This is a genomic window from Pseudaminobacter soli (ex Li et al. 2025) (assembly GCF_003012705.1).
GTDB classification, from domain to species: domain Bacteria; phylum Pseudomonadota; class Alphaproteobacteria; order Rhizobiales; family Rhizobiaceae; genus Pseudaminobacter; species Pseudaminobacter soli.
On record NZ_PXYL01000019.1, the window covers coordinates 1 to 56,627 of the forward strand.

53 protein-coding genes and 5 pseudogenes are annotated in these 56,627 nt (G+C 59.3%); 22 read left to right on the forward strand and 36 right to left on the reverse strand.

Translation table 11 applies throughout. The annotated features are described in order from the left end of the window. Positions 1-218: 218 nt before the first annotated feature. Positions 219-344: pseudogene (locus tag C7I85_RS32355) on the reverse strand (type II secretion system protein GspK); the annotation flags it as partial. Positions 345-533: 189 nt separating this feature from the next. Continuing rightward, positions 534-1,409 (reverse strand): SDR family NAD(P)-dependent oxidoreductase, encoded by an 876-nt coding sequence (locus tag C7I85_RS24750; protein WP_106726682.1) that lies wholly within the window; start codon positions 1,407-1,409, stop codon positions 534-536. Between the two features lie 616 nt (positions 1,410-2,025). On the opposite strand from C7I85_RS24750, the gene C7I85_RS32360 reads away from it, so the two are divergent. Next, the gene (locus C7I85_RS32360; protein WP_428832900.1) at positions 2,026-2,343 is read left to right on the forward strand and encodes an FUSC family protein; all 318 of its coding nucleotides are present in this window, start codon (positions 2,026-2,028) and stop codon (positions 2,341-2,343) included. Positions 2,344-2,700: 357 nt separating this feature from the next. Here the strand turns inward: C7I85_RS32360 and C7I85_RS24765 are convergent, their stop codons facing one another. The 7 genes from C7I85_RS24765 to C7I85_RS24795 form a co-directional block, all read right to left on the reverse strand. Further along, positions 2,701-4,392, reverse strand: coding sequence for an MFS transporter (locus C7I85_RS24765; protein WP_210203079.1), 1,692 nt, complete (start codon positions 4,390-4,392; stop codon positions 2,701-2,703). Between the two features lie 630 nt (positions 4,393-5,022). Further along, positions 5,023-6,339 (reverse strand): PQQ-dependent sugar dehydrogenase, encoded by a 1,317-nt coding sequence (locus tag C7I85_RS24770; protein ID WP_106726685.1) that lies wholly within the window; start codon positions 6,337-6,339, stop codon positions 5,023-5,025. Further along, the gene (locus C7I85_RS24775; RefSeq protein WP_106726686.1) at positions 6,336-6,770 is read right to left on the reverse strand and encodes a DUF2231 domain-containing protein; all 435 of its coding nucleotides are present in this window, start codon (positions 6,768-6,770) and stop codon (positions 6,336-6,338) included. The genes C7I85_RS24770 and C7I85_RS24775 overlap by 4 nt, the downstream gene beginning before the upstream one ends. A gap of 817 nt (positions 6,771-7,587) precedes the next feature. Next, complete coding sequence (locus tag C7I85_RS24780; protein WP_106726687.1) at positions 7,588-8,082, reverse strand: hypothetical protein; 495 nt, start codon at positions 8,080-8,082, stop codon at positions 7,588-7,590. A 98-nt stretch (positions 8,083-8,180) separates the two neighbouring features. Further along, the gene (locus tag C7I85_RS24785) at positions 8,181-11,270 is read right to left on the reverse strand and encodes an efflux RND transporter permease subunit (protein WP_106726688.1); all 3,090 of its coding nucleotides are present in this window, start codon (positions 11,268-11,270) and stop codon (positions 8,181-8,183) included. Beyond that, positions 11,267-12,343, reverse strand: coding sequence for an efflux RND transporter periplasmic adaptor subunit (locus C7I85_RS24790; RefSeq protein WP_106726689.1), 1,077 nt, complete (start codon positions 12,341-12,343; stop codon positions 11,267-11,269). Before C7I85_RS24790 ends, C7I85_RS24785 begins: the two co-directional genes overlap by 4 nt. Further along, entirely contained in the window at positions 12,340-13,446 is a 1,107-nt protein-coding gene (locus C7I85_RS24795; RefSeq protein ID WP_106726770.1) for an efflux RND transporter periplasmic adaptor subunit, read from the reverse strand. The genes C7I85_RS24790 and C7I85_RS24795 overlap by 4 nt, the downstream gene beginning before the upstream one ends. Before the next feature lie 361 nt (positions 13,447-13,807). Between C7I85_RS24795 and C7I85_RS24800 the strand changes: the two genes are divergently transcribed. Then, positions 13,808-14,392: a TetR/AcrR family transcriptional regulator gene (locus C7I85_RS24800; RefSeq protein WP_106726690.1), complete on the forward strand. Its 585-nt coding sequence runs from the start codon at positions 13,808-13,810 to the stop codon at positions 14,390-14,392. A gap of 69 nt (positions 14,393-14,461) precedes the next feature. Here the strand turns inward: C7I85_RS24800 and C7I85_RS31780 are convergent, their stop codons facing one another. Together C7I85_RS31780 and C7I85_RS32085 are read right to left on the reverse strand one after the other, a co-directional pair. Next, on the reverse strand, positions 14,462-14,746 hold the full coding sequence (locus C7I85_RS31780) for a sulfotransferase (RefSeq protein ID WP_245445102.1): 285 nt from the start codon (positions 14,744-14,746) through the stop codon (positions 14,462-14,464). Between the two features lie 64 nt (positions 14,747-14,810). Beyond that, a pseudogene (locus C7I85_RS32085) lies at positions 14,811-14,957 on the reverse strand (sulfotransferase); the annotation flags it as partial. Between the two features lie 303 nt (positions 14,958-15,260). Here C7I85_RS32085 and C7I85_RS24810 point away from each other — a divergent pair. Both C7I85_RS24810 and C7I85_RS24815 read left to right on the forward strand, forming a co-directional pair. Then, positions 15,261-15,557: a PRC-barrel domain-containing protein gene (locus tag C7I85_RS24810; protein ID WP_106726692.1), complete on the forward strand. Its 297-nt coding sequence runs from the start codon at positions 15,261-15,263 to the stop codon at positions 15,555-15,557. A 166-nt stretch (positions 15,558-15,723) separates the two neighbouring features. Then, positions 15,724-15,888 carry a DUF3309 family protein gene (locus C7I85_RS24815; protein WP_106726693.1) on the forward strand — a complete coding sequence of 55 codons (165 nt, stop codon included), beginning with the start codon at positions 15,724-15,726 and terminating at the stop codon, positions 15,886-15,888. Between the two features lie 53 nt (positions 15,889-15,941). On the opposite strand, the gene C7I85_RS24820 is transcribed toward C7I85_RS24815, so the two are convergent. The 4 genes from C7I85_RS24820 to C7I85_RS24835 form a co-directional block, all read right to left on the reverse strand. Then, complete coding sequence (locus tag C7I85_RS24820; RefSeq protein ID WP_106726694.1) at positions 15,942-16,211, reverse strand: hypothetical protein; 270 nt, start codon at positions 16,209-16,211, stop codon at positions 15,942-15,944. 234 nt (positions 16,212-16,445) lie between these two features. Next, positions 16,446-17,318: an ADP-polyphosphate phosphotransferase gene (locus tag C7I85_RS24825; protein ID WP_106726695.1), complete on the reverse strand. Its 873-nt coding sequence runs from the start codon at positions 17,316-17,318 to the stop codon at positions 16,446-16,448. Positions 17,319-19,025: 1,707 nt separating this feature from the next. Then, on the reverse strand, positions 19,026-20,198 hold the full coding sequence (locus C7I85_RS24830; RefSeq protein ID WP_245445096.1) for a DNA topoisomerase IB: 1,173 nt from the start codon (positions 20,196-20,198) through the stop codon (positions 19,026-19,028). A 51-nt stretch (positions 20,199-20,249) separates the two neighbouring features. Continuing rightward, positions 20,250-20,819 (reverse strand): sigma-70 family RNA polymerase sigma factor, encoded by a 570-nt coding sequence (locus C7I85_RS24835; protein ID WP_106726696.1) that lies wholly within the window; start codon positions 20,817-20,819, stop codon positions 20,250-20,252. 222 nt (positions 20,820-21,041) lie between these two features. On the opposite strand from C7I85_RS24835, the gene C7I85_RS24840 reads away from it, so the two are divergent. The 3 genes from C7I85_RS24840 to C7I85_RS24850 all read left to right on the forward strand — a co-directional run bounded on the left by C7I85_RS24840 (position 21,042) and on the right by C7I85_RS24850 (position 23,301). Beyond that, on the forward strand, positions 21,042-21,224 hold the full coding sequence (locus tag C7I85_RS24840; protein WP_106726697.1) for a hypothetical protein: 183 nt from the start codon (positions 21,042-21,044) through the stop codon (positions 21,222-21,224). Positions 21,225-21,373: 149 nt separating this feature from the next. Beyond that, on the forward strand, positions 21,374-21,760 hold the full coding sequence (locus C7I85_RS24845; protein ID WP_146148949.1) for a hypothetical protein: 387 nt from the start codon (positions 21,374-21,376) through the stop codon (positions 21,758-21,760). A 245-nt stretch (positions 21,761-22,005) separates the two neighbouring features. Further along, on the forward strand, positions 22,006-23,301 hold the full coding sequence (locus tag C7I85_RS24850; protein WP_106726699.1) for an NRAMP family divalent metal transporter: 1,296 nt from the start codon (positions 22,006-22,008) through the stop codon (positions 23,299-23,301). 32 nt (positions 23,302-23,333) lie between these two features. Here C7I85_RS24850 and C7I85_RS24855 read toward each other — a convergent pair whose 3' ends face one another. From C7I85_RS24855 to C7I85_RS24895, 9 genes and pseudogenes are all read right to left on the reverse strand, one after another. Further along, complete coding sequence (locus C7I85_RS24855) at positions 23,334-23,726, reverse strand: PRC-barrel domain-containing protein (RefSeq protein ID WP_106726700.1); 393 nt, start codon at positions 23,724-23,726, stop codon at positions 23,334-23,336. 178 nt (positions 23,727-23,904) lie between these two features. After that, positions 23,905-26,178, reverse strand: coding sequence for a xanthine dehydrogenase family protein molybdopterin-binding subunit (locus C7I85_RS24860; RefSeq protein ID WP_106726701.1), 2,274 nt, complete (start codon positions 26,176-26,178; stop codon positions 23,905-23,907). Continuing rightward, positions 26,175-27,203: pseudogene (locus C7I85_RS24865) on the reverse strand (FAD binding domain-containing protein). The gene C7I85_RS24860 and the pseudogene C7I85_RS24865 overlap by 4 nt, the downstream one beginning before the upstream one ends. Beyond that, positions 27,204-27,815, reverse strand: a complete 612-nt coding sequence (locus tag C7I85_RS24870; protein ID WP_146148950.1) for a (2Fe-2S)-binding protein — start codon at positions 27,813-27,815, stop codon at positions 27,204-27,206. A 144-nt stretch (positions 27,816-27,959) separates the two neighbouring features. Next, positions 27,960-28,457: a ferritin-like domain-containing protein gene (locus tag C7I85_RS24875; RefSeq protein WP_106726703.1), complete on the reverse strand. Its 498-nt coding sequence runs from the start codon at positions 28,455-28,457 to the stop codon at positions 27,960-27,962. Between the two features lie 51 nt (positions 28,458-28,508). Further along, the gene (locus C7I85_RS24880) at positions 28,509-28,862 is read right to left on the reverse strand and encodes a PRC-barrel domain-containing protein (protein WP_106726704.1); all 354 of its coding nucleotides are present in this window, start codon (positions 28,860-28,862) and stop codon (positions 28,509-28,511) included. A 230-nt stretch (positions 28,863-29,092) separates the two neighbouring features. Continuing rightward, on the reverse strand, positions 29,093-29,959 hold the full coding sequence (locus C7I85_RS24885; protein ID WP_106726705.1) for a hypothetical protein: 867 nt from the start codon (positions 29,957-29,959) through the stop codon (positions 29,093-29,095). 184 nt (positions 29,960-30,143) lie between these two features. Continuing rightward, positions 30,144-30,575, reverse strand: coding sequence for an HD domain-containing protein (locus C7I85_RS24890; protein WP_106726706.1), 432 nt, complete (start codon positions 30,573-30,575; stop codon positions 30,144-30,146). Between the two features lie 305 nt (positions 30,576-30,880). Beyond that, positions 30,881-31,201: a plasmid stabilization protein gene (locus C7I85_RS24895; RefSeq protein ID WP_106726707.1), complete on the reverse strand. Its 321-nt coding sequence runs from the start codon at positions 31,199-31,201 to the stop codon at positions 30,881-30,883. 275 nt (positions 31,202-31,476) lie between these two features. On the opposite strand from C7I85_RS24895, the gene C7I85_RS24900 reads away from it, so the two are divergent. From C7I85_RS24900 to C7I85_RS24925, 6 genes are all read left to right on the forward strand, one after another. Next, complete coding sequence (locus tag C7I85_RS24900) at positions 31,477-32,178, forward strand: MgtC/SapB family protein (protein WP_106726708.1); 702 nt, start codon at positions 31,477-31,479, stop codon at positions 32,176-32,178. A gap of 300 nt (positions 32,179-32,478) precedes the next feature. Beyond that, entirely contained in the window at positions 32,479-33,354 is an 876-nt protein-coding gene (locus C7I85_RS24905; RefSeq protein WP_245445099.1) for an SDR family oxidoreductase, read from the forward strand. 279 nt (positions 33,355-33,633) lie between these two features. Next, on the forward strand, positions 33,634-33,885 hold the full coding sequence (locus tag C7I85_RS24910) for a hypothetical protein (RefSeq protein ID WP_106726710.1): 252 nt from the start codon (positions 33,634-33,636) through the stop codon (positions 33,883-33,885). Between the two features lie 954 nt (positions 33,886-34,839). Beyond that, complete coding sequence (locus tag C7I85_RS24915) at positions 34,840-35,166, forward strand: DUF736 domain-containing protein (protein ID WP_106726711.1); 327 nt, start codon at positions 34,840-34,842, stop codon at positions 35,164-35,166. A 207-nt stretch (positions 35,167-35,373) separates the two neighbouring features. After that, positions 35,374-35,655, forward strand: coding sequence for a DUF4142 domain-containing protein (locus C7I85_RS31790; protein WP_106726712.1), 282 nt, complete (start codon positions 35,374-35,376; stop codon positions 35,653-35,655). Positions 35,656-35,830: 175 nt separating this feature from the next. Then, positions 35,831-36,841 carry an endo-1,4-beta-xylanase gene (locus C7I85_RS24925; RefSeq protein ID WP_181257362.1) on the forward strand — a complete coding sequence of 337 codons (1,011 nt, stop codon included), beginning with the start codon at positions 35,831-35,833 and terminating at the stop codon, positions 36,839-36,841. A gap of 3 nt (positions 36,842-36,844) precedes the next feature. On the opposite strand, the gene C7I85_RS24930 is transcribed toward C7I85_RS24925, so the two are convergent. Genes C7I85_RS24930 through C7I85_RS24945 form a run of 4 tightly spaced genes read right to left on the reverse strand, consistent with a single transcriptional unit; the run spans position 36,845 to position 42,005 of the window. Continuing rightward, the gene (locus C7I85_RS24930) at positions 36,845-38,005 is read right to left on the reverse strand and encodes an NAD-dependent epimerase/dehydratase family protein (protein ID WP_106726714.1); all 1,161 of its coding nucleotides are present in this window, start codon (positions 38,003-38,005) and stop codon (positions 36,845-36,847) included. A gap of 1 nt (position 38,006) precedes the next feature. Then, on the reverse strand, positions 38,007-39,488 hold the full coding sequence (locus C7I85_RS24935) for a glycosyltransferase family 2 protein (RefSeq protein WP_106726715.1): 1,482 nt from the start codon (positions 39,486-39,488) through the stop codon (positions 38,007-38,009). A gap of 1 nt (position 39,489) precedes the next feature. Beyond that, positions 39,490-40,941, reverse strand: a complete 1,452-nt coding sequence (locus tag C7I85_RS24940) for a UDP-glucose dehydrogenase family protein (protein ID WP_106726716.1) — start codon at positions 40,939-40,941, stop codon at positions 39,490-39,492. Positions 40,942-40,970: 29 nt separating this feature from the next. Further along, on the reverse strand, positions 40,971-42,005 hold the full coding sequence (locus tag C7I85_RS24945) for a UDP-glucuronic acid decarboxylase family protein (protein ID WP_106726717.1): 1,035 nt from the start codon (positions 42,003-42,005) through the stop codon (positions 40,971-40,973). Positions 42,006-42,465: 460 nt separating this feature from the next. Between C7I85_RS24945 and C7I85_RS24950 the strand changes: the two genes are divergently transcribed. Beyond that, a complete protein-coding gene (locus C7I85_RS24950; protein ID WP_106726718.1) occupies positions 42,466-43,578 on the forward strand; it encodes an endo-1,4-beta-xylanase in 1,113 nt (370 codons plus the stop codon). Positions 43,579-44,057: 479 nt separating this feature from the next. Here C7I85_RS24950 and C7I85_RS24955 read toward each other — a convergent pair whose 3' ends face one another. From C7I85_RS24955 to C7I85_RS24975, 5 genes are all read right to left on the reverse strand, one after another. Next, positions 44,058-44,702 (reverse strand): hypothetical protein, encoded by a 645-nt coding sequence (locus C7I85_RS24955; RefSeq protein WP_106726719.1) that lies wholly within the window; start codon positions 44,700-44,702, stop codon positions 44,058-44,060. Positions 44,703-45,091: 389 nt separating this feature from the next. Then, positions 45,092-46,042, reverse strand: a complete 951-nt coding sequence (locus C7I85_RS24960) for a YihY/virulence factor BrkB family protein (RefSeq protein ID WP_245445100.1) — start codon at positions 46,040-46,042, stop codon at positions 45,092-45,094. 68 nt (positions 46,043-46,110) lie between these two features. Further along, on the reverse strand, positions 46,111-47,052 hold the full coding sequence (locus C7I85_RS24965; protein WP_106726721.1) for a DUF3618 domain-containing protein: 942 nt from the start codon (positions 47,050-47,052) through the stop codon (positions 46,111-46,113). Beyond that, positions 47,039-47,455 (reverse strand): phage holin family protein, encoded by a 417-nt coding sequence (locus C7I85_RS24970; RefSeq protein WP_106726722.1) that lies wholly within the window; start codon positions 47,453-47,455, stop codon positions 47,039-47,041. Before C7I85_RS24970 ends, C7I85_RS24965 begins: the two co-directional genes overlap by 14 nt. Before the next feature lie 23 nt (positions 47,456-47,478). Further along, positions 47,479-47,826: a hypothetical protein gene (locus C7I85_RS24975; protein WP_106726723.1), complete on the reverse strand. Its 348-nt coding sequence runs from the start codon at positions 47,824-47,826 to the stop codon at positions 47,479-47,481. Positions 47,827-48,444: 618 nt separating this feature from the next. On the opposite strand from C7I85_RS24975, the gene C7I85_RS24980 reads away from it, so the two are divergent. Beyond that, the gene (locus C7I85_RS24980; RefSeq protein WP_106726724.1) at positions 48,445-49,377 is read left to right on the forward strand and encodes an ArdC family protein; all 933 of its coding nucleotides are present in this window, start codon (positions 48,445-48,447) and stop codon (positions 49,375-49,377) included. A 127-nt stretch (positions 49,378-49,504) separates the two neighbouring features. On the opposite strand, the gene C7I85_RS24985 is transcribed toward C7I85_RS24980, so the two are convergent. Genes C7I85_RS24985 through C7I85_RS24995 form a run of 3 tightly spaced genes read right to left on the reverse strand, consistent with a single transcriptional unit; the run spans position 49,505 to position 51,421 of the window. Next, positions 49,505-50,020 carry a GNAT family N-acetyltransferase gene (locus tag C7I85_RS24985; protein WP_106726725.1) on the reverse strand — a complete coding sequence of 172 codons (516 nt, stop codon included), beginning with the start codon at positions 50,018-50,020 and terminating at the stop codon, positions 49,505-49,507. Continuing rightward, entirely contained in the window at positions 50,020-50,634 is a 615-nt protein-coding gene (locus C7I85_RS24990) for an acyl-homoserine-lactone synthase (RefSeq protein WP_106726726.1), read from the reverse strand. Before C7I85_RS24990 ends, C7I85_RS24985 begins: the two co-directional genes overlap by 1 nt. Positions 50,635-50,692: 58 nt before the next feature. Next, a complete protein-coding gene (locus C7I85_RS24995) occupies positions 50,693-51,421 on the reverse strand; it encodes a helix-turn-helix transcriptional regulator (protein WP_106726727.1) in 729 nt (242 codons plus the stop codon). Positions 51,422-51,597: 176 nt separating this feature from the next. On the opposite strand from C7I85_RS24995, the pseudogene C7I85_RS31795 reads away from it, so the two are divergent. From C7I85_RS31795 to C7I85_RS25030, 7 genes and pseudogenes are all read left to right on the forward strand, one after another. After that, positions 51,598-51,798 (forward strand): annotated as a pseudogene (locus tag C7I85_RS31795) (helix-turn-helix transcriptional regulator); the annotation flags it as partial. An 18-nt stretch (positions 51,799-51,816) separates the two neighbouring features. Continuing rightward, a complete protein-coding gene (locus tag C7I85_RS25005) occupies positions 51,817-52,884 on the forward strand; it encodes a replication initiator protein A (RefSeq protein WP_181257366.1) in 1,068 nt (355 codons plus the stop codon). An 85-nt stretch (positions 52,885-52,969) separates the two neighbouring features. Then, positions 52,970-53,482: a DUF2840 domain-containing protein gene (locus C7I85_RS25010; protein ID WP_106726729.1), complete on the forward strand. Its 513-nt coding sequence runs from the start codon at positions 52,970-52,972 to the stop codon at positions 53,480-53,482. Then, positions 53,479-54,024 carry a S26 family signal peptidase gene (locus C7I85_RS25015; protein WP_428832898.1) on the forward strand — a complete coding sequence of 182 codons (546 nt, stop codon included), beginning with the start codon at positions 53,479-53,481 and terminating at the stop codon, positions 54,022-54,024. Before C7I85_RS25010 ends, C7I85_RS25015 begins: the two co-directional genes overlap by 4 nt. A gap of 68 nt (positions 54,025-54,092) precedes the next feature. After that, positions 54,093-54,440 carry a DUF736 domain-containing protein gene (locus C7I85_RS25020; RefSeq protein ID WP_106726773.1) on the forward strand — a complete coding sequence of 116 codons (348 nt, stop codon included), beginning with the start codon at positions 54,093-54,095 and terminating at the stop codon, positions 54,438-54,440. 3 nt (positions 54,441-54,443) lie between these two features. After that, positions 54,444-55,217 (forward strand): lytic transglycosylase domain-containing protein, encoded by a 774-nt coding sequence (locus C7I85_RS25025; protein WP_106726730.1) that lies wholly within the window; start codon positions 54,444-54,446, stop codon positions 55,215-55,217. Between the two features lie 226 nt (positions 55,218-55,443). Further along, positions 55,444-56,238: pseudogene (locus tag C7I85_RS25030) on the forward strand (relaxase/mobilization nuclease domain-containing protein); the annotation flags it as partial. Positions 56,239-56,627: the final 389 nt, after the last annotated feature.

Below are 56,627 nucleotides of genomic sequence, written 5' to 3' on the forward strand. Positions count from 1 at the left end.
GAATAGTCAACTGGTCGCGGGGGAGGATTTGAGCCTCCAGCTTATAAGGCCGGCGGGCTACCGGATTGCTCTACCCTGACAAACTTGATTTCCGAACCCTCGCGGTAGGCCGCTTGTGTACGGGCCCCGACCGGATCGCTCGTCGTTTCGTTGCGCGACCGTCTGTCTGTGGATCTTCGAGCGTCGCCCCACCGAGATGGCGGAAGAACTCATTGCGACGGCACCCCGGACCGCCGCCACAGATCGTCGGTCGAGGCGAATGGCTCGTTGGCGCGGTCCGCGACGATCCGGGCGGCGTCCGCGGTCGAGAGCCCCTTCACCATCCGCATACCAAGGCGGACCGCCGAGCCGGCTCTCGCTCCCATCCCCATTCACCAGCGCCGAAGAACTTCTGGCCTATGCTGTTGATGACTATTTCAATAGGGCCGGTCGAGCTAATCAACTCGACGAGCGATCTCACGAAACCCTCCGTTTGGCGGCACTGCAAGCGAAACACGGTGCCGTGGATCAACGTCGTTTCGACCATGAGATTGCTAGGCCGTATAGTTGGCGCTGTCGCCTGCGGTCACGTCGTAAGTCGCTCCGCTCACCATCTGTGCTTCGTCGGATGCCAGAAATACGACGACCGGTGCGATCGCTTCGGGCTCGATCCAAGGTATGCAGAGCGGCGATTTTGCGCTGAGCTTGGCCTGGGCCTCTGCTTCGAGCACGGCGGTTGTTTCCTTGGAATAGAAATTATCGGCAGCCTGGGCGTAGCGCTGGCGATGCCGAGTCAACGGCGTATCGACAAGGCCAGGGATCACGGCGTTGACGGTAATCTGGTACTGGCCGAGCTCAAGCGCGGCCGATTTCATCAGGCCGATAATGCCCCATTTGGACGCGGAATAGGCAGCGCCATATTTGGTGCCATGCCTGCCTTGGGTCGACGACGTAACGATGATGCGTCCGCCGCCGTTTTTGACCAAATATGGTGCAACGGCACGAATGGCATTGCAGGTGCCAGTCAGATTGACGTCGATGGTGTCCTGCCAGTCAGCGTCCTCCCAGTCCAGGATCGGCTTGAAGGCTTGAACGCCGGCATTGGCGACAAGAATATCGAGCCGACCAAAAGTAGCAAACGCCCTATCCACTGCGGCGCGGAGAGCCGGGAGATCGCGCTGGTCAAGGCGCGCTTCCAGCCATCGCGTCCCTGCTGTTTCGACCAGTCGGCCAGTCTCGACCAAATCCTCCGGAGTGGCGGGCAGGACCTCGAGCGTTGAACTCACCGGTCCAGCGATGTCGATGCCCATGACATCTGCACCCTCTCGGGCAAAAGCGGCCGCCGTGGCGCGCCCTATCCCGCGCGCGGCGCCGGTAACGATCGCAGCCTTGCCCTGGAGACGGCCCTTAGACGCTGATGTCGGTGCCATGCGATTACTCCTGAAAGGCCTCCCCAATGGAAAGTGCCACAAACGATATGGCGCTCCGTCGCCAAGGGTCCAGCCATTCAAACAGGGCAGAACTGGCCCGGAAGAGGCGCCAGCCGTTGACGATCTGCGTGAAGCCGATAGCCGCCGAAAGATCGCTCTTTCCGCCGCCGGGCGGCCCAAGCACTAGGATGTTTACCTCAAGGTCCTACCGCGGTACGGCCCAGCTGGTAGCTTACCTTCTGGCTTTTGGCCCAGACAACGCTGCCTGCATACTAGACAGCGGCGCAAGCAATGTCGCTGTCAGCGCTACCACTTTGTTTCGGGCATCTTCGTCATCGCTGGCGGACTGGCAGATCGCTTTGGCCTCGTGAAATTGACCAATATCGGTCTTGGCCTCAGTGTCCTCGGCGGCGCCGGGTCCCAAAGTGTAGATCAGGTCGGAGCGTGAGGGATCAGTTAGAATTGGCTCTGGGCAAGCAACGGTTTGCTGATCAAGATCTGCTTCGAGACGGAAGATGTATCTTGGACAAATCTTATGGAACAGATGGCAAAGCGCGTGGCGTGAGGTAACGGCGTAGGGATTTGCTCAGAAGGTCTCTGGCCACCCAAACCCGTTATTTGCCGCGGTAATTGCAGTCGTCGCTCTGGGACCAGGTATCACCAGCCCAAGCAGGCATGGGGGCTTGTCCTTGGCGTGGCGACAGGGATCTTGGTGGGCGAGATTATACAGTTCATCCCCAACCCGATTGCGGCGATGGGAAGCGGCGTGTTCATTTCAATGTTAATCGCTTCTTCATTCGGACTGGGCCCCGTCGTGCCCATTCAGGCCGGTGTTTCTGTCCTGCTAGTCCTCACTCTCGGCGCCGAGACTGCAGGTTATACACGTATGGTCGACGTCACGATTGGCGCGGAGCGGAATGGGGCTCCCTCTTGAACCCGAGGAGACAAGGCGTGACGAGATTCCGCTTTTTCGCCTGCTTGCCCAAGGATCATGCCGGTGCCGTTTGAGACCGCCGGTCCTCGACGCCCCGTCCTACCGTTCCTCAAGGCCCAACACCATCGCAAAGCCGATTTCCTTCATAGGTGCTATGGGCCGTGTTATGTCGCGGCAAGGACTGACACCAAAGGCGGCCGCAGCATGGCGGAAATACAGATGTTTGCTGCAGCCAAAAAGCTGAAGCAATGATATAAGTGAGCGGTATCCGTCAATGCTTGCGACGACTGAGGATACTTGGTCCCAGGTTCGCCTGCGATTGGCAATCTTCCTCGGCCCTCCACAGCGTACCGGATTTTACGTGTGCAACCTTTTGGCTTTGCGCGTGGCAGTGCGCGATCTGGCAGCCACGAGGTGAGTGATTTTTGGTCCATCGCCAATCTGGAATCGGAGCACTGCTTCCTCCTGCACCTGGTCCGCTTTGGTCACGCGCTCATGTTGTCGCAGATGGTCCGCCCAGGAATCCGAGAAAAACGTTTCAATGAAACGGCTGTTGTCGCCGGGGTCCTCGAAAACCTGCCAGGCGTAAGCGCCGTCGCGGTAACGCTCGCGCCCGGCCTTTTCGATCGCCTCGAGAAAGGCCTCGCGGTTCTTAGGGTCAATCCGGTAGGCGATGATGACCATAACCGGGCCGCGCGCCGGATTGATATCGCTGGCCATCGCCGGCGACGGCCAGCTCATGGCTGGCGTGAGGTCGATGCCTTTTCCAGTCTGCAAGCGCCACCGCCTCAGCAGCGGAACCGAGAGGCCGCCGCCCACCGCCGCGACCAAGAGCGCAGGCGCGACACCGAGGCGCGAGCCAACCTCGCCCCAGATGGCGCTCCCCAGGCTAAGGGCGCCTGCCATGACGGTGATGTAGACTGCCAACCCACGTCCCCGGACCCATTCGGGAAGTGCCGTCTGAGCCGAGACGTTCAAGCTCGACACCGTGGTGATCCAGGTGGCGCCTGCGACTACGCTCGCGGAGATGGCGAGCGCTGGCGAAGATGCGAGCCCGAATAGGGCCGTGGCCGCCGCGCTGCCTAGTGCGCCACCATGTGCCAGCCCGTCGACCCCGAGCCATTCTTTGAGCCGAGGGAGTAAAACCGCAGTGGCTACCGCCGACAACCCGATCCCGCCCAACAACGCTCCGTAGAGGGTCGGCCCGCCACCAACCTGCTGGCGCGCCACGAGCGGCAGCAACGCCCAGTAGGCGCTGGCGAAGACGAAAAAGCCAGCAGCGCGGATCAGGGTAGCGATCAAGTGGCGGTTGTAGCGCGCATGCCGAAGCCCGATGATCATCGCACTTGTAAAATGTTCGGGCGGAAGTCGTGAGGCGGCCCGAGTGGGCTCGGGCCACCAGGCGAGAGCGCCGATGACCGCGAAATTGCTGACCGCATTCAGCAAGAACGGGGCCGGAACACCCAGTGCACCCAGAAGCGCACCTCCCAATGCAGGGCCAACCGCGCGACTGACGTTGACGCTCACGCTGTTGGCGGCGACGGCCATCGGAAGCTCTGGCCTGGGGACGAGCAGCGAGACAATGGCCTCCCATGCCGGAGCGGTGAGCGCCTCCCCGGTCGCCACCAAGAAGGCAAAAAAGAGCAAGTTCCAGGAGGTGACTAGATGAAACCAGATTACAGCAGCAAATGCCGAGGCGCTCAGTGAAATGGCTATCTCGCCAACGATGAGGTACTTGCGCTTGTCGATGATGTCTACAAGAGCGCCTCCTGGGATGGCGAGTAGAAACACTGGCAAAGTCGACGCGACCTGAACCAGCGAGACCATCAATGGCGCTGTCGCGAGGCTCGTCATCAGCCAACCGCAGGCCGCAGAATACATCCAGGTGCCGATATTCGCGATGAGGGTTGCCAGCCAGATCACTGCAAAGGGCTTGTGACGGAACGGCGACAATACGGAGACGGGCGGCTTGACCGCATTATCCCCGGATTGCCCTCGCCCGCTCGGCGGCATGATCGATCCTCTGTCCGCGGCAGGCGCATACGTCATGCAGGGTGCCTACCTTGTCATAATTAGAGCATGACCCGGCTCGAGCGAATCGACACCAGACGTTCCACCCTCTCTTTGAGCATACTGTTCTCGCGCTCGAAGGCTTCGAGCGCATCAAAATTGGAAGTGCGGCGTCTACCTCGTCGGCGAAATGTCATCCGTCGAGCTTCGACCCAATCGCGCCGCAGCCCGTCGTTCCGACTGTTCCTGCCGTAACGCAGCGTCACCACGTTTCAGCCCGTCCTTCGGGCGTGCGGCGCGAAAGCGTGACGTTGACGAGCGATTGGCATTCATCGGATGCCCTGAAAACAGTTCAAGCCGATTACCAATTGAATTGGGCCCACCAATAGGCGCGCTACGCGGTTTCGGGCTTGCCCGCAACTACATGACCGAGTTCGAGGCTTTCATCACGCGCGTCTATATGGCCCTGCCGAAAGGAAGGTGACAGCCGCAAGAGATGCCCGCCAACAGATTTGGAAAGGCGGGCAGAGAGATCGCTTATGAATACCGACACTCCGGACCGTTGTTGCGAAACGGGCCGAAAGTTGAATGTCCAAACCTTGACGCGACCGGTGCCTATGGCGCGGACCACTCGGTGGGCTCGGCACAATTTCGCGATATCAGCGGAAGTCATCGCTGCAAGGAGCTGACTCGCCACACCGTATTTCCGACATCGTCGGAAACGATCAATGCACCGGTCCGGTCGAGCGCCACGCCGACCGGCCGCCCGTGAACCGTCTTGTGATCGGCGGCGAGGAAGTTGGTGACGACCGGAATCGGATTGCCGTATGGCTTGTTGTTGACGAAGGGCACGAAAATCACCTGATAGCCGTTCAGGGGATCGCGGTCCCAACTGCCGTGCTCACCGACGAAGGCGCCGTTGGCGAATTGCGCCGATAAGGTTTCGCCCTGACTAAACACGACGCCGAGCGCCGCAACGTGTGAGCTCAGGGCATAGTCTGGCGTGATAGCCTTGGCGATCATGTCGGGCCGCTGCGGGTGGACGTGCACGTCGACGTGCTGGCCCCAATAGCTGTAGGGCCAGCCATAGAAGCCTCCTTCCTTGATCGACGTCAGATAGTCAGGAACCAAGTCCGGACCGATCTCGTCCCGCTCATTTACCACAGCGAATAGCTGGCCGGTGCCGGGCTGGATTGCGAGGTTGGTGGGATTTCGCGTGCCGCTGGCGAAAATGCGCTGAGCCCCCGTCGCCCGGTCGACCTCATAGATCGCCGCTCGTCCTTCCTCTACGTCAAACCCGTTCTCGGTGATATTGCTGTTGGAGCCGACTCCGACATAGAGCTTCGAACCGTCTGGGCTGGCGACCATCGACTTGGTCCAGTGATGGTTAATCGGGCCTGCCGGCAGGTCGGCCAGTTTGACCCCCGGCGCCGTGATCTTCGTTTCGCCCAGTGCGAATGGAAAAGCGAGGATCCCGTCGGTATTGGCGACGTAGAGCGTGCCCGCCACCCAGGCGACGCCGTAGGGTGAATTAAGCTTATCGATGAGCACTGACCTCGATATCGGCACGCCGTCGCCGCTTGCGTCGCGCAGCAAGGTAATGCGGTTGCCGCCCTCGTCGCCGGCTCCGGCCCGTGCCTTGATCGGTCCTTGGATGTAATCCTTTGGTCGATAGGGTTTGCTTCCAGGACTGTTGCTCTCGACCACCAGGATGTCGCCGTTGGGCAGTGGATAGACGATGCGCGGATGCATGAGGCCCGTCGCCATCGCCTGGATGCGCAGCCCCGCCGGGACCGTCGGCGTCTCACCGGGCTTCCATCCGACCGCTAGTGGCACGCTCATCGGCGGCACCAGATATTGATGGGGTTCGGGCAGCACGGGATCGGGTCCGTACTGCTGCATTGGGTCGCCGCCCTTGTCACTGCAAGCGGCAACCGCGGCGACGGCCAAAAGCCCTGAACTCGCGCGAACCAGAATCGCAGTCATTTGCGTTCTCCTTTCGCGGCCGCCCGGACGCCCGTCACGGTCCAACCGCGAAACCCTGCTATCACGAGCAGGACGGCAACGATTGCCGACAGGGTGATTCCGGTCGGGACGACCGTTGTCCACCCGTCTCGCGTGTGGACCAGCTCGTTGAAGATTGACAGGATGGCGGCGACGCTGAGCAGCGCGAAGTCGAGCCACCTGATTTTCCCTGCCCGTCCAACGAATATGTCGATCAGAAGAAAGATCGCGGCGACCAGCGCAAGCACCAGGCCACCGAGGATCAGCCAGGTCGAGAAGTTCGACCACTGGATCAGCGAATTGCTGAAATACATGTAGTCGGTGAACAGGGCGGCTATCAACAAGGCTCCGCCAAGCCCGACGAAGAATGGATGAAGCAGCTTCCCCTGGCCCGCAATGGTTTCTGTTGCCATATTGTCCTCCGGTTCCTTCGTTGGCTCTGCTCGGCGGTCAACCTCGCCGCTCGAGGTGCGCTCGCGTTGGCGCAGAAACTAATCCGCGCGGGCATCGCGTATGAACGGCTTGCCGAATCCTTGACGGGATGTGCCTTAACCCGGAAAATTCCAACCTTTGCGTAGCCCCCAAAATAGGAAGCTCCAACTTTCGGCGATCCAAGGAATGAAGCAGGACTAGGAACCATCGAGGGGCTAATTGGCCCTCAATAGAGATCCTTGTTTCACCAAGACTGAGGAGCTTGACATCGATGTCTCTTGGCCGCACAGGCCTATGGAGCGATTGTTGGAGGCGTTGCCAAGTCGAAGCGGAGCGCACCCCCACTCACCCGGACAGAAAACGATTGCCGACGGCAATTGTTCCGCATCCAGTCCGCTGCCGATACCGTCACCGACAAATGGAACCCTGCGTGGGAACATCGCTGCCGATCTCGACGACCTGAAGCCCAACATCGCCGAGCACAGGCATGATCGCGGCGTCAGACGGACGGAGAGCCATGCTGATCGGCTCGAATGGGAGGCGGGGCTCGCGATCAACTACGCGACGATCTAGCCAGGCAGAACTTGCAGTGTACGATGCGTTCATGGCGCGCGTTGAGGTCGAGGAGGCCAGGAGCGCCTAAACGCCTCGAGGTTCGATCCGAAACGGACAGGTCGTCTGCCGACCACCGGAGGAACTTCGACCAAGGCTGCCGTGCGGCCCCAGCAACTGTACTGATGCAGTTCGTCGATTTGTCCCTCGCGCTCACTTTGCCTCTGGACTTTCCAACCTGATCACCTATTCGCCCCGTTTGACCCGCACCCACTCCCGCTTGAGGATCGCTTGCGAGGCCTGGATGATGCCGCGGCTGATGACGTCAATGCGTTCTTCGATGTCCCCGTCTGGCGAGGGCGACCGAAGCTGGTTGACCGCCTCGCTCATCAAACCTCTGAGCTGCTGATGATCCCGCTCCAGCGGGTTGAGCATAAGCTCGATCTTGGACACTGTCCGCAGTAGGTTCTCCACGCGTCTGAACAACTCGGGATCCCGGGCGATGACGGTGCCAGTCGGCTCTTCCACGGTATGGCGTATGGCCGCCGTGGTGAGAAGCTGCGAGCTGAGGCTCGCCACGAGGTCACACATCGTCTCGATCCACTTCTGGCGATTGACCGACAGCACGTTCGCCTTGAATTCGATCTTGGCAATCCTTGTGTTGACGAGCGCGCCGGCGATCGACGCGATCATCGCGTTGCTGGCTAAGACCAAGGTGATCCATTGTGGGTTGATGTCCATGATCGTTGTCCGACGACAGAGGCTTTGCTGGTTCCTTCAGCCCAGAGTTCGAGCATAGGGCTGCGGTCGATGAGGTCAGCCAATCGGCCCGTCAGCCTCTATGCCGGCTCATGCGCCGCCTCCGCCAACAGCGGTTCCGCCTTGAATCGGGAGGGCGCCTTGATGCGGAACCAGGCCACGTACAGCGCCGGCAGGAACAGGAGGGTTAGCAGCGTGCCCATGATGATGCCGCCCATCATGGCGTAGGCCATGGGGCCCCAGAACACTTCGTGTGAGATCGGGATCAGCGCCAGGCTCGCCGCCGCTGCCGTCAGCAGGATCGGCCGGGTCCGGTGCATGGTGGCCTCGACCACGGCCTCCCATGGTGCCCAGCCATCTCCCCGCAGGTCCTCGATCTGCACGACCAGGATCACCGAGTTGCGAATCAGAATACCGACCAGCGCCAGCACGCCCAGGATGGCCACAAAGCCCAGGGGAGCGCCGCTGGGCAGCATCGCCGCCACCACGCCGATCAGCCCGAGCGGAGCCACCGCCACCACCAGGAACAACCGCGAGAAGCTCTGGAGCTGAACCATAAGGATCGTCGCCATGATGAACAGCATGAGCGGGAGAACCGCCGCGATCGGCCCCTGGGACTTGCGGCTCTCCTCGACGGGTCCGCCCACCGCCACCCCATAGCCGGCCGGGAGCCCACGGACGAAATCCTGCACCTTGGGTTCGAGCTGCTGGACGATCGTCGCCGGCTGGGTTGCATCGATGATGCTGCCCCTGATCGTGATCGTCGGCAACCGGCTGCGGCGCCAGATCACCGGCTGTTCGAGCTCGTAATGGAAAGTCGCGACGGCAGCAAGCGGCACTGACTGGCCGTTCTTGCCCGGCAGTTGCAGGTTCTGGAGCGTCTCGATGGACTGCCGCTCGGCGGCGCGCGCCCGATCCACCACGTCGACCAGGTAGATCGCGTCGCGCACCTGGGTGATGCTCGTGCCGCCCACAATGCCGTTGAGGGCTCCGGCGATATCCTGCGAGGTCACGCCGAGCTGGCGGGCCTTGTCCTGAAGCACGTCCACCTTCACCACCCGGGCGGGCTCGTTCCAGTTGAAGCCGATATCGCTGACCAGGGGATGCTCGCCCACGAGAGCCGCAAGCTTCTGCGCCAGCTCCCTAACCTTCTGGATGTCGGGCCCGCTGAGCCGATACTGCACCGGGCGCCCGGCCGGCGGCCCCAGCGCCAGCAGGTCCACGTACACATCCAAGCCGGCAAATTCCTGCCTGGCCAGAGCTTTGATTTTGGCCCTAAGGCGCTCGCGGGCCTCGATGCTCTTCGTCACGACGACGATCTGGCCATAGTTGGGATTCATCGGTTGAGGGTCGAAGGAGAGGATGAACCGCACGGCGCTCTGGCCGACATAGGACGACCAGTGATCGATGTCAGGGTCGCCTGCGAGCCTGGCTTCGAAGCGGTCCATCTGCGCCTTTGTGTCGGCGATCGAAGCGTTCTGCGGCAAGGTGAAGTCGACCAGGAGCTCGTTGCGGTCCGAGGACGGAAAGAACTGCCGCTCGACGAATTGCATAGCGTAAAGCGAAACGCCGAACATCCCAACCGTCACGCCGATGGTCAGCCAGCGCCATCGCATGGCGCCGACAAGGACCCGCGAGAACATTGTCCTGAGGCGGCTTGATTTGTTGTGATGCTTCTTCATTGTCTTCGGGAGCAGCGCCATGCCGAGCAGCGGCGCGAACAGCACCGCGACAATCCATGACAGCAATAGCGAGACCGCGATCACCACGAACAGCGTAAAGGTGTACTCGCCCGCGTTGCTGCTGTTGAGGCCGACGGGGATGAAGCTTGCCACGGTGACCAGCGTTCCGGTGAGCATCGGGAACGCGGTGGAGGTGTAGACGGCGGTGGCAGCTTTGCGCAGCGTGTCGCCTGCCTCCAGCCGCGCCACCATCATCTCGACGGCGATCATCGCGTCGTCGACCAGAAGACCAAGCGCGATGATGAGAGCGCCGAGCGAGATTCGCTGCAGCGAAATGCCGAAATACTGCATCACCACGAAGGTCATGGCGAGTACGAGCGGGATCGACAGTGCTACCACGAAGCCGGCCCGCATGCCGAGGCAAATGAAACTGACGACCAGCACGATCGCCACGGCCTCGAACAGAGCCTTGGTGAAGCCGCCTACCGCCTCCTCGACCACGATGGGCTGATCGGCCACGAGGTGCACGCCGACGCCGACGGGCAGTTCGTCGATGATCTTGTCCATCTGCTCCTTCAGGGCCTTGCCAAACTCCAGCAGATTCGCGCCGGTCTTCATTCCAATGGCAAGCCCGATGGCGGGCTGGCCGTTGACCCGGAACAGCGCCTGCGGCGGGTCGACATAGCCGCGGCGTATGGTGGCGATGTCGCTGAGGCGGAAGAAGCGGTCGTTGATGCGCAGGTCGATGCCGCGCAGGCTCTCCTCCGACGTGAATTGCCCCGTCACCCGGATACTGATGCGTTCGGGGCCGGCCTGGATGACGCCGGAGGGCGTGATGGCGTTCTGGGCCTGGAGCGTCTTCATCACATCCTGCTCGCTGATGCCGAGGGCGGCGATCTCGCGCGTCGAGAACTCCAGGAAGATCACTTCGTCCTGGGCGCCAATCAGGTTGACCTTGCCGACGTTGGGCACCGTGAGCACCTTGGCCCGCACATCCTCGACATAGTCGCGCAACTGCCGTTGCGTCAGACCGTCCGCGGTGAACGCGTAGACATTGCCGAACACGTCGCCAAAGTCGTCATTGAAGAAGGGTCCCACGACACCCTGGGGAAGCTCCCGTTTGATGTCGTTGACCATGTTCCTGACCTTCACCCAGACACCCGGCACGTCGCGGCTTTTGATCGTGTCCTTCAGGTTGACATAGATAACGGTCTGGCCCGGGGTGGTCTGGCTGCGGACGTAGTCAAGCGAGTCGAGCTCCTCGAGTTTCTTCTCGATCCGGTCGGTGACTTGGCGGGCGGTATCCTCGACGGTGGCGCCGGGCCACTGGGCGGTGATCACCATCGTCTTGATCGTGAACGACGGGTCCTCCTCGCGCCCGAGGGTTATGTAGGCGAGGATGCCGCCGAGCGCGAACGCGATCATGAAGTACCAGACTAGGGAACTATGCTCGAGCGCCCAGTCGGACAGGTTGAAGCGGCTTTTCATAAGAAGCTCCCATCTGGAATCTTGACTGTCTGGCCCGGGGTCAGGCTGTGCACGCCAGCGGTGACCACGCGCGTGCCGGATGTAACCCCGTCCAGGACCCGCACGGCGGACCCGTCCCGTGCGGCAATCGTCACGTCCCGGGTCGACACCGTCCTGGTCACCGGGTCGACGACCCACACCATCGTCTTGCCGCCCCGCTCCAGCAGGGCCGAGACCGGCAGATCAAAGCCCGGGGCGGCCTGCGTCGTGACCCTTGCGGTGATCGTCGTCCCGAGACGGAAACTCTCTGGCGGATTGGCCAAGGTGCCCCTCACCCGCAGGGTGCGGGTGGTGGGATCCGCCTGCGGGGCGATCTCCCGCACCGATCCGGAGGCCTGCACCGAGGGATCCACTTGCAGGAAAATGTCCAAGCGGTTTCCCAGCCTGAGGTCCCGTCCGATGCTGTCGGGCAGATCGACCACCGCCTCGCGGATGTCAGGGCGGGCCACCGTCACGACCGTCTGTCCCGGCTGGACCACCTGCCCGAGATCTGCGGCGGTGGCGGTGACCACGCCGTCGAATTCGGCGCGCAGCTCGGTGTAGTCGAGCTGCTCTTCGGCCGTATCGAGCTTTGCCTTGGCGCGGGTGACGCCCGCGTCAGCGGTCTCGCGGGCCTGCTGGGCGGCGTCGAACTCGGCCTGGGTGGTAATGTTCTGCTGGAGCAGCGTGCGCTGGCGGGTTTCGGTCGCGGCGGCATTCTCCAGGCGGGCTGTGGCGCTTGCCAAGTCGGCCTGCGCGGAGCGCACCGCAAGCTGGTAGGAGACCGGATCGAGCGTGGCCAGGCGCTGCCCCTTCTTGACGAGGTCGCCCACGTTGACGTCACGGCTGACGATGCGCCCGAGGACCCTGAAGCCAAGGTCGGACTGGTACTGCGGCTCGACGGTTCCGGCGAAGCCCACGGTCCGCACAATCTGAGGGGTCACCGCGACGAAGAGAACGGGTCGGGGTGCTGGCGCCGCGGCGTGCTGCTGTTCCTGGCAGGCGAGCAGGCCGACCGCGCTCAGGAGTGCCAGGGATGTCGGGATCGGTTTCATAGGGCCGCTCCTTCGGCGATTGCAACAGCCTGCTGGGGCCGCAAGAACTGCGCCCCGCCGGTCACGACGAGCTCGCCGGGCCGGAGCCCCTCCCGCACGACGACCTTTCCCATGTCGTAGCCTTCGATGCTGATCGGCTTGAGCGACACCGTCCTGGTCTGGGGATCGACGGTCCACACCGCCGGGTGCCCGTTTTTGCTGGTAAGGGCGCTCCACGGGACCAACACGAGCTTGCGGGGCTGCAACCGGCCCTCGCCGACCACAGCGGCGCCGAGCGTCATCGCCGCGGGCGGATGTTCGATGCCAACCTTGACCCTGACGGTGCCGCTGGACGGGTCGACCGTGGGAGAGATCTCACGCAGGGTGCCCCTTGCTTTCACGGCCGGATCAGAGACCAGCGTCAGCTCGATGGCGGGGTTGGCGGGTACGTGGGTTAAGATCGACTCGTAGACGTTGAACACTGCGTCGCGCGGTCCGTCCCGGGCGATCGAGAAGATGGTCTGTGCCCCCTCCACGACTTGGCCCACCTCCGCCTGGCGGGCCGTGATGACGCCGGAAACACCGGCCCGCACGACCGTGTCGGAGAGATGGTCGCGGGCTGTACCGAGCTGGGCCTTCGCGGCGTCGAGCGAGGCCTGGGCCGTACGGAAGGCTTCCTGAGCCTGATCGTGCTGCCGCTGGGTCGTAAAGCCCCGGGCGAGCAGCGCCTTCTGGCGCTTGTAGGCGGATGTGTTTTGACGGAGCACGGCGTCGGCAGCCTGGACGTCTGCGTTGGCGGCGGTCAGCGTGGCCTGTTGCTGCTGCGGGTCGAGTCTGGCCAGCACCTGGTCGGCCGTCACATGGTCGCCGACATCGACCAGGCGATCGCTGATGCGCCCAGCCACCCGGAAGGACAGATCGCTCTCGACCTGCGCGCGGATCTCTCCCGTGAGGCGCACCGCCGGCGCATAATCGGTCATGGTGACTGTCCCGACCTGCACGACGGTCGGGAAGCTCTGTGGCTGGCTCGTCTGTCGCTGGCAGCCTGCCACCCCTAGGGCGATCACGGCCATCAAGGCTGCTGGGGCAAAATGGTGGGTGTGTGCGAGGGAACAGGATATCATCGATCGACTCGGCTGCTTACATTGCAAGGTTGCGAGAACGCTGGTGATGAGGAGGCACGCGAACTCAGATCCCACGTCGTGGTGCGACCGGACGCCGCCGGCGCCGCCTTGCGTGACGACGCGCCCACTCCGATCACGCAAGGGTCCTTCTTCAGACGCCCTCGGAAGGTCGCGTAAGCACACAGGAACTGATCGAATGCCAATTACATCAGAGCCTCCCATCCGAACGGCCGCATTGCGGGCGATCGATGAGGCTGGCGAACGGGCCTATCGTGCTTGCCCATTTCTCGATTTGCACTTGTAAGTCAATTCGACTATACAGTCAATATGAAAATGGAAAATCGTGCAGTGAGGACCGAGAATGGCGAAAATTGACCTGGATCGCAGAGCGGAGATCGGGCGGGAGAAGCGCGCCAGGACGCGGGCGCAGATCCTGGAAGCCGGCACGATGCTTCTCGCGGAGCGACCGCCCGAGGCGCTCACGGTGGATGCCATCGTGGAGGCGGCGGGCGTCGCAAAGGGGACATTTTACTATCACTTCCAAGGCATCGAGGAGTTGGCCGCCGCAGTGGGCGAAAGGCTCGGGGAGAGCTTTGACGATCTGTTGACGGCCGCCAGGCTCGAGCTGCCTGACCCCATCGCGCGCCTGTCCTTCGCCTTCACGCAATTCCTGGACAGGGCGATCTCGGACCCCGTCTGGGCACGGCTCGTGGTCCAGAGCTCGCATGCCCCCACTGAGTTCGCCCGCAGCATTCGCGCGCATCTGAAGGCCGATCTCACCGAGGCGATTGACCAGGGCCGCCTGACCGTTCGGGACGTTGAAATGGCTGCCGACATCGTCCTCGGCATCTGGCTTCAGGTCGTGCGCAGCAGTCTGGAGCGACGGCCCGCACCGGACTTGGCCGGCCAAGCTCTGCGCGCCGTGCTTCGAGCCCTGGGGGCATAGCCTCCGATGCACACCCGGGCCAGCGTATCCAGAGTATAGTGGCACCCCCATCCGTAAGCGGTGTCTTGCTTACACCTTGACCTCACTGCATTTGGCAGTGCCGAGCGCCGTAGTGCGCGGCGTTGCCAGGAGATGTACGCTATAACGTCCGATCACGGCGTTGGGCAGGCAGAGCTCGATCATGCCGACATGGACGTAATTGCCGAGCATCTTGTTGACGATCCGGTCGGCCATGCCGTCGAGCTCGCGCAGGCGCTCGACATAGCGACGCCCGGGCTCGCTCGGCGAAATAGCGCTGCTTTGGCTCGGGCGGCGCGGCCGGCCGACTGCCATCGGCTGTCGGCGGACCGCCATAGGGCCATCGCATATGGGTGACCCTGTCGAAGTCGGGGATTTCGCCGGCGCCCAACACGCCGGGGTGGCTCGCCAGGATCTGCTCGACCAGCGTCGAGCCAGAACGGGGCATGCCGACGACGAACACCGGCACGCGGCTTTCGTCGCCGTGGCCGGCGAAGCTCGACATGAAAGCCTCCGAGAAGATCTGCCTGACATAGTCGCACAGCATCCGGTGACTTGCCGCCGCGGCTGCGACGCTGCACACCACAGGCTTTTTGGCCTGCGGGGCAATGGCGGTGCTCGGCGGGCGTTTTTGGCCTGCGCAGGCAGCCGGACAAGGCGCCACGTCAGTGCACCTTCGAGCAACTCGACTGAAAAAGCCAAAGCGAACGCGTCCGCTCCTGCTGAACCCTTACGAAGGAAGACCGGCATCAATTCGGTCTTCGGAGTCGCACCATCTACCAAGCCATTTTTTATCGGAACGGTAGTCCGCCCCATTGGTTAGCCTTGTCTAACCAGAAGGAGACTAGACGTGGATCATACCAATCATGTCCGTCTTACCAACGCGGAACTAACCGAGACCGTTCTTGAAGGCGCCACCATCTATGGACCTGACGACGAGAAGATCGGTTCGGTGTCTCATGTGCACGGCATCGGCGGCGGTGCGCAAGTTGTCATCGACGTCGGCGGCTTCCTAGGCATTGGCGCCAAGCCAGTCGCAGTGTCAGCCAACCAACTCGATTTCATGCGCGATGAGGACGGCGACGTCCACGCCGTGACGTCGTGGACGAAAGATCAACTCGAGGAGATGCCCGAGCACCAGGATTGATGAGGCGGCGAGGACTAGCAACTCTCATCACTTGAACAAAGCCGTCATGTTTTTTGCCGACTAAACTGCTGACAAGTAGCCTTGCTTGCCCAAAGGAACGCTAAGCATCCTCGGACGTTCGCAAATAAGCACCTATCCTGTGTCTGTCAAAAGAAAGGAGCCTTCGATGAGCTTGGGCACCATACTTATCATTTTGTTGATCTTGGCGCTTCTGGGCGGGTTCAGCGGTCTCGGAGGCGGGCCGTTTTACGGGACAGGGTACTATGGCGGGGGAGCACTCGGCACCATCCTTGTCATCGTTCTCATCCTCGTTTTGCTGGGACGGATCTAGCAAGCCCGCCGCACGATCTCATACGGCGGGCTCCGATTTTGGACGATTAAGCTCTATTCGTTGTCGTATGGACGGTTGCACACAGTCACTCTCTTTGTGACCATATGGTCGTGGTGCCATTCGCGGGTCATCTCTGTGTGGCATCCGTGCCGGAAATGACGATGATGTCTCTCGTCAAAACCTTCACCATGCCTTGGATGGTCCCCCATCCTGCCCTCGTTCGAATAGCCACCACCTTGATCTTCGTACTGCGCGGTGGCGGTCAGCGGCATGGTCAGCAAAGCTGCAGCCGCCAGGACACCGATCTTCATTAGGCGTTCCATTGCGACCTCCTGGGTTGGTATGTTCCCACTGAAAACAATGGTCGCAAGTTAGAGTTCCGACGGGTCGCAGCTCGACGGGGAGTGCCTGCCGAGCGGCGTGTGCGTTTCAGACAGATTCCTGCGGCACGCACCAGAGCATGCCGATTTCCTAACCGAGACTCGTCACCGAGTTCGCCTTCGCGGGTCGCTCAGCACGGCGATGCCGTAACCGTTTTGAGGAGGTCAGCCCGTTTCCTAGTTTGCAAGACGCTTGCGGATTTCCTCCAGTTCCCGCCGGCGTTCGGGGCCCATCTTTGGGTAATTCATGTCGAGGTCGGCGAGGGTATCGAGGATGACCTGGGACACAATCAGGCGCGCATTCTTCTTGTCGTCTGCGGGTACGATGTACCATGGCGAATTCCGCGCACTGGTTGCACCGAGGCATTCCTCATAAGCTTTCATGTAGCTCTTCCAGAACTGCCGCTCATGAACGTCTGCCAAGGTGAATTTCCAGTTCTTCTCCGGCTCGTCGATGCGCGCGAGGAAGCGTTTGCGTTGCATCTTTTTCGACAGATGGAGGAAGAACTTCACGATGCGGGTGCCGTTGGCGTGGAGATGCCTTTCCAGATCGACGATTGAGCGGTAGCGCTCTCGCCATATCTTGTCTCCGTTGAAAGCCGTCTTTTTCGGCAGCCCTTCGCTGAGCAGGATGTCTGGGTGGACGCGGACGATCACAACCTCCTCATAGTAGGATCGATTGAAGATCCCGATGCGCCCCCGCTCCGGCAGATCCCGCGTTGTTCGCCACAGGAAATCGTGTTCGAGTTCCGCGGCACTGGGGTGCTTGAAGCTGAATACTTGACAGCCTTGGGGATTGACCCCCGACATGACATGCTTGATGGCGCCATCCTTGCCAGCAGCGTCCATGGCCTGGAATATTAGCAGGATCGCATGTTTGTTGCAGGCGTGCAGCAACTGTTGTTGATCGCTCAACGCGGAAACATGCTTGGCAAGCAGGTCTCTATAGTCCTTCTTGGACTTGTAAACCGGCTTTATCCGTGTCGGCCAGTCATCAAGGTCGACTTTCTTTCCTTCCTTGACGCGAAAGTCCTTTGATCGAATTTTCATTGCCTAGGTTCATCCAAGCAAGCTCGACGCTGGACGGAGCAGCCGACAGTCTGAATTTCCTGGGTTTATGGCAGCCCACATTGCCCCAAGCCGCACAACCTTCCCGAGTGCACCGCAAAGCAGACGGGTGCAGCGACGCAACTCACGGGACGTACTATTGTTCCAGCGGGATGCCAGGTGCAGCGACCCAACAGGCGCTTGCCGCAGATACTGCTGATTGGAAGAGAAAGCCCGCCATGCCCAGTTAGCGGACAATGGAGGGAAGGACGTGACCTGAATATGGAAAAGCAGATGCGCCAATCTCTTCGGGCGCAAAGCCAACCTGTCTATCGGGATGGCAGGAGAGATAGTGGCGCATGTTGTCTTCTTTCTAGAAACAGATTGATCTGATCGAGGCTGCAACCGCGAACGCCGTCACCCGGGGGGAGGAAGATGACGGGCGCTTCGGCGTCCGGCCGGGGACGTCCGCAAGAGCCGCCGGAGCCATGGCAGGAACACAAACAAAACTTGCCCGCCGCGCTGTCGTTCCGAATTGCAGCAAAACGCCCGCCACTAGTCGCAACTGACGGGCGTCTCGGCATCCGGCGCAATGCGCGACCAAGGGCTCGCCGGACCCATTTTCCGCAAGCCAAATTCGCCGCCGCGGCTATTGTTCCTCGGACGGAAAAAGCCCGCTAGCTTTGAAAGAGGAGGGACGAAAGCAGGACGAATGCACTATTGGAGAAGTTGATCTCCGCCAATGCGGATCAGCGGTCAGGCTGCTAAGGGGCGCGCCATCGATGCTTCAACCGTCTTGCTGCGCTCGCCGAATAAGTTCAACACGATCATGGCAACCTGACCGAACCAGAGCAACCACCCTGCTGTAAAGCAGCACCCCCTCCTCGCTGTCGCGCCGATAGCCGCGTATGTAGCAAATGTAATCGCAAACGAATTCGATCGCCTGCCTGTCCTCTGAAGTCGGAGCTGTCAACGAAACACACGGCCCGAGGCCGCCCCTTACATTAGACGTACATGGGTTATTCGGCTCGAAAAGCCCAAAGTCCTCAGAAGCAGCACCGAGCCCTTGCGGCCTGCAACCCAACAGGTCATCGTACCTCTTAGCGGGATGCCAATTGCCGGGTATTGAAATAAACCAGACAGCGCTCTTAAGGTTCCATGAAATTTCGTCGTTCTTCTGTCTGTTTTCTGGCATGAGAACGGTTGTTTTACTGCAACACAATTGCTGACAGACAAATATCGTCTAGCACCTTGGCACTACTTTCTTTCTACTTTTCGTCTTACGTAGGCGCCGAAACGAGCTATAAACAGGAGATATACTATAAAAACTTGCCCTTCCCTCCCCACGTTCTGACTGGCTGAACCTTCAGGAACTATAGGCGACGAGGCGAGTTTTAACGCATCGGTGGGCCGCAGCCATGGACGCGGCGTGCAATCCACTCGCGTCCGTTCTGCGCCGAGCAATCGGATGGATGGGCTACCAAGGACACGGGAGGATGCGGTGCGCTGTGCGTTTGCGTCGGCAATACTGATCGGCACGATGGGGTGCGCGGACGCACAGTCGCCCCCGCCTTCCCCACCTCCGAAATCATACTCGGGAGCTACCGCCAACTTGCCTCCTGCTTCTATCCCAAGGCACCCGGCCATCGAACGACATCGGAACGCTAGAGCTTCCCGCGCCCCTTCGCCGCGAGGCACTGTCGTCGCTACTCAGCGATGCTCCAACCGTCCATATTCTTCTAACCAGATCCGCACGCCTTGTTCCAGCGAACTCAGATGCGCCGGTCGGTTGCGAGCTCTCCTAGTCACCTCGGTCAGTTCTTGCGTCAACTTGCCTGCCTCCCAATGTTCGATAACGGCAGGATGGATATAACTTTGGCGGCAGACAGCCCGTGTGTTGCGCAGTTCAGTTGCCACACGGTCAATCGCCACGTTGAGAGACTTCCGAACCAGTCTAGCGGCAGCCGGCAACGGCGTTGCGGAAAGCAATTCAGCAGCTCTCGTGGTGCCTCCCCAAGTTCTGAAAAACTTGGAGCTGAAACCGCGACCAATGGTTTCGCCGATATAGCTGTTTACGTCATTTGATGAAATGGGATGGGTTTCCCCATCCGCATCAACGTACTGCAATAGTCTCTGGCCCGGCAAATCTTGAATTTTCCGGATGACATTCGCGATCCGTCGATCAGAAATCTTCACTGTCCACTGTCTCGCAGCCTTCCCTTGAAAACGGAACTTGAGATCGGCAGCGCCTGCGACCACATGGTCGCTCGTCAGGGTAGTAATCCCATAACTCCCGTTTGCCGTATAAGATTCGTTGCCGATGCGGATCAGAGTTCGATCGAGCAGCCAGACGGCTGCGGCTATCGCCTTCTGCCGTGGCACCAATGGTCGGCGCAAATCTTTGTCCATGCGCTCTCGCAAAACAGAGAGGGAATTGGCGAATTCCGAAAGTTCATTGAATTTCGTGACGTCACGATACTCGATCCACTTTGGGTGGTAGATGTATTGCTTTCTGCCTTTTTCGTCTCTTCCGGTTACCTGCAGATGCCCATTTGACAAAGGGCAAATCCACACGTCAGACCATGCTGGAGGGATCGCTAGCGCTCTAATACGCTCCTGTATCGCTTGGGAGGTCGCGGCTTCCCCATTCGCTTCCAGATAACGAAAACCTCGGCCAATCCGGCGTCGCCTGATGCCTGGCCGGTCATCGGTTACGTAGACGATATTGTCAGGTTCGCTGGTAAGCACTGCCATTTCCAAAGCGATGTCTCCGCCGATCGAAAGGCCAGCATTGGACAATCCGACGGCGGCTTTTTGCCTGCCGGGAGCGCTTTTGTGCCGCTCCGAGATCCGTGCTTCGCACAAGATAGCCCGGACGTGCATTCCGATTCCAAGATGTGAAAACGCCGCGACCGCCGAGCACTTGTCTTCCCATCAATCGCGCCGCACCAAATACGAAATTGCACTTTCGGTACTCGTAGCGGGTTCGATCAGAGACTGGGGAGAGGTCTCCCCCAAATCTTGAAGAAGGTCCGCACGTGCTCGATTCAGGCGGCTTTTGACGGTTCCGACTGCGCAGCCGCAAATTTCGGCGGTTTCCTCATAGCTGACGCCGAGCACGCCTATCAGGACAATCACTTCGCGGTGGCTTCTGGGCAGCCGATCGATTGCCATTACGACTTCCTTGCCACGCATGCTCCATTCCTGTGTGGCATCACGGGTAGGTCTCGATGAGGCGCATTCCGAACCGGCGGGGGCCTCGCGAATGTAGGACTTCCGCCGCGTATAGAACGCATTGCGCATGATGGTGAACAGCCAGGATTTCAACCTTGTGCCCGCCTCAAATTTGTCGAGATTTGCCAGCCCTCTCATGAGGGTCTCTTGGACCAAGTCGTCCGCGTCCGTGGGGTCGCCACAGAACGTTCGAGCGAAGGCCCGCAGTGCGGGAATAAGGTCGACAAACTCGGACTGATAGCCATTTCTAGTTAGACTGGTGCGATCCAACGTCTCGCTCCCATAGCGGTCATCGGGGATAAAGCGTTAAAGGGTAATGCCACTCCAGAATCGAGGTTCCATCCGCTTTTGCCCTTTTTTCGGAATCTTCGGGACCACCAAACTCATAGGATTGATTGGCGTTCGCGATTGCGTGAAAAGCCCAAATTCGGCTTGAAACCGCGCTATCTTGCCTGAATGATTTAATGAACCGCTTCAGGAGAGATCAGCTCCATGGCTAAGAATACTTTGAAGCCGAAGTCTGCCGACGACATGGCACTCTTTCAAAAATCGCTCGTGAAGATGGAGCTTAAATCTCTTCTTGTTTCAATCGAGGAAGAAGTCGTTCCGCCGCGACTTACCTTTTTGGCAGACAGGCTAATAAGGGCACTTATCGAACAACAAACCAAGAAATAACCGGCTCCATCGAAGCAGGTTTCATAGTCTGGCTGTCTTGAAAAACGGAAACGGGATGGGCAGTAGGCCCGATCCTCGATCCATCGACCTCATTGGGCGAGAGCTATGAACGGCTTGCAACACCATCACGGTGACTGAAGGCGGAACGTTTGTCATTCAATGCCGTTCTGGGAGGAGATACTGCAAAGGATCCGCCTATGCCTGAACCAACAAGATCAGAAAACCCGAATGTTCGGAACGTTCAAAGGGCGTTCGAGAAACAGATTTCGGAACTGCGCAGCGAGATAGGCAGAATTAACAAGACCATCGAGGAGCGTGGGGCGGAGATAACGCGGGAAGCCATCGAGGCCGCATCGGCCCGCGCTTCGCGCGCAGCGAGGCGCGTTGCCGCCGAAACGCAATCGATTTCCGAGGTAGCGCGCGAAAACCCGGGAACGACCGGCATGGCTCTTGGAACGGCGGCGTTGCTCGGTTTTGTAGTTGGTATCACGGTAGGCATGGCCTCGCGGGCGCCCGCCAGGCGTTATTGGAGCTAAATGTCCAAATCCTCCCGCTGCAACGGCGCGTCTCCTGTGCGCGATGCCACTACGACGCGGATGCCTTTCAGGTCTCCGAGATTTTGAGTGCAGACGCCGTTGCGTGCGGCCCTGACTTGGCAAACGGGTGCCAGCACATCTCTACCTGAGACGAGCTTCTGGCGCGTGGAACCACAGGCTTCAATGCAGGTTCTGCCTTAGATTACGCCGCTCTATGCCGGCTAAACTGTCGATGAGCCAGCCCCATGTTCAAAGATGCAAAAGCGAACGGCCGATTGGCTATTCCCTTCAAAGGACGCATTGCTAGAGTACTTGGCCCGGGCCTAATTACCGGCGCGTCGGATGACGATCCGAGCGGAATTGCGACATATTCGCAAACAGGTGCCCAGTTCGGATACGTTCCCACCTGGACCTTGGTTTTCTCCTATCCCTTGATGGTTGCGATTCAAATCATCAGCGCGAGTCTAGGGCGCACGACAGGCAAAGGCATCGCCGGCAATCTTCGTAAGTGGTACCCGCCTTGGCTTCTGTATGCCAGCGTGTCGCTGCTTCTGGTCGCCAACACGATCAATGTCGGGGCAGACATTGGAGCAATGGCGGACGCTGTCCGTGTCCTTATTGGGGGTCCACAACTTGCATATGTTTTGTTCTTTGGCTGCGTTTGTGTGGCTATGCAGGTCTATATTCCGTACAAACGCTACGTGAATGTCTTGCGAGGGCTCACGCTTGCGCTCCTAGCGTACATCGTGACCCTTTTCTTTGTGCATGTGAATTTTCGCAGCTTGGCTTCAAGTATATTTATTCCGCACATATCATTCGAAACAAAATATCTTACGGCAATAGTCGCCATCTTCGGCACGACCATTAGTCCATATCTATTCTTCTGGCAGGCTTCCGAGGAAGTGGAGGACATTAGAGCAATCTCGGAACGTAAGCCGTTGGTGCAAGCGCCGGACCAGAAACAGGATGCCCAATTTCGCATCGCAGTGGACACCTTCGCCGGAATGGCACTCTCCAATATTGTTGCCCTGGCGATCATGATAACGGCTGCAGCCACACTCCATGCAAGCGGCCTGACCAACATTCAAACCTCCGCCCAGGCAGCGGAGGCGCTCAAGCCCGCAGCAGGCGTCTTTGCAGGATCAATTTTCGCGCTTGGCGTGATCGGGACAGGTCTTTTGGCCGTGCCAGTACTGGCCGGCTCGGCAGCTTATGCAGTTGGAGAGAGCCTTCGCTGGCCTACCGGCCTTGACCGCAAGCCCAGGCAGGCCAAAGCATTTTACGCCACGATAGCCGGCGCTACTGGCATAGGCGTGGCGCTCAACTTCAGCCCGGTCGGGCCGATTGAGGCGCTTTATTGGAGCGCTGTCATCAACGGTGTTGTGGCGGTCCCAATAATGATCGTTATGATGCTTATGTCGTCAAACACGCGTATAATGGGCGACGCCCCAATAGGGCCCCGGCTCAAGTTCTTTGGTTGGCTGTCAACGGTAGTCATGGGATTCACGGCAACAGCCATGATATTGACAGCTTTTCTTTGACTTCCGCTCACTTGGCCGACCGGACTCTGCCGTTACCGTTTCCACCGGCCTTCGTATTTGAACTCCGGCGCGGATTTCAGTTCGTCTTTGGTTGCATTCATAGTTGCAGTCCACTTCTTATCGCTGTCGAGATAAGAGACTTTCACTGCGCTCGGACTGACTACAACATAATGCTCATCCATACCGAGGAAACCGGCAACTGAGAGAATGTATCCAACGAGCGTATTGTTGTTGAGAACCAGATCCTTAATTTCTCCGATCTTTTCATTGTTGTCGTTGGTAACCTTCAATCCAATCAGGTCGTAGCTAAGCTCGCCGGACTGGGGGACGGCGACAAAAGTGTCGGAAGAAGTTCCGGCTGCGTGCGCTTGCGCCAAAGCTGCGAGTGCAGCCGAGAAAGTGAGTGCGAGGATTGCCTTACGCATGACCTTTCTCCTTAGCTTCAAGGGTGGTTGCGGCCTCAATTCGTTAGCCTCGGCAATGTTCCTTTTTTTCCGTTCAATTTTTGATCTTTGCTCCCGCAGCTAATATGGGATGAGGGGCAGTGTCCGCCGATTATGATCGGCAATCCGATCGCGCCGGTCGATTTCCCAAATCCAGCCGTTAGGTCAGGAGATTATCCAACCTGATCGGCAAATCACGAACTCGAATACCAGTCGCATGATATACAGCACTTGCTACGGCAGCTGGCGTGCCGACATTGCCGAGCTCACCGAGACCTTTAACCCCAGCGGGATTCACTTGGGGATCAGTTTCAGGAACCAAGATAACTTGAACATCACCGATGTCGGCGTTGACCGGCACAAGGTAGTCCTGGAGGTCCTTGTTCACATATCGTGCGTTCCGGGGATCGACTTCAGTTTCCTCCTGAAGCGCCGATCCGATGCCCCAAATCATCCCGCCCATTAGCTGGCTTCGGGCGGTCCGGGGATTCATGATGCGCCCAGCAGCAAAAGCTCCCACTATCCGCGGGATTCTGATTTCGCGCGTTAGGGTGTGAATGCGCACCTCAACGAGTTCGGCCCCGAAGGCATACTTGACTGCGTCATCGCGTTCTCCGCCCCGAAACTCTGGCTGGCCGGCATAGAGTTTCTTGAGAGCCTGGGGGCTCGCCCCCTTCGGAGTGAATTCGGCATATTCCTCGATAAGCACCGTTTGAAGGGTCGCGAATGCATCAGCCAAGGTGACCGTCCTGCCGTCAGCGGCTATCACTTGCCCATTCCCTAGGCTCATTCCCGAATTGGCCGCGCCCGCCAAAGGCGCGCCCTCGCCACTCACCGCCAAAAAAAGCCGGTTCCGAATGGCGTCACACGCCTTCATGACCGCAGAGCAAACGCTTGCGGTCGAGTTTGACCCTCCCGATACTGGCGCGGGCGGCAAAGCGCTGTCTCCCATTTCGACCGAAACCTTAGTCAGCTCAACACCAAGCCGCTCGGCGGCCATTTGGCCGGCCACGGTGCGGATGCCAGTGCCGATTTCGTGGCATCCGCATTGGACACGCGCATGACCGTCAGCCATCAATTGAACTCGCGCTGCGCAAGGAGCAATGTTCGTCGGGTATACCGCTGTCGCGCAACCCATCCCGATCATCCAATCGCCATCGCGCATGGAACCTACAGCGCTCTCGCGGTCGGACCAACCGAACGCCTTGGAAGCTTCATCGTAGCACGCGAGCAGCGAGCGGCTTGAGAACGGCTTCCCTCCAATCGGCTCCCTAGTCGGCTCGTTCACGCGACGGAATTCAATTGGATCCATGGCAAGCGCGACGGCCATTTCGTCCATGGCATTTTCAAGCGCATAGACGTAGGGCGTTTCAGGCGGTGAGCGCATATAGCCCGGCGTATTCCGGTCAGCGTGAACCAAATCCACGTGTGTCGCAACTGAACCATACGCGTATAACCGCCCAGTCGCTATCGTACCTCCGACGACATAAGCGTCAGGCCGAGAAGTAACTTCCCACCCCTCGTGCCCAAATGCCGTGATATGGCCTCCCCGTTCCGCACCGATCCGAACGCGGTGCCTGGTTTCAGCGCGATATGTCTGGGTGCCATAGGCCTGCATTCTGGTGACCACGCATCGAACCGGTCGACCCAGGCGCCGCGCGGCAACAGCGACGATTGCCGTCCGCGCGGTCATTGGTCCCTTCGAACCGAACGCACCTCCGACATACGGGCTGATGACGCGTACTCTGTTGGGATCAATCCCGAGTTGACGGGAAAGCTCCGTTTTCCACCCGGTTACATTCTGGGTTGGTTCGTAGATCGTCAGTTGATCACCACGCCAGGCAGCGGTGGTGGAGAAGAGTTCAATCGGATTATGGTGCTGGGTTGGGGTTGAATAGTGCTCATCAATCTTGACGGGGGCAGCAGCGTAGGCAGCGTCAAAGTCACCCGCATGAACATCCTCGCCAAACAGAGGTGACGCACCTGCGCCAGGTGTCGTTTCCGTTCCTTGGGTGTCGAAACCGGCGCTCGGTCGCTCCTCATCATATTCAGCCGTGACGAGTGAAGCCGCTTCCATAGCCGCTTCATATGTCTCGGCGACCACCAGCGCTATGATCTGCCCGTCATGGAAAATCCTGTCGCCGTGAAGCGGGCCGATGGAACTTGCCGCAACTCCGAATTTGGGAGGCTGTGTTCCAGCCATGTCGCCATGACGGAAAAGGCCCAGAAAGCCGGGAACCGTGGCAGCCTTGTCTGTATGCAACTGCGCAAGGGAACCCCTAGCAACAAGGCTCGTCACCAGGACACCATAAGCCAGGTCAGCCACCGGAATATCGGCAGGATACGTCGCGCCTCCCGTGACTTTGAGCCGGGCGTCAAAGCGCGGAACAGGCGCTCCCATATTTTCCCTTGGCGCAGGTGCTTCCTTGCTCATGTCGAAATCCTCATATCGCGCGCTTCGAGAAGAGCCCGCACCAACGTGCGCTTACCAAGGGGAACCTTGAACGCGTTTCCTCCCCGCGGTCTGGCGTCGGCGAACTCCGCTTCGGCCGCGGCTAACGCGGCCCCTTCGTCTAATTGCCGACCTCGCAACGTTTCTTCTGCTCGTCGTGCGCGCCAGGGCACCGTCGCGACCCCGCCTAGCGCGATGCGGCTTTCGTCCACCCGATCCTGCGACAACTGAAGGGCAACGGCTGCGGAGGCCAGCGCAAAGGCGTAGGATTAGCGGTCACGTATCTTCAGATAGCGAGACCGAGGCGTCCACGGCCCCGCAGGAACATCTATGCCGATTATGATTTCGTCGGGTGCAAGATCGGTTTCGACGTCAGGCATTCCTCCAGGAAGCCGATGGAGGCGAGAGAAATTGAGCTGCCTGCGGCCGTTCGGCCCCTCGATCTCGACGCTTGCGTCCAACGCGATCAACGCCTGAGCGAAATCTCCATGATATGTGGCGATGCAGTGATCGCTTGTACCAAGCACGGCGTGCTGCCGATTCACTCCGTCCATGGCGGCACAGCCCGAGCCGGGTCGACGTTTATTGCAAGGCCACGAGATGTCGCGCAAATATTCGCATCTCGAGCGCTGGAGAATATTGCCGGCCAGCGTCGCCATATTGCGTATCTGTGCGCTCGCCGCGTATTTGAGGCTCTCCGCAATCACCGGATAAAACCTCTTCACGGCATCGTTGTCCGCAGCCTCGCTCATCCGAACCAGCGCCCCGAAACGTATACCTCGATCCGAAACATCTATGCGCCAAAGTCCGGGGTCGGAAAGACCGTTCAGGTCGATGAGATGCTGTGGCTTCGCCACGCCGAGCTTCATGTAATCGGCAAGGTTCGTAGCACCGGCTATGAACTGGGCGCGAGATTTTGTCGGTGGCGTAGCGGGCTCGGTGAATTGCGCCGCCCTCGCCACCGCGTCTGCGACGCTCCCTGGCTTGCTGTAGCTGAAGGGTTGCATCTACGCCTTCCTTGTCTCGTCACGGGCTTGGAGAATGGCAGCGACAACATTTGGATAAGCGGCGCATCGGCAAAGATTGCCGCTCATATATTCTCGTATCTCTCCTTCCGACGCAGCGTGTCCTTCGTGGACGCACCCAACGGCTGACATGATCTGACCGGGGGTGCAGTACCCGCACTGAAATGCGTCACAGTCTATGAAAGCCTGCTGCATGGGATGCAGAGAGCTGTCTTCTCTCGCTAATCCTTCGATCGTCGTGACTTCTCGGCCGTCGGCCATTACCGCAAATGTCAGGCAGGAAAGGACGCGCGTTCCGTTTATCAGGACGGTGCAGGCACCACACTGACCATGGTCGCAACCCTTTTTCGTTCCTGTCAGGCCGGTATGATCCCGGATCGCATCGAGAAGTGTCGTCCTTAGATCGAGATTAAGCTCATAGGGCTGGTGGTTTATGGTCAGCTTGACCGGCGCAGTATACCGAATTGTTTCAGATGGGCGCTCGGGCTGAGAGCCGGCCCTCGCGCCAACCAACGGCATCGCGACCGCGGCTGTGGCTGATCCAACCATAAAGTTCCGTCTACTGAGACGGATTCGCGAAAGTCGGTTTGCCATCGGTGTCTCCATCGCTTTCGCAGCGATGGGCCGTAATCTCGTGGAACCGTCGTTGTTCCATCACATTGCCAGAAATGACAACTCAGGCGGGCGGTGCTTTTCCATGGCGCACAGCCCGCCTACTATTGAAACATTCGATCAAAACTAGGCAGCCGCTCTCGCGCGCTCGTTGGCCCCGGTTTCGGCGAGCCTCGTCAGAGTCTCGTCCGTCTTGGCTTCCTCAGACAGCGTCTCATCAAGGAGCTTTTCCGCGTCGTTCATGCCAAGTTCCGAAGCCCATCGCTTGAGCGTGCCATATCTGGTGATTTCATAATGCTCCACGGCTTGGGCCGAGGATATTAGTCCAGCGTCGAGAGCAGGTGTTCCTTTAAACTCTTCTGCAACTTCTTCGCCTTCGGCAATGATACCCTCGATTGCTTCGCAAACTTTGCCCTGTGCTCGCTTGCCCAAGATTTCGAAAACTCGTTGGAGGCGTTCGACGTGACCTTCGGTCTCTTCCAAATGTTTCTCGAATGCCTGTTTCAATTCAGCAGATTTTGCAGCCTTAGCCATTTTTGGGAGAGCTTTCAGGATTTTACGCTCGGCATAGTAGATGTCCTTGAGCGTATCATAGAATAGATCTTCAAGCTTTTTCTCAGCCATAGCGAAACTCCTTACGCGTCTTTCTTCGCCAATAGTGCTATTCATACATCATCACCTGTCGGCAACTCCGTAATATTCATTGATACGGCGATCGTTTTCTGACGACCAATCATAGTCGACTTTTGGATCGTACTTCGGTCCGTTCTCAATTTGATCTTGCGTCAATTGGATCTGGAACCCGTCCAGGTCATCGTTGTACTGTAACTCTGACCAAGGGATCGGGTAATAGTCGGCTCCAAGCCCCCAAACGCCACCAAAAGTGAGAACCGCGTGAGCAACCCGACCGTCGATTTTGCGGAGAACCAGTCGCTCGACTTTGCCGATGTGCTCACCTTCCGAATCATAGACGTTCGTGCCGATGACATCGTCGCTGTCGACGAGGTATGAATAGATGCCGTCGTTCATTGCAGGCCTCCGTATTTTTTCCAGTGCATCCCCGAATTCCTGCAGCCCCTTAATGTTCCCAACATCAATGCATCTTCCGGGAGGAGCTTAGTAGAATGCCGGCTGCAGGAGTGAGACGCCGTCAGGCAACGCAGAACCGAGCCCGGCGCACAACGAGTTCGGTGTGAACGGTGCCATCAATACGCCCAAACGAGCGCACCCCTTTTTCCCGAGGGTCTTCGCTAGAGGTTTCACGTGCTGGAAGCGAAAGCCGCTTCTTCATTTGCATCGCGCTCGAGCCCGCCTAGCCGGGCGGCGACGGCCGCGATAAATGCGCCCACCAGAAGCGACAGCGCTGCGGCGAGAGATAGGGCCAGGCCCGCTTTGCGCGCTGTGTCGGCCGTTTGCTTAGCCTTAGTCTTTGCGTCAGCTACTCGCTTAAGGACAGTGTCCACGCGCTTTTCAGCATCCGGTTGCGACAGACCGGCCCGGGAAGCGACAAGCTGAGCGAGGTAGGTACGATCTTCAGCCGAGATATTTCCCGTCGCCCCATCCATCAAAAGTATCCGCGTGGCTTCCTCCGATGCCCCGGGCCCGCCTTCCGGTCGGCTGCCCACGGCGGGGTTTGGCGAACGAAACAGAGCATCTACGAAGTACGCCGTAGCATCGCTTTCCTTGCTCATTCCTGACGCCGCCCCCGCCGCAACGGTAGAGGCTGCCTTTACACCACTGCCAACAGCCGTCGTCAAACCTGAGCCAATGGTTACTACTATGAACACTGTCGCGAGCGCCCAAGCTAAAAAGCCATGGGCAGTATCGCGGAAATAGACTTCATCATCGTGGACGCCGACCCATTTGGTGCGCAACCTGCCGGCTAAATAGCCCCCTAGGGCGGCAGATAGCCATTGAACCACGATGAGCCACGCCGCCGCCGAGACCGCGAAAGTCTCAGCAGACACGCCAGTCATCGTCCATGGAGAAATCACACTCAGCCCGAGGCCGGAACCAAGCAACATCAAGATCAGCGTTGCGGCGGCGGCGGCAACCGCGCCGGCTATGACTGGCCCCCAGGATACGGCCGATGAAGACGATTCGACAGGATTCCCATCCGAGACCATTCTCGCCTCCTATCTCATGAAAAGCATGATGAGAATGATGATTGGAATCGGAACTCCTAGGAGCCAAAGTAGAATTCCACGACCCATGGTCTTGCTCCTTCGATTGACACGAACGATACAAAACCAACTTCAATTGAACATCAAAGTTCCAAGATTATTTTCCGCTAGTCCGCACCGGGCACCGCTACCGTGACCGCGAATTCACGTTGGGGTTTGGCTCAATTCCTAGTAGCTGTAGTGCCCGCTCGTATTTTTCTGCTCCCTCAGTGCCTTCGGTCGCCGCCAGGTTGTCTCGCAGATCAGCAATTTTCACGGGAAGAGCAGATGGATTTGAAGCCGCTCGCTTCACGAACTCCAAATAATCTTCCTGATCGCGCCGAGTTAGAGCGTCGACAGCATCAACCACTTGGAAAGGAAATCCTTCGGCTCTCAATTGGTCGATAGTCACGTTCGATTTCTCTGGTACGTCGTGTAGCAGCGCAATCAATTCTTCGTTCGCTGAGCTCACCGCAGCTGCGACCCTAAGCACGTGTCGAACGTACTCGCGACCGTCGTGACCGATTTGGCCAAGATGTGCCGCCAGCGCAATAGATAGAGCTTTTTCGAACAAAGTCATTTCTTCACGCTGCGAAATGTAACTATTGGCTTTAATGGGACTATGCCCTCAACTGGCTACAAAGTACTCTACTGCAACCCACACCGCCCCAGCCAACAACAGGCCGACAATAAGAATAACCAATAGATGTACGCCACTTCGTCCTTGCCTTGCTTTCTCTGCGGGTATCTTTTCCACGACCAATCCGAGCCTCCGAAACTGTTGTTGATTTGGTGGCGCTTCTACGCAGAAATGCTCCAACCAGCGTACGCCTACCTGCAGTGGTGTCGAGTTAGAGAAGCGGATCGGATGGGGCGAGGCCACCGCTAATGATGCGCGCGGTTCTCAGCGTTACGTTTACGAGTTGCCGCTGCCTTTTTGGCAGATGCTGATCGCTCAGCATGGGAGCGTGACGCAGAAGCTTCCCCTCCCATCTCGCCACCTTTGTGCGCTGCGGGATGGCCGGTATGCTTGCCACGCCCGGATCCGCCGGGTTTCTTCCCGCCCGCATCGTCTTTGTTCACTGTAGCCCACGCACGGCGCTCAGCCTCCTTCTCAGGAACGCCCCGCTTTTCGTAACCTTCGGCGATGTGGTCCGCCTTGCGTTCTTGCTTGTCCGTGTATTTTGACTTGTCACCTCGTGGCATTTCGCGTTCTCCTATTTCTTTCAGAACCAATGCCCAACTCCGTCCCCAAACTATGGTTCCGAAATTGAACCATGCGGGACGCTGCGTAGCGGGCTATCGACCTAACCGGCTGCTCGTTGGAAATGTGATGGAACGCCGATTCCCGAGTGTCGTTGACGCCCGTCAGCAACTTGCATCTGCCCAACAAGACCCAATGCAAGCGGGGCCAGTGGCAGCGGAGGACTCCGCTTTAGATCAGTCAGGATTGGTCGGTTGGCGATGCGGAGAGGTCGTGCATGCCACTGAACCCAAGCTGGCAGGAGATACTGCTTCGCCTTCTCCTTACGCTGATAGCCGGCGCGCTGATCGGCTTGAACCGTGAAGCCCATGGCAAGGCTGCGGGCCTTCGGACCACGATACTGGTCGGGCTCGCAGCGGCCATCAGCATGGTCCAGGCCAACCTGCTGCTGTCGGTCGGCGGGAAGACCCCCGACTCCTTCGCCGTCATGGATGTGCTGCGCTTTCCGCTCGGCGTGCTTACCGGGGTCGGCTTCATCGGCGGCGGCACCATTTTGAGAAAGGGCGATCTTGTCAGCGGGGTTACGACGGCGGCAACGCTTTGGGTGATGACGGCCATAGGCCTGGCATTCGGCGGAGGACAGCTCTGGCTTGGATTTGCCGGCACCCTGCTCTCGCTGGTGACGTTGCTGGCCCTGAAATGGGTCGATCTCAGAATCCCGCGCGAGCACCACGCCATGGTGGCGCTCGGCACCGGTGGTGTGACAGCGCCCGATCTTGCCGCCATCCTCAAGCCGCTCGGCTATGAGGCGCGGCTTGCCGGCACGGATCGCCTTGGCCGCGCCGGTGCGCAACGGTTCGTGTTTGATGTCTCCTGGACCCGGCCCGAGCCTTCCGAACTGCCGCCGGCCCTGCTGGCGACGCTTGCGCAATACGGTGACGTCGAGGAAATTCGCATCTCAAGCGAGACGACGGGCTAATCTGCCTGGACAGCTGAACCGCTGCCGACCCTCGAACTGGCGCCGTAGCTGTCGATTGTTTTGCTCAGCACGCGAGGTCGGGGACTGACCGAGCATCATCTCAGGAACAACGCCGCACCGTAGTAGTTCGGTACCACCCTAACAATGGAGTGAGCCATGAGTGACGATAAGCGCATGATGATGTCCCGCCGGCAAGTCGTTGGTGCTGTCGGCATCGGCATGGCGGCTAGTGCCGCCGGGACGGCAATTTCTCAAGATCAAAGCCAGGGCAGCACGATCCCTCAACGAAGCGAGGTCACAATGCAAGATCCCCGTGCCAAGTACCCGCATCCTCCATTCAAACAACAAACGCAAGCGTGGCCCGGCTTGGCCCGAGACATGGACCCAAGACCGGACCATGGAGAAACAAGCTACCAAGGTTCCAATCGCTTGGCTGGACGCAAGGCGCTGATCACCGGTGGCGATTCCGGAATGGGAAGGGCCGCGGCGATCGCGTTTGCCCGCGAAGGCGCCGACGTGGCTATCAACTACTTTCCCACCGAAGAACCGGACGCTCGCGAGGTCGTTGACCTCATTCGCAAGGCTGGCAGGACCGCGGCCCCGATTGCCGGTGACTTGCGCGACGAAGCATTCTGCCAAGACTTGGTGGCCAAAGCGGTCGAGGCGCTCGGAGGTCTGGATATCATTGTCAGTAACGCTGGCCGACAGCAGGCGAAGCCGTCAATCCTGGATATAACAAGCGAGGATTTCGATGCGACGATGAAAACCAACATCTACGCGCCGTTCTGGATCATCAAGGCTGCCTTGCCTCACCTCAAGCCAGGCTCCTGCATCATCGCGACGGCTTCGGAACAGGCCTACGACCCCTCCCCCGAGCTTTATGATTATGCTCAGACCAAGGCCGCCACCATGAACTACGTCAAGTCTCTGGCGAAGCAGCTCGGCCCCCAGGGCATTCGCGTCAACGGCGTAGCTCCGGGTCCAATATGGACGCCACTCCAGATCAGCGGCGGCGCTTCCGAAGAGAAATACCAACATTTCGGCAGCACCACCGTATTTGGCCGACCAGGGCAACCTGCTGAACTTGCCTCAATCTATGTCCAACTCGCTGCCGCCGACGCCAGCTTCGCGACTGGGAACATTTACGGCTCAAGCGGCGGGCACGGACAGCCTTGAAGAAGGCGCCCGGCGGGATGACCGCTTCCCTATGCTTCTGAATACCGGGCTCAATGGCGAAGAATCGTGAGCGGACAGCGGTTCAAACCCGGTTCGGAACCATAGCCAATGCGCTGAGTTGACCCGCAGGAATGGAGAATCTCGCCATGGCCGACCCAAGCGCGCGAAAAAGGCATCCCGCACGTCAAGGGAAGCGCCAGCTCCAATCCAGCCAAGAAGCCCTGACGCCCTTCGGAGCCGTCATCTTGATCTCTGCTCCACCCCACCAGCGCGGTCGAAATGATTAAGCTGACCGACAAGGAAAAGCGCTTTCTTAAGCGTGTCGACCAGATCACTCACATTCCCTGGACCGACAAGATCATCGCCATGGATGTCCGAGGAAAACCCATGCGGTTATCCAGGGCGACGTTTGCCCGACTGAAGGACGATGGGATCATCATCCGATCCAGTGGCGATCTGAGTACCGACATTTACGTTATGAATCCGGCTCCCGTAACGCCAGACGTCGAGGAAGTGCAGCAGACGCCATGACCTCGCGGCCACCAGGGCATACGAGGCGGATCGCCGGGCTGAAACAGATGATTTTTTCGATGATTGGTCGCTTGCGCCGACTGACTGGCTATCCCGCTGGAACTGCTCTGCGCCAATAGCGTTGCCTTGGTAGCTGCGGGCCGTGTCAACCGGGCCCGACGGTACGGTGAACAGGACAGTCTTTTTCCCGGTTTCTCTTCCTGGCCAACGAAATGGCAGACGAGCACCTATCCCGTCCGGCCCGCAGTGCCAGTTGTCTTTTGTTTCCGTGCCTTTCCGAGGCCCTGTTCAAGACTGGCTTGGCATTCTGCTGATCCTGTTCGGTGCATAATACCCCTCCAGGAGCTGCGACGAACAATGCGGCCGTGGCCTTGTTCGGGCTTGAGGTTCGCAGCCCGAGGCGGCGAGCCAGACGAGGCGATGGAGACCGTGCCGTCCTGAAAGGCGCAAGCTTTGCGCGGCGGTTACCTCCATCGTCGTGTAGCCCTATGACCGCAGCCGCGCGGCGCTCCTGCCACCGGCAGGCCGTCTGAGGCAACCCGAGCGAACGGGATCGGGGCGGACGTTTTCCGTGGGGCGCAAGTGCGGAAGGCGGACACCTAAGCCAGGAACACATGAGATCTGCGGAAGATCGTTGCGGCCGGTTTCAGGCGGGAATGGTCGCCAGCATCTCCGTCTGCCATCCATTCGGCGAGCGCTCCAAACGGCCTCTCCAATGGGCTGATCTGGCGGAAGGACGGCTAACGCCTCGACCGCCTGTGTCGCAACAGCGCGTCTCGACTTTCTTCCCCTGCCGGCTAGGGCCGTCATTCCTGGCGAGACAAGAAACTCGCTCCAGCGCCGTCCTCCGCTTTGCTGCGGTCGCAAGCGATGCGTCGTCGGCCGCCTCCCGCGCACCGATCGCCATCGAGGGCGCATGGTGCGGTCCTCGAGAAACGAAATCGGAGAAATACCATGGCCACCATCGGCATTTTCAAAAAGACCGGCAACAACGAGTTCACCGGCGAAATCGTCACCCTCAGCGTTCAGGCCAAGGGCGTGCGCATCGTCCCCGACCAGCGCGCCACCGGCGAAAACGCCCCCAGCCACCGCGTACTGATCGGCCGCGCCGAGATCGGCGCCGCCTGGTCCAAGACCTCCAACGAGGGCCGCAACTATCTTGGCCTCAAGCTCGACGATCCGATCTTCAACGCTCCGATCTACGCCAACCTCGTCAACGACGAAGACGGCGACACCCACTCGCTCATCTGGTCCCGTCCGACGGGGCGGCGCGGCGACTGAGCCCGACCAAAGGCCCCAGCCGGATCGGCTGGGGCCTTAGCCTTGGCGGGCGAGTGACGCGGCCTCCGAGATATCGGCCGATGGATCTGCTTTAAACATCGACCGATTTCTCCCATTTGAATTAACGGGAGAAACAGACATGAGAACGACTGAGCGATCCTGGTTGCCGCTCCGGCTTACGCCGAATCCGCCACGGAGAAGACCGGCATGAATCCCGTCTTTGGAGGTGCGCCGTCGACACAGGATTTTGTCACCGACGCGGCGACGAGCGACATGTTTGAGATTGAGAGCAGCGAGCTAGCGCTCGAACGTTCCGATGCCGCGACGAAGGCCTTCGCGCAGCAAATGATTAAGGACCACGCATGGGCAGCCTCGTCGCTTGCCCTCATTGCGCTTCCCGCCTTTCCACCGTGCCCGCCAGCCGCCATTTCAATGATACCCGCCAAACTGCGAAACTTCGGGATCGGCTCAGCAAGGTCACCGGCTTGAGAGAGCCGATCGTGTACCTATGTGTTTCTTTGCATTGCGCAGTTGAGGGCGTTTGGTGGCGAGCAGCGAAGTTTCGACCCGTAGGAATTTCCTAAAGCTGGTAGCAGCCAGTCCATTGCTTACAGTCATGCCTGCAGCAGCCGTGGTCGGTTCGAGGCATACCAAGCAACATGGCATGCGGATGATGACAGACCGGTATTTTGGCACCGCGGCTAGGATAGAATGGATCAATGCCAAGCCTGCACTCAAGGAAGCAATCCTTCGGGATTGTTCCTGCCTCACCCCAGAAATCGGCATGAACTGGGCAGCGATCGAGCCGAAAAAAGGAACGTTTGAATTTGGCAGCCTCGACGGCTTGTCCGCTTTTGCCCTCCAACACGGGCTCGACATGCATGGCCACACGCTGATCTGGGATCAGACGATCCCGGCTTGGGCAAAAAAAGCACTTTCGAGCGGTGAAGCCGGCTGGGAAACTGTCGCCTCTTACCTGGCAGTCGTTGTCTCGCGTTATCCGTCCGTGTCGCAATGGAACGTCGTGAACGAGCCCATCGACACGGAAGGCACCGACGACGGAATGCGGCGCAGCGAAATTTTTCGTGCGTTCGGCGCTGACTATGTCGGCATGGCATTGGAAACGGCCAGGCGGCATGCTCCTCATGCGAAGCTCTTCATCAATGAACATAGTTTGGAATATGCAAACCCGGTCGATGCGAAGCGTCGAACGGTGCTTCTCCGACTTGCCGAAGGCCTTCTCTTGGAAGGCAAGCCGCTTGATGCCGTCGGACTGCAGGCGCATCTCGATCTTGGCAAAGGTCCCCTCGATATACGGGCCATCCGGCATATGATCAGGGAGGTAGCCGGGATGGGGCTTGAAGTGTTCATTACCGAGCTTGACGTGAGGGAGCGGGATTTCTCCCTTCCTGAGGCTGCACGCGATATGGCGGTTGCGGATGGGGTTAAACGCTACCTCGACGTCGTGCTGGCAGAGCCATCGGTCAAGGGTATCGTGACTTGGGGCATGAGCGACGAGGGCTCATGGTTGGTCCCTGAAACAGCTGACCTTGTCGCCAGCGGAATTGCCTCCGGGAGTCGCGTGCTCAACCGCGGGCTCCCCTACGACAAAAATCTGCAGCAGAAGCCGATGTATCGGGCAATCCGTGAGGCCATGTCGACCGCACGGACTTGAAAGTCACACGACGAGTTTGCTGGCCTCGAGCTCGGCCATGCTGCGATTTGATTTGTCGATCGGCTTCCTTGCCTTCGCGACCCAAGCGATAAGCTCTTCCATGCCTTGCTCGAAATCGCGCTGTGGGCGGATACCGAAATCTCGCTCGAGCTTCGATATGTCGGCAAAGCAATGGCGAATATCGCCGACCCGGTATTTATTCAGGACTTCGGGAGCAATGTTCTTGCGAAGCAAGCGTGCGAGCGTCCTGGCAATCTCATTGACTGTGATCGAACGTCCGCTGCCAACATTGTAGACGTCCCAGATCTGCTTTTCGCTTTCAAGAATCGTAGCGAAGGCGTTCGCCACGTCCATCACGTGAACGAAGTCGCGGCGTTGCTCACCATCTTCGAAGACGATCGGAGGCTGGTCATTGAGGAGTCGCGAGATGAAAATGGCGGCTACGCCAGTGTAAGGGTTGCTGAGCGCCTGGCGAGAGCCGTAGGCGTTGAAGAGCCTGAGTGCGACCGTCGGTATCTCAAGCGCCCGACCGACCGAGAGAAACATCTCCTCGTGGTCGCGCTTGTTGATGGCATAGACCGAAGCAGGCTGTAGCGGCTTGGCTTCTGTCGTCGGGATCGGTTCGAGACTGCTGCCGCCCTCCGACAACTCCCACAATCTGGACTTCAAATCTGCGTTGGCGCGCAGGCCGGGCGCAATCGACCCGCCAACGCCGTCTGCTCGACGGTACTCGCCTTCGCCATAGATCGACATTGAAGAAGCAACGGCCATCCGCCTTATCGGGTGCAGGCCGCCGGGTTCCAGCTTCATCTTGGATAGCGTTTCGAGGATTACCGCGGCTCCCATCGCGTTGTTGCACGTATATTCAACAATATTTGTCATGCTTTGGCCGACACCAACCGAAGCCGCTAGATGGGCAAGGTGCGTGATGCCTTTCAGGGCCTGCTCGAAAACATTGGCGTCAAGAATATTGCCTTTGATGCGATGGGCTTTCGGATTCAGGTAAACGGGCCAACCGTCAGCGTCCATTTCTGCATCCGCATGGACCTGATCAGCGAGGCAGTCGAGAACAGTAACTTCGAAGCCGCGTTCGATGAGCAAATCGGTCAGGTGGGAGCCGATGAACCCAGCTCCCCCCGTAATCAGCACATGTCCCTTTTTCATTTCACCCTCCCGTTTTTACCGCAGCGGCAGCGGGCAACGCCTCTCCATCCATGGGAAGACTGTCGCCGCCGCGGTCTGACCTGATCAGATCGTGATTTGCGTCGATTTTCACCGTACGCTCCCAAACGAGGCCTTCGTCTTTGCGAAACATCCGAAACCCTATCCACAGCGGGATGCACCAGATCAGCCACCAGAGCATCAGCGACAAAGGGTTCACGCGTACGAGGTACCACGCCCGCTTGAGCCTGCTATCGAGGACAAGCCTGGAGCGCTTCCAGATACTGACATAGAGGCTCACCAGTACGAGGCTCAGAGCGGCGATGTTGCCCAGGGCAAGCCAGACGCCTGCCTCAGGAATGAGATTATCGCCGCGCCATTGGCTCCAAATTGCCCACACGCCAAGTGGAAAACCCACCGAGTTCACCGCCAGCGACAGGCATGGCAAGAAGTTGAGCCAGGCACGAAACCTCTGCCACGGCGTATAACCCATGAACTTCAGCGGGGCCGACAGGCTTTGGAAAAAGCCACACACCCAACGCTTGCGCTGGGTAATCCCCTGGGCGATCGTCGTCGGCACTTCCTCGATAAGAGGATTTTCTATGATGCCTATACGCTTGCCGTTGATCCAGAATCGCATTCCCACTTCGGGATCTTCGATGGTGGTCCATGGGTGGAAGCCGCCAAGCTCCACCAGGTCGGAAGCTTTGAAGAACAGCCCTTTGCCGAGGACCCAAAACGGTTGTTTGCCGTCCGCGGATATATGCGGGTAGGTAAGGCCATCCCATGCCATGTGATCCACCGCATGCCATGTCGACGCCATACTTCCCAAGAGATTGCCTGCAATGTTCTGGGCCTGCAGGACGTCGAACTTCTTGATTCCAGCCGCTCCGGCCAGGAAGTGGTCCCTCGGAGGGCAACTGTCGGCGTCGATATAGTTGACCAGGAACTCCTCTTTTCCATGGAAAGACGCGGCGGTCTGGTAGAACGCATAAATCAGCTGCCTGGTCTTCTTGGGAGGAAGGCTGCAGTTTCCGGCGCGCGCCCCTTGGTGCCACCAGTAGGCCTTTGGATTGGAATCCCATGCATCCCACACCACCTGCCAGCTTGGGTCGCTGGTGGCGGGCACCTGGAGGATTTCGAGGAACTGAAAATCCTCCTCTAATCGCTGGAGAGACTCGACGGTTTCCCTGTCATTTGCGTTCGGAATTGCAACTACCCGGAACCTGGTTGCCGGATAATCGATATTGGCGATGGTGCGGAACGTAGTCCTCATCGTCGTTTCGAGTTCCCGCAAAACCGGGTAGAACAAGACGATGAAAGGCAGACTGCTTCTGTCGACCGCATCGATATCGGCCTGCTCGACCATGTTCTTTGGCATGGTTCTGAACCAGACATGGGCGATCATGCTGAGGGAGTACAGTATCTGCACTGCAAAGAATAATGCCAGGATTACCGCCTCGGATGTTCCCCAGGCTGAAGGCATCTCAGTAGCCCTTTACGGTGCGCATCGCGGAGTCACCAAAGGCATCGCGCACAGTCTCCAAACCAATTTGCGGGATGCCATTCGCGGACAACGTCTTGGACTGTGGAGCTTGCGGTCTAACGGCTGAGCGCGGCAGTATACTGGGAGCTTGCGGGTGCCCGATCCGGTGAACTGCGAACCCGGCTGCGGCCAGCCGCGATACGTCAACGGCGTTGCGCAGGTCCACGAAGACCCGCTGACGCATCACGGACGCAATCCGTCTGAAATCCAGCCGTAAGAATTCGTCCCATTCCGTGACAAGCACAACAGAGTCTACATCTTCAACGCATTCATAGGCATCTGCTGCATAGGCGACGTCGCGCAGGTACAAGCGTGCATGTCGCATCCCTTCAGGATCGTAAGCGGTAACGCTCGCGCCGGCAGATTGCAGGGAAGAGATAATCGAGATTGCCGGAGATTCCCGCATATCATCCGTGTTTGGCTTAAAGGTAAGGCCAAGCACGGCTACCTTCTTTCCGTTGCCGACCCCGCCGATCGCGTTGAGAATGCGGCGTCCTACCGCGCGCTTGCGAGCCTCGTTTACTGCGATCGTGCTCTCGACCAGGCGGAGCGCAACCGAATGGCTGTGAGCCGTGGCAAGCAGCGCCATGGAATCCTTCGGGAAGCATGAGCCGCCGTAGCCGGGCCCGGCGTTGAGGAAGGCCTCGCCAATCCTGCGATCGAGCCCCATGCCCTTCGAGACTTCGTCAATGCTTGCTCCGGTGGCTTCACAGAAATCCGCCATCTCGTTGATGAAGGATATCTTGGCGGCTAGAAACGCGTTGGCGGCGTACTTGATCACTTCCGCTGCGCGCCTGCTGGTATTTAGAAGCGTCGCGCCCTCCGCAGTAAGTGGCTCGTACAGCTTTCCCATCAGGGAACGCGCCCACAGACTGTCCGTCCCGACGACGATTCTATCTGGTTTCATGAAGTCAAGGATCGCGCTGCCCTCCCTCAAGAACTCGGGATTAGATACGACCTCGACGTTATTGTTGGCCCGCACTGAGCGTATGACGAATTCAACCATGTCTCCCGTACCGACCGGCACGGTCGATTTGGTGACGACGACAGATCCCGCCTGTACGCAAGTCCCGATTTCTGCGGCCGCGGCGCGGACGTGACTTAGGTCGGCCTCACCGTCGCCCGGCCGAGGCGGTGTTCCGACAGCGATGAAAAACGCATCGGTTCCGGCCGCGACATCGGCAACTGAAACCGCAAAGGAAAGGCGGCCAGCGGCGACATTATGGGCCACGATCTCTTCAAGACCTGGCTCGTAAATTGGCATCTTGCCTTCAAGGAGAGCCGCGACCTTCGAGGTGTCTTTGTCGACGCACACTACGCAGTGTCCAAGTTCTGCAAAGCACGCGCTGGAAACCAGGCCGACATAGCCGGCTCCCACCATTACTACTTTCATCGAACTTACCCTTTGCGAAAGCCGAAGGATCAAGCTGTTACGGCCGTGACTCCCTCTGTGGGCATGTCTTTGGGCAGCCTGTCAGCGAAGTACTCGATGGTCTTTTCCAATCCCCGTTTCAGGTCGACCTCCGGCTGCCAGCCGAGCAGATCCATAGCTCTTGAAATGTCTGGCCTGCGGCGTTTCGGATCGTTGATAGGCAGCGGCAGGCGAACAATCTTCGACCGCGAACCGACCATGTCGATGACCATCGCGGCCAGTTCTCCGACTGGAATCTCCGCAGGATTGCCGAGATTGACTGGACCCTCCACTTCTCCACCCGACTGCATGAGCAGGTCGACGCCTCTAAGAAGGTCGGTGACGTAACAAAATGAGCGGGTCTGTGCGCCGTCACCGTAAATGGTTAACGGCTCGTTCCTAAGCGCCTGAACTATGAAGTTTGACACGACCCGACCGTCGTCCGGTCTCATTCGTGGCCCATAGGTATTGAATATCCGAACCATCTTGACGACGATTCCATGAGTTCTCGCGTAGTCCGTGAAGAGCGTTTCAGCGAACCGCTTTCCTTCGTCATAACAGGACCGGGGGCCCACCGGATTAACGTTGCCGTAATAGGATTCGGGCTGGGGGTGCACTTCCGGGTCGCCATACACCTCGGAAGTCGAAGCATGGAAAACCCTCGCCCCGTCCGCCTCGGCACGCCGAAGCACGTTCCAGGCGCCTAACGCATTCACCATTGCGGTTCGTACTGGATCGGACTGGTAATGCGGCGGCGAAGCCGGACACGCAAAATTATATATCTCATCGAACCGTGGAAGGTCTTCAGGCAGGACTAGCTGCACGTCGTGGTCCACCAGCCGGAACCTATTCGTGGCTTCAAGGCCCGCGACGTTCGCGCCGCTCCCGGTGTGGAAGTTATCTACACAGTATACCTTGTGTCCTCTGGCAACCAAAAGGTCGCACAAGTGGGAACCCAGAAATCCGGCGCCTCCGGTTACTAAAATGTTCTTGGGGCGCACGTCTGCATCCCGGGTGACGCCGGGGGCGGAATACACAAAACTCATACACATTTCTCCCAACACCGAGATGCATTTTGCAAATCGGGGACCTTGCTTTCACTCTGATCGACGCAGTTAGCTTTTGTTTTTATTGGACAATTCGCCTTCGCGTTTTTCAGCTGAATGCCGAGAAACTATCGGCGGGCGTCCTTTTGTCCTTTGATTAACTGCGACGCATACTGAGTGAAATCTGAATTTGGTTCGGGAGATTTTTTATTTGCTTAGACGCAAAAATGGGAATGGAAAGGAAGTTTTCAATATTTCATCAAAAAATTTCCCTCATCCATATGGCTTATATTTGGCGACGATTACACCAAAATTACTTATGACTAAATTACCTCAAGAATGACTCGTTGATATCGTTATTTCTTATCTCTCCTTTCCTTCTCAGCTAGTCGCACTTGATTCAACACCGATGTGCTCACATTTCTTTTGAGTGAAACGTTCGGGCGACGTTGTTTCTTTCATGGAAAGACATTTTACCCGTCGGGCGGTTATCGCAGGGGCAGTAGGCTTCGCGACCTCAGCTTTTTCAACTCGGACCAAAGCCGCTCCGTCGCTCAAGGTGCTTGCCGAGCAACGAGGTATGTTCTTCGGGGCCGCCGTCGCAGCAGACAAGCTCAGGTTGGACTCTTCTTTTAAGAGCGCCATCATCAATGAATGCTCAAGCTTGACACCTGAAGTCAGCCTGAAGTGGGGCGAAGTCGAGCCCTCAAAGGGCAGGCTCGAGATGGCTGCCATGGACGAAATCGCTGAGTTGGCACGAGCCAATGGACTGAAGACTTACGGCCATGCGCTGCTTTGGCACGGGAGCGTACCGCTATGGGCGGAAGCGATGCTTCGCGACGGTCCGGATTGGCAACCCGTTCGGAACTACTTTGCCTCTGTGATGCCGCGCTATAGCGATATCATTCAGCATTGGGATGTCGTGAACGAACCGATTGAAACGGGAGATCGAGACGACGGTCTAAGAGACAATGCGTTCCTTCGCGCCTTCGGTCGAGATTATATTGAACGCGCCCTGGACGAAGCCCGGATATTCGCTCCAGAGGGAAAACTCATGATCAATGAGTATGGGCTCGAATACGACAACCCGGTCGAACGTGACCGCAGATACCTTTTCCTGAAGCTGTTGGAGTACTTGAAATCGAAGAACGTACCGCTCGACGGTGTAGGGCTGCAGGCACATCTTGACCTACGCAAGGGGATGGTATCTGCGAAGGGAATTAGAGATTTTCTACATGAAATCAAAGGCCTGGGCTTGGCAGTCGTCATTACTGAACTTGACGTCAAGGAAGCTGACTATTCTATATCAGCCGAGCGGCGAGACGTTGCAGTAGCTGACGAAACGCGCCGATATCTGGAAGTGGCGCTAGATTGCCCCGTCGTCAAAGGGGTCACCACATGGGGACTTACCGACAGATACTCTTGGCTACAAGTGACGGAAGAAGAACTGGCGACCTACAAAGGAATGTGGAAAGACGGAGGTGGCCCTGGTTTGAACAGGGGCCTCCCGCTCGACGCCATGCTTACACCGAAGCGGATGTACGCGGCTATCGCTAGTTCGTTGGCAAGCTGACAACATCGATCCGCGTTCTGAGCCGATGGCCGAACTCGGCGATTGAGGCCGCCGACCTTTTGGAAGGCCGCGGAGAAATCGACCTAGCCGGCAAACTGGATTACCATTTCGGCCAGCTCAATGTGTGCATCACTATTTGGCACTACTTATCAGTGCTATTTGGCACCCTCAAACGTCTGCGATGGGGAAAGTGGACCAGCAGCTTTCAGGTGCGAACGTCAGAATAACTGCCTATCACGCTATCTCATTATGAACGGCCGCGGAGTTGAGCCTGTGCATCCGAGTTCAATCCTTTGGAAGGTACAAGGTAAAGCAAGCTGATGGTGTAGTGACGAATTGCTCGTCACGTGTCGCCAAGAGTGGGACGCAAGCGCACAGCTTTTACATCGGGAAAGAGCAGTAAGTGACAAACCTAGACGGGGGTGTCTTGCCCCCCGTTTACGGTTCGCTTCCGTGCAATTAATTGCAATCGGTCGAGATCAAGCGGCTTTCGCCAAGGTGGCATCCGGCCACGTGACATAGTAGTCATAGCCGTTGATTGAGCCGGTGGCCTGCCGGATGCCTTGCGCCTGAATTTGCAAATACAGGTCTTTGTTGAAATTGCCGCTACCGAAGAACGCCCCGCCGACCATGTTGCCGTCTTTGTAAAGATCATACTGGACATGACTTAGACCAAGTTCCGGCACGTCGCTGGCGCGCTGAATTTTCAAGGTGCCGTTGGCAAGGGCTTCGCTGAAGCCTTCCAATCCGGTCCAATGCTGCTTGCCGTATTCGAGCATCATTGCACGGAAAGCATCATCACTGATGTCGGGTGCCGTGACCTTGACGGCGGCGTCCGCCCCTAGCGCCCGCAACTTCTCAGCATCGGCGGCAGGAAGATCAGTAAGCTTCGTAAGCGGCCCGCGCAAGTAACGGTCACTGGCGGCGGGGGCGCTCGATTTCTGCCCGTTGATGATTTCAGCAATCTTCAAGAGCGCGTCCGACACGCTCGGAGAGAGGGACCGGGCGGAAATCGGATTGATGGCGGAGACGGTCTTCGATGTCACGGCGTCATTCGACTTTGGCGCGCTAATCAGCTTCAACGCCGTGACGGCGGATGATGAAACGGCGCTTATGGCAACCATGCAAGCCTCCCCATACAACAACCCAGCATTTCCTGTAGCGCCGAATAGTTAACACTGTATGTATCGGGCCCCAGCTCCGCGAAGAGCAATGACCGAGGGTCCGCGAAACGCAACAGGCAAGGTAAACCCTAGCCGCGCGCACCAGGAAAAAAATGCCCGCCGCGACGAATCGAGGCGGGCAAAGATTGGGCGAAGATTTCAACGAAAAGAACGCTAAGGAGTGCAAAGTAGCGGCAACCTACCGGTTAAGTCGTGTCAGGAAAGTCCGCATGTTGCTCAGCGAAAAGACGTATTGCTGGCGAAGGCAGACGTGGAAATGGAATAGATATTCATGTGCCCTTCGTCATATGAAGATCCCGGCCGCAGAGTTCGCCATCCGCAGGCCGCGGTTAGCTCTTGTCTTTCCTAAGATGACTTTCGAATGCTGCGTCGAGTTCGCCGCCGATCAAAATAACGGTCGCCGATAGCCAGATCCACACCATGAAGCCGATGATTGCCCCAAGAGAGCCGTAGGTCTGATTGTAGTGGCCGAAGTTCGCCGCGTACCAGGAGAACACCATGGAAACCGCCAGCCAGGCCACGGCCGCAAAGCCGCTCCCCCAGGTCAGCGAACGGACATGACCGTCGCCACGGCTGGGCCCATAGCGATAAAGAAGCGTTAGACCGAATGCGATCACAACCAGCAGCAGCGGCCATCTGGCGATCCGCAGCAGGGCGTCCGCAACACCGCTCAACCCGACGAAAGCAAGGATCAGCGGCACCACCGCCACCGCGAACAAAGCTAACAGAACGACGCAGATGGCGCCAAACGTGAAAACCAGGGAGATCGCGTTAAACCGGAGGATGCTTCGTTTCTCCTGCTGGCCGTAGACCACGTTGAGCGCATCGAACAGCGCCTTGACCCCGGCGTTCGCGCTCCACAGTGAGACCAGCACCCCCACGGCGAACGCGAACCCAAGGGCGCTGTTGCCCTGCGACGCCACGCGCGTCAACTGATCCGTCATCACATCGATGGCACCTTGCGGGAACACGCCCGCAACCAGAGCAAGCTGATTTCCTATCGTCCGTGGATCGGCAAAGAGCCCGTAGATCGCAACCAGAGCGGCCAGGGCCGGAAAGATCGCGAGGATCGCGTAGAAGGCGACGCCGGCGGCATTGGCGAGCACCCGATGGCGCGACACGTCGCGCCCGGCGCGCCGCAGCACGTCAATCCATCCAGGAGCCGGGCTCGTCCCGGCAAGTCCAGCCCTGCTCTCTCCGGCGCTGTTCAAGGTCGCACGGTCGCCACGTTGAGCCGAGGGCCGCGCCAGCTGGAAACCGAGCAATAAAAGCGCCAGCACCAATCCGGAGGTCCACAGTACTGTCCGCCCAGGCGGTTCGGTCAAAGCTCGGTGGCTGGAGCTGTCGTTCATCTATCTGCGTGGCTGCGTTTCTTTCTCGGGGCCGACTTGCCGTCCCTGCTTTCTGACAGCTTGCCGCTCTTCGTTGGCGCTTCGGTAGATCCTGTCATTTCGGCAAGATTTTCCTTCAGGCGATCGCTTTTTTCGCCCATCAAATAGTCTTCAGTCTGTGTGGGCGGCATGAGCGCCCCGAGCGCGGCACCGATCGCCACGCCCATGCTCCCCAATACCAGGGGTTCGCTGCGGCAGAAGTCGACAAAGCTCTTCGCGCTCGAAGCAGCATTTTGGCTGATATGCCGCGCGGACTCGCCGACAGCGGTCGCGGTTCGACTTGTTGTGCCCGCGATCGTGCCGTATGCGGAAGCGGCGGCATTGCCTGCGGTGTCTGCCACCCTGCCTGCGGCGTCGCTCGCAAACGCGGCGGCCTTACCTGCGGCGTCGCTCGCCGAGTCGGCCGCCCTGACAACGGCATCGCTTGCGGAGCCTGCGGCCGCTCCGAGGCTGTCGCGAGCGCGATTTGCGCCCTGCCGCATGGCGTCGGCCGACGATCCCGCACTTTCACGAGTAAGCTCGCCGAGCCGACCAATCACATCCGATGCTGCCGAGCCCGCCTCGCCAATTTTGTCCGCAGCGTCTCCTGCCTTCTCGGCCATCGCACGGCGGCCGGGCACCTCTCGCCACGTACGCCCCCTGTCGCGGGAACCGCCCAGAGTGCCAGAAACCATCATCCACGCAATGCCCGCTCCCACCAGCACCATGGGCACGGGATGTCGCGCCATCTGGTACCGCAGCCTGCGATAGAATTCTCCGACATCGCCGTCGCCCGCATATTCGGTGAGCTGGTCCAGCACCAGTCCTGGAGATAGGTTCGCGCGGAATTCGTCCAGCGCATCGACGAGTTGAGAGCGTGTGCGATCTGCGTCCCGCTCGAGCTGGCTAACGGTTGGCATCCTGACGCCTCATCTGATCTTGTGCCACATTTGCATCCTGTCGAATCTGGCGGATGGTACGATCGGGCACCATGGTCCTGACCCTGAGGCGGTTCACGCCTACCAGAAGAAGGATCAGTCCGATCACGGCCGCGATGCCGCCCACAATCAGAGCAGACCACCCGGCGGCGAGGCCGTAGCTTCTGCTCAACCAATCGACCGCAGCCTGCAGCAGGATGACCAGCCCCGGAATGAGCAGAACCGCGCCGCCTGTCAGCAGACCGACGCCGGCGCCGACACGGCCGATGTTTTCCGAAATCTCGGTGCGGGCTAGCTGGCTTTCGTTGCGCAGCAGGGTCGCAGCCAGAGAAACGACGTCTGCGAAGATATCCGGGATCGTGCGTCCGTAGTGTGCGTGTGCCATTGCCTTCGTCTCAACGCGAGTTTTCAACGCGAGCTGGGGTCGCGATTATCCGACGAGCTTTTCAGGAAGCGTGACAGGAGCACGCCCGCCAGCATCGCCCCGCCGAAAAAGACGGCAGGCTGTGTTCGCGCGATATTGCCAACCCCCTTGATCAGGTCCTCGATCCGGCTCTCGCGCAGCTTCGTCGCGCCGGCTTCGAGCTGTGAGGCCGCCTGGTGAACGTAGGAAGCTCCGATCGGAAACTCTCCTTCCAATTCGCGAGCGACGCCATGCACCACCTCGGCGACACCGCCGATCCGGTCTGCACCGGCATCCTTTTGCTGCTCCGCGCTTCGTAAGGTCTGTTCCTTGATGTCCTGGATCTCGCCCATGTCGCCACCCTTGTCTCGCCAACCGAACCTAACTGTCTTTCCATGCTAAAGTTCCGCATCGCTCTTGGCGGCGAAGCGCTGCTCGGGCGCGTGTACGATGGAGAGTTCTCCAGCGAGCGGTAAGGACCGCGGAAATCCCTCTCCCCTACCAGGGCGTTTCTGCTCATACGGAAATTATCAAGGCTGATCGCGTCTGGTTCGCCCAAACCGACGACGCCGCTCCCTCGCGAAACATCAGAAAGCCCACGACATCACGCTCTGCAGAGGCCAGAGAAATGGGTGGTGTGTCCGTGAGCGCGTAGTGCCGTAGTCGACGGGCTGCAAAAAGCACTCAACCGAACGCGAGGCCAGGATCGTTCCTCTGCGGCGCTCGCAGCTAAACGGCGCTGGCTGAGAGCCACGCAATATCCCCACCGCCAGCCGGTCCTGCCGCCATCAGTCATGGCCGGCATCTCCTGTGCTCGCTCGTCGAGGCAGGGGCTCGGTTGTGGCAGACGCTGCCGGCCCGTCAACCCTGTTCCGCACCAGTAACCGTGAACAGGGTGTGACGGACCGGTTCGCAGCGTCTGCCCCCTGCCGCTACGCCCTCGACGGAGAGGGCGAGCACAGGAGGCACTCATGACCACCGATCGCAACTGCCAGACCCAGATCGTCAACGATATCTACGAGCGCGTCACCAACCAGATCATCGCCGCCATCGAGGCCGGCGCCAGCGAGTACCGGATGCCCTGGCATCACGACGGATCGCCCATCACCAAACCCGTCAATATCGCCTCGCGCAAGGCCTATCGCGGCGTCAACATCCTTTCGCTCTGGGCTGCGGCGCAGGCATCCGGTTATGCCGCTGGCATCTGGGGCACCTATCGACAATGGCAGGAGCTCGGCGCCCAAGTCCGCAAGGGCGAGCGCGGCCATCTGGTCGTATTCTGGAAGATCAGCGATCGCAACGGTGAGGTGGAGCGTCAGGATGGCGACAACGATTACGACGAGCCCGCTCAGCGTCTATTCGCCCGCGGTTACACCGTCTTCAACTGCGCCCAGGTTGACGGCTACACGCCGCCGGAAATGGCGGTGCTTCCCGAGGTCGAGCGGATCGAGCATGCCGAACACTTCTGCGCGGCGCTAGACATCGACTTTCGCCACGGTGGATCGCAGGCCTTTTACATTCCCTCCAAGGACTATGTGCAAATGCCGGATTTCGCTTGCTTTCGGGATGCGATCGCCTACTACGCGGTACTACTCCACGAATGCGGTCACGCTTCCGGCGCCAAGCATCGCCTCGACCGCGATCTCTCCGGACGGTTCGGCTCGGCTGCCTACGCCATGGAAGAATGCACGGTCGAACTTCTCAGCGCCATGATCTGTGCCGATCTCAACCTCAGCGTCGAGCCGCGCCCCGACCATGCCCGCTACATCGCCTCGTGGCTCGAAGTGCTACGCTCCGACAAGCGCGCCATCTTCACCGCGGCAAGCAAGGCACGGCAGATCGCCGACTGGATGCACGCCAAGCAGGTCAGGGTTCAGCAGCACAATGTCTCGGGCGCCACATAGGCGCCCCTCAGTGCGATCAGTTGACAGCCCGCTTCCGGAACAATCGCCGCTGCGGCTGTGCAGCCAATTGCCTCCTCTTTCGAAAGATACCAGCCTGTCTTTTGGCAAATGCCCTGGCGTGCTTCGACTACTGGCCAGGTACGTGCTTCGCAGCCAGTTCGGATACACCGCACGAAAGAACGGTTTCTATTCCAAGCCGCCCCTCGAAAGAGAGTCCAACTTCCTTAAACCCGCATCGGAGATAAAGTCGATAAGCGCTTGCATTTTCAACATTAATGCTGAGCATTAATTTGACGATCTCAAACCGATGAACTGCGATCCATTGAGACGCAAGAACCAGCCCCGCGACCCCATATCCTCTTCCTCGGCTCTGCTTATTGATGCGGAAATTGTGCAGGCTGATCGCGCGCGGATGAGCCCATTGGGGCAGTGCTGTCCCCTCGCGTAGCATGAAAAATCCCACGGCTTGGCGTTCGTCCATGACCACAAATGGATGATGAGCCTCTAGATCGGGCCTGCTTCTCAGCCTGTTGAAAATCGCCAATAAGCTTCCGCCAGCAAAGTTCTCGTCGCTTTCAAACAGATCGGTTCCAGCCAATGTCGGAATTTCAGAGATTGCTATCGATCTGAGCGTGACTTGCATCAGCCGCCGACGATAACACTGGCATCGTCCAGGCAGTAGGCGACGCGCGTGGATTCCAGGGTTTTTTCATCAACTTGGATGAGCATGGCAAGTATATCGCCATCGGGATGATTGAGCACCCGCCCCAAACGCGTCACGTGCCAGCCCAGTTGCTCCAATCGCTCTGGCCAGAAGGCCTCGCAGACGACGCTGATCCTGCCTATGCCCAGCTTCAGGCAGGCCTCCAAAAGCCCGCACAGCACGAGGCCTGCTGCCCGCGAGGATCCCCCAGATCTCCGCAAGGACGGCGCAATGAAGAACCTCGTCCATTCATAGACATCCGCTCCTCTGGGTGGCTCGTTTCCGGCAAGCGTAGGAAAAACTTCCGAGAGCACATGCGGTCTCAGTGTCGGGACCAGACGCGAACCCCCGGCTATATTGCCATCTTCGTCAATGCCGAGCAGGTAGACCGAATGCTTGGTGTCGAATGCGTCAATCTCCAAAGGAATCGGCCTTTCGAGCTGACGCCATTTGCGACCATCGACGTAGATTTCATATCGAACGCGAAAATAGTTCTCGAGATGCCTCTGATACGCTCGACGGTTTGACCAATCTACGATGTGAACCTTGAACATGGCACTTCGACGCATACCCAAGAACTAAAAGTCGATCCATACCGGTTTCTTGGGATTGTCAGGGACGAATTTCCCCTCGCCGCACTGCTTCCACCACCGCTTGAACAGTATTTGCGGCGTCATATTTTTCCCGAACATTGGCGAGGTGACGTTCAACGGTGAACCTCGAAATGCCTAAGATACATGCAACGTCTTCAGCGGCTTTGCCTGCGGCGACCCATGTCAACACCTCGCGCTCTCGATCGGTCAGTGTATGGTGGTGAGATTCATTGTCTCCCAAATGTATTCGCCGCAGCGCCCTGAAAGCCTGCACGCACACCATTTCTACGGTTGGCAGATCCTCTTCACTGATCTCGATCCGTTCTCCTGCAACGGTGATGACCGAAGGGCCGCGCAAAGGTAAATGGACGGGGACACATAAGCCGTCCCTCAGCCCGAACTCTGTGGCTTCATCCATCACGCGCAATTGTCTGGCTGTCATGAGATCGCGGGACAACTCGCTCCATAGAAACGGTTCGCCGGCGTACCGGCTGTGCAGGGCACAGGGGTCATGGAAGAAATGTTCGCTGGCTGAGTAATGCTCAATCCATTCCTGGGGCCAACCATCATAAAGGATTTCCTGCTGCCAAGGCCCCTTTGATGGCGAAGGTAATCCCGTAATCAGAAGATGACGTAGGCCGAATGTTCGGAGGACCTTGGAAAGTTCTTCCAAAATCTCAAATGGCGCAGCTGCGGCAGCAATATCGTCGAGAGATCCGAGAAATCTTGAGACCGCATGAATGTTCATCGCAGCGCCAAGACGCAGTCCATCACGCCACCTCTCATCTGGTTCGAAGTAGCCTAGTGCACAATATCAAGGCACATCAACATCTTGGGTGCCGATTGTTAACTATATGTCGCATTCCATTTGCCTTCGAGAAGCAAATCAAGCCGCACGATTGCCGTTTCAAGGTGTTGATTTATTCGCTCTCGAAACACCGCACCTACGGCACCGGTCCCGCCTATCGGAAACTCGGGGGACGCGTCGTTTACTCCATTGAAGACCTGCAGGCCTGGACCGCTCGTGGCGCTGTCACCTCAACCTCGGACCCTCGCGGCACTGTGTTGCCAGCAAAACGTCATGACAGATCGCCAGTCGTCGAGACCGATCACTCCCTGCGCTGATCGGACAGCAGAGCACCCTTGTCGAAACGCAATCACCCATCTCCGGAGCGCGAACAGCTGGATCTGTTCCGCGCACTCCCTGGAGAATTCTCCCCGCGCGACGCTCAGGACCTCATGGCCTACCCGTTCTTCTCCCTCGCGAAGTCAAAACGCACCGCGCCGATAGACTTCCGCGCCGGCGATGTGATGATCCGCGTCGAGGCAGTGCCAGAGTACGGCATGGCAACCATTTGGGATGCCGATATTCTGATCTGGGCCGCGAGCCAGATTGTCGAAGCGCGCGATGCAGGATTGCGGACTTCCCGACTGATCGCTTCAACCCCTTACGAGATCCTCACCTTCATCGGTCGTGGTGTCTCTCTGCGTGACTACCAGCGCCTCAAGGCCTCTTTCGATCGTCTCCAGTCGACAACGGTGGTGACGTCTATCCGCCAGAAGGCAGAGGGCCGTCGTCATCGCTTTTCCTGGATTAATGAATGGCAAGAACGAAGTGACAGCAATGGACGTCCCCAGGGCGTGGAATTGATCCTGCCTGCCTGGTTCTACAGCGCCGTACTCGACGACGCCTTGGTCCTGACAATTGACCGCGCCTATTTCGATCTCACCGGCGGCATCGAGCGTTGGTTGTACCGCATCGTTCGAAAGCATGGCGGTAAGCAACGTGACGGTTGGAGATTCGACCTACGCCATCTCCACAAGAAGTCCGGGAGCCTGTCACCCTTCAAGCGCTTCGCCTTCGAAGTGCGCGAGATCGTCCGTCGTCAGCCACTGCCAGGCTACGACCTTTTCGTTGAAATCGATATTTTTGGCCGAATTTTCCTCGCATTCGAGCCGCGCCGAACCGATGGACCGGCTGTGGAAACTCTCGTGCTATCGGGAACCGGAACTATCGTGCCATCGGGAACCGCACACACGTGCCATCAGGAACCCAAATGGCCCTTAAGCCTCGCTGTCCAAAGGCAAATTCGCGCCTGTAACTTAGAGTCTAACATAAAAACTAACTCCGTTAGCGCGACGCATGCTGGGGATGACGAGGCAGAGCGCCCTCCGTCAAACCGTTCGGTCTGTTCGGGAGACCCGTCGTGATCGGTGCACTCCGTAGTCGTACCACTTTGCTGTCTCGGCGCTTCCTCGGCGCCCACGAATTCAGCGTTAGAGACGGAGATTCAGCATGACCCGCGGAACCACATCAGATGCAGGTCGGACGGCTGCATCCCGCCCCAACGATCTAACCCATGTTGAATTGACCTGGGTTGAAAAAAAGATTGAACACTGGCTCCGCTTCGGGACGGCGGCGCACGTTCAGATTCTGGACAGACACCGGCGCACTCTCTCGTTTCCTCCCGGCGCGGTCTTCGCCTTCGTTCGCTGGACCTCGAACGACTTCGGAACGATCGTCTCGCGTATCGATATCGTGCGCGCCGTCGCGCGTGGCGAGCCCTATCAGACCTTGCCCTTCGTGCGCCCCGGCGGCGAGATCTTGCTGAAGGTTGCAAGCTGGCCAAAGGTCGAGCGTGTCCTACAGGCGATCGACGGCATCGAGGGCCTCGGCATTGATCCTGTGGCGGTGTCGACCGATCACTGGCGACACATCCACAATCGCATCAGCGCGGGCCACGAGCCTCGCGCCTATACGCTCGATCAGCATCGTGCCTTCCTTTTGCGCCGGAGGGCAGATCCGTGAGGAGCCAGGCTCAAGTTCTCGCGACAGCATTCGTAACGTTGGGCGCCGCCTATTCGGCGCTCACGCCAATGCCGATCAAGTTCATCTGGAATGCCTCGGCCAGTGCACCGGTCGGCCTCTATATGATCGATTTCGACGGTCCGTTCGAGGTTGCCGATCTTGTCGCCGTCGATGCTCCCGAGCCGATCGCGACGTTTCTCGCGGAGCGCGGCTATCTGCCGAAAGGGGTGCCGCTGATGAAGCGCATCCTCGCCGTCTCCGGACAGACTGTCTGCCGCACGAACCTCGCCATCTCGGTCGATGGCGTCGGCGTCGGCGCGGCGCTCGAGCGTGATCGCACCGGCCGCGATCTGCCTGTGTGGCAGGGCTGCCGCCGTATTCCGACCGGCGAAGTCTTCCTGATGAACTGGCAGGTCCGCGATAGCCTCGACGGCCGCTACTTCGGCCTGACGGCCACCGACCAGATCGTCGGCCGCGCGGTCCCGCTGTGGACCGATGAAAACGGAAATGGTCGCTTCGAATGCCGGGCGCGGACACGCTGACCGCTCTCCCATCGGCGGGAGCGGTGTCCGCCGATGGTTTTCCAAACACCACCGCCACGGAGACAGTCATGCCGCAGATCGGCCAATTCACGCGCGAGCAATCGGGCTTCGTCGGACGCATCGAGACGCTCACGCTGTTCCGCGACATCGCGGTAGTTCCGGCCGACCCGTCCGATGCGGAGAACGCGCCGGACTACCGTGTTCATGCACGCGACGACAGTAGCGGCGAGAACGGCCCCGAGATCGGCGCCGGCTGGAAACGCACCGGAGAACGCGCGGGCGAATACCTCGCGCTGCTGATCGACGATCCGGCGTTGCCGCATCCGATCCGCGCCAACCTGTTCCGCAGCGACGATGCCGGCAACGCCTGGTCGCCGCACTGGTCGCGTTCGCGCGATCGCAGCGAGAAGGAATAAGCTATGGCTGCTCGCCGCCAATGGACGAGCCGTCTGTGTGCGTCCGGGCTGCGCTGCGCGGCTCGGTGCACAGTTCTCCTTCTCCTTTCCGGCCTCTCCATCGCGAGCGTCATGCCGGCAATCACGATGGCGCAGGACACACCCAGCGTGCGACCGCCGCTACGCGATCCCTACGCCGATCACATTGTGGAGGCATCGCGGCGCTTCGGCGTTCCGATCGCATGGATCAGGGCGGTAATGCGCGCCGAAAGCGCAGGAGAGCCGCGCGCGGTTTCCTCTGCCGGGGCGATGGGCCTGCTGCAAATCATGCCTACGACCTGGGCCGACTTGCGCGCTCGGCATGGCCTCGGCCAGGATCCCTACGATCCGCGTGACAACATCCTGGCGGGCACAGCCTATCTCCGCGAACTTCACAATCGTTACGGTTCTCCGGGTTTCCTGGCGGCCTACAATGCCGGCCCCGCTCGCTACGAGGAGTCTCTCGTCGGCCGCCGTCTGCCTGCCGAGACGCGCGCCTATGTCGCCCTGCTCGCTCCGGTCATCGACGGTTCCGCGAGCACGAACCCCGCCATTGTCGCCGACGTCCACCGATCGGCCTGGACACGGGCGCCGCTGTTTATCGCGGAGCCTAGCATCACTTCAGCCGCCGCTTCGATGCCGGCCGAACGACCTGCGAATGACGCCCTGGCTGTGACCACCGTGCGTGATGTCTCCGCGATCGCGCCGCAGTCGGACGGCTTGTTCGTGGCGCGCGCGACAGCCGGGGAACCGCGATGACGGCGCACGGCGGCGTTCGCAGGAAATCGCACACCAGCGCATCCAAGGGGGCGCTGAGGTGGGAGGCAGGCAACACGACCGAAGGAAGGCAGGATAAAAGGCCGCGAGGTGCGGCGTCGGTCGGTCGTGTTGTTTCAATAGGTTATGAGGCGATTTCGCGATGTGCGGGAATTCCTCGCACCTCGCGGCAATGCCGGTTTCTCATAGGTTTCCGACACTTGGCGCGATGTGCGGGGCATCGGCCGTGACCGGCGACAACGATTTCCGCATCCGGCCAGGCCGCATCCGTTCGACGCGCGCCCAGGCCGCGCGTCCCTTCATCGCGCAGGCCCTTGCAGCGGCGAAGAAGGCCGGCGCTGGCGTCTCGCGCTCCGGCCGCATCGTGTCTGGCAACCGCTCTCGCTTCGGGCGCGGCCAGCGCGCGAGCATCCAGGCGAACCGGCTGCTCACCGCCCGCTCGCGAGGCGCTGTGATCAAGGCGCGCGTCGTGCGTCAGATGGCACGCTCGGCGCCGCTTGCCACCCATCTCAACTACCTGCGCCGCGAGGGCGTGACCCGTGACGGACAGAAAGCCCATCTGTTCGGACCTGGCGGTGACGACGTCGACCCGAAGGCCTTCGTCGAGCGGTGCCAGGACGATCGCCACCATTTCCGGTTCATCGTCTCTCCCGACGATGCCGTCGACATGTCCGACCTCAGATCCTTTGCCAGCGATCTTGTCACCCAGATGGAAAAGGATCTCGACACCCGGCTCGATTGGGTGGCCGTCGATCACTGGAACACCGAGCATCCCCATGTCCACCTGATCGTGCGCGGCGTTCGCGACGACGGGCAGGACCTCGTCATCTCGCGCGACTACATCAAGGAGGGGATGCGCGATCGAGCACGCGACCTCATCACGCAGGAATTAGGACCGCGCACCGATCTCGACATCCGGCGCAGCCTGGAACGTCAGGTCGATGCCGAGCGCTTCACGCAGCTCGATCGCCAGCTCGTTCGCGACGGGCGCGAAGCTGGCATCAAATATGCGACCGTCTCGATGTCGGCGAGCGACCGGCAGCTCGTCACCGACGCTCGATCGCGCTGGCAGAACACGGTCGGCGGCCTGCAGGACGCCATGCGCGTGCAAGCCGGCGTCGTCGGCAACATCGACACCAATCGCGCGCAGATGTCGGCACTTGTCGGACAGAGCCAGGGCGCGGCCGGCGCGTTGCAGGCCACGCAGGCGAGCAACCAGCTCCTCGCGCTTCAGGCCCAGCAGCTCGCCGATCTCACCGCCGTCGTCGCGGCGAACGGCCGGGCGCAGATGCTGACCGAAGCCGAGCGCGCGGCCGCGGCCGAACAGGGCCGTGAGCTGCGCCGCCGCTTCCTGACGCCGGGCGCGGGCTATCAGCCCGGCAGCGCCCGGAT

Bases quoted from the DNA above. Each gene is read 5' to 3' on its own strand.
- C7I85_RS24940 (WP_106726716.1), bottom strand. From the start codon at position 40,941: ATGAAAGTAGTAATGGTGGGAGCCGGCTATGTCGGCCTGGTTTCCAGC.
- C7I85_RS24915 (WP_106726711.1), top strand. From the start codon at position 34,840: ATGGCCACCATCGGCATTTTCAAAAAGACCGGCAACAACGAGTTCACC.
- C7I85_RS24895 (WP_106726707.1), bottom strand. From the start codon at position 31,201: ATGCCACGAGGTGACAAGTCAAAATACACGGACAAGCAAGAACGCAAG.
- C7I85_RS24775 (WP_106726686.1), bottom strand. From the start codon at position 6,770: ATGGCAACAGAAACCATTGCGGGCCAGGGGAAGCTGCTTCATCCATTC.
- C7I85_RS24990 (WP_106726726.1), bottom strand. From the start codon at position 50,634: ATGTTCAAGGTTCACATCGTAGATTGGTCAAACCGTCGAGCGTATCAG.
- C7I85_RS24905 (WP_245445099.1), top strand. From the start codon at position 32,479: ATGCAAGATCCCCGTGCCAAGTACCCGCATCCTCCATTCAAACAACAA.
- C7I85_RS24795 (WP_106726770.1), bottom strand. From the start codon at position 13,446: ATGATATCCTGTTCCCTCGCACACACCCACCATTTTGCCCCAGCAGCC.
- C7I85_RS24925 (WP_181257362.1), top strand. From the start codon at position 35,831: ATGCGGATGATGACAGACCGGTATTTTGGCACCGCGGCTAGGATAGAA.
- C7I85_RS24970 (WP_106726722.1), bottom strand. From the start codon at position 47,455: ATGGCACACGCACACTACGGACGCACGATCCCGGATATCTTCGCAGAC.
- C7I85_RS24875 (WP_106726703.1), bottom strand. From the start codon at position 28,457: ATGGCTGAGAAAAAGCTTGAAGATCTATTCTATGATACGCTCAAGGAC.
- C7I85_RS24790 (WP_106726689.1), bottom strand. From the start codon at position 12,343: ATGAAACCGATCCCGACATCCCTGGCACTCCTGAGCGCGGTCGGCCTG.
- C7I85_RS25025 (WP_106726730.1), top strand. From the start codon at position 54,444: ATGGCTGCTCGCCGCCAATGGACGAGCCGTCTGTGTGCGTCCGGGCTG.
- C7I85_RS24955 (WP_106726719.1), bottom strand. From the start codon at position 44,702: ATGGTTGCCATAAGCGCCGTTTCATCATCCGCCGTCACGGCGTTGAAG.
- C7I85_RS24935 (WP_106726715.1), bottom strand. From the start codon at position 39,488: ATGCCTTCAGCCTGGGGAACATCCGAGGCGGTAATCCTGGCATTATTC.
- C7I85_RS24930 (WP_106726714.1), bottom strand. From the start codon at position 38,005: ATGAAAAAGGGACATGTGCTGATTACGGGGGGAGCTGGGTTCATCGGC.
- C7I85_RS24900 (WP_106726708.1), top strand. From the start codon at position 31,477: ATGCCACTGAACCCAAGCTGGCAGGAGATACTGCTTCGCCTTCTCCTT.
- C7I85_RS24870 (WP_146148950.1), bottom strand. From the start codon at position 27,815: ATGGCAAACCGACTTTCGCGAATCCGTCTCAGTAGACGGAACTTTATG.
- C7I85_RS24850 (WP_106726699.1), top strand. From the start codon at position 22,006: ATGTTCAAAGATGCAAAAGCGAACGGCCGATTGGCTATTCCCTTCAAA.
- C7I85_RS24880 (WP_106726704.1), bottom strand. From the start codon at position 28,862: ATGAACGACGGCATCTATTCATACCTCGTCGACAGCGACGATGTCATC.
- C7I85_RS24945 (WP_106726717.1), bottom strand. From the start codon at position 42,005: ATGAGTTTTGTGTATTCCGCCCCCGGCGTCACCCGGGATGCAGACGTG.
- C7I85_RS24750 (WP_106726682.1), bottom strand. From the start codon at position 1,409: ATGGCACCGACATCAGCGTCTAAGGGCCGTCTCCAGGGCAAGGCTGCG.
- C7I85_RS24890 (WP_106726706.1), bottom strand. From the start codon at position 30,575: ATGACTTTGTTCGAAAAAGCTCTATCTATTGCGCTGGCGGCACATCTT.
- C7I85_RS24860 (WP_106726701.1), bottom strand. From the start codon at position 26,178: ATGAGCAAGGAAGCACCTGCGCCAAGGGAAAATATGGGAGCGCCTGTT.
- C7I85_RS25010 (WP_106726729.1), top strand. From the start codon at position 52,970: ATGACCCGCGGAACCACATCAGATGCAGGTCGGACGGCTGCATCCCGC.
- C7I85_RS24815 (WP_106726693.1), top strand. From the start codon at position 15,724: ATGAGCTTGGGCACCATACTTATCATTTTGTTGATCTTGGCGCTTCTG.
- C7I85_RS24950 (WP_106726718.1), top strand. From the start codon at position 42,466: ATGGAAAGACATTTTACCCGTCGGGCGGTTATCGCAGGGGCAGTAGGC.
- C7I85_RS24885 (WP_106726705.1), bottom strand. From the start codon at position 29,959: ATGGTCTCGGATGGGAATCCTGTCGAATCGTCTTCATCGGCCGTATCC.
- C7I85_RS24765 (WP_210203079.1), bottom strand. From the start codon at position 4,392: ATGACGTATGCGCCTGCCGCGGACAGAGGATCGATCATGCCGCCGAGC.
- C7I85_RS24975 (WP_106726723.1), bottom strand. From the start codon at position 47,826: ATGGGCGAGATCCAGGACATCAAGGAACAGACCTTACGAAGCGCGGAG.
- C7I85_RS31790 (WP_106726712.1), top strand. From the start codon at position 35,374: ATGAATCCCGTCTTTGGAGGTGCGCCGTCGACACAGGATTTTGTCACC.
- C7I85_RS24910 (WP_106726710.1), top strand. From the start codon at position 33,634: ATGATTAAGCTGACCGACAAGGAAAAGCGCTTTCTTAAGCGTGTCGAC.
- C7I85_RS24995 (WP_106726727.1), bottom strand. From the start codon at position 51,421: ATGAACATTCATGCGGTCTCAAGATTTCTCGGATCTCTCGACGATATT.
- C7I85_RS24830 (WP_245445096.1), bottom strand. From the start codon at position 20,198: ATGCACGTCCGGGCTATCTTGTGCGAAGCACGGATCTCGGAGCGGCAC.
- C7I85_RS31780 (WP_245445102.1), bottom strand. From the start codon at position 14,746: ATGGCGGTCCGCCGACAGCCGATGGCAGTCGGCCGGCCGCGCCGCCCG.
- C7I85_RS25020 (WP_106726773.1), top strand. From the start codon at position 54,093: ATGCCGCAGATCGGCCAATTCACGCGCGAGCAATCGGGCTTCGTCGGA.
- C7I85_RS24840 (WP_106726697.1), top strand. From the start codon at position 21,042: ATGGCTAAGAATACTTTGAAGCCGAAGTCTGCCGACGACATGGCACTC.
- C7I85_RS24985 (WP_106726725.1), bottom strand. From the start codon at position 50,020: ATGCAAGTCACGCTCAGATCGATAGCAATCTCTGAAATTCCGACATTG.
- C7I85_RS24780 (WP_106726687.1), bottom strand. From the start codon at position 8,082: ATGGACATCAACCCACAATGGATCACCTTGGTCTTAGCCAGCAACGCG.
- C7I85_RS24980 (WP_106726724.1), top strand. From the start codon at position 48,445: ATGACCACCGATCGCAACTGCCAGACCCAGATCGTCAACGATATCTAC.
- C7I85_RS24855 (WP_106726700.1), bottom strand. From the start codon at position 23,726: ATGCGTAAGGCAATCCTCGCACTCACTTTCTCGGCTGCACTCGCAGCT.
- C7I85_RS24800 (WP_106726690.1), top strand. From the start codon at position 13,808: ATGGCGAAAATTGACCTGGATCGCAGAGCGGAGATCGGGCGGGAGAAG.
- C7I85_RS24820 (WP_106726694.1), bottom strand. From the start codon at position 16,211: ATGGAACGCCTAATGAAGATCGGTGTCCTGGCGGCTGCAGCTTTGCTG.
- C7I85_RS24770 (WP_106726685.1), bottom strand. From the start codon at position 6,339: ATGACTGCGATTCTGGTTCGCGCGAGTTCAGGGCTTTTGGCCGTCGCC.
- C7I85_RS24965 (WP_106726721.1), bottom strand. From the start codon at position 47,052: ATGCCAACCGTTAGCCAGCTCGAGCGGGACGCAGATCGCACACGCTCT.
- C7I85_RS24785 (WP_106726688.1), bottom strand. From the start codon at position 11,270: ATGAAAAGCCGCTTCAACCTGTCCGACTGGGCGCTCGAGCATAGTTCC.
- C7I85_RS24825 (WP_106726695.1), bottom strand. From the start codon at position 17,318: ATGAAAATTCGATCAAAGGACTTTCGCGTCAAGGAAGGAAAGAAAGTC.